The organism is Candidatus Thiodictyon syntrophicum (assembly GCF_002813775.1).
GTDB lineage: Bacteria > Pseudomonadota > Gammaproteobacteria > Chromatiales > Chromatiaceae > Thiodictyon > Thiodictyon syntrophicum.
On the sequence record NZ_CP020370.1, the window covers coordinates 6,184,388 to 6,241,941 of the forward strand.

General features: G+C 68.3%; 47 protein-coding genes and 2 pseudogenes (2 of these 49 running past the window's edge). 19 read left to right on the top strand and 30 right to left on the bottom strand.

What is annotated here, in order from left to right; all coding sequences use genetic code 11:
• Positions 1-351, bottom strand: the start of a protein-coding gene (locus tag THSYN_RS26535; RefSeq protein ID WP_236848707.1) for a lysophospholipid acyltransferase family protein. It extends 666 nt beyond the left edge of the window; 351 of the gene's 1,017 nt are visible here — the first part of the coding sequence; its start codon is at positions 349-351; its stop codon lies beyond the left edge, outside the window.
• Between the two features lie 180 nt (positions 352-531).
• Here THSYN_RS26535 and THSYN_RS26540 point away from each other — a divergent pair, with 180 nt between their 5' ends.
• On the top strand, positions 532-912 hold the full coding sequence (locus THSYN_RS26540; RefSeq protein ID WP_418219951.1) for a rhodanese-like domain-containing protein: 381 nt from the start codon (positions 532-534) through the stop codon (positions 910-912).
• Positions 913-1,053: 141 nt separating this feature from the next.
• On the opposite strand, the gene iscX is transcribed toward THSYN_RS26540, so the two are convergent.
• The 10 genes and pseudogenes from iscX to THSYN_RS26590 form a co-directional block, all read right to left on the bottom strand.
• A complete protein-coding gene (gene iscX, locus THSYN_RS26545) occupies positions 1,054-1,248 on the bottom strand; it encodes a Fe-S cluster assembly protein IscX (protein WP_418219952.1) in 195 nt (64 codons plus the stop codon).
• Between the two features lie 183 nt (positions 1,249-1,431).
• On the bottom strand, positions 1,432-1,770 hold the full coding sequence (gene fdx / locus THSYN_RS26550; RefSeq protein ID WP_100921779.1) for an ISC system 2Fe-2S type ferredoxin: 339 nt from the start codon (positions 1,768-1,770) through the stop codon (positions 1,432-1,434).
• Positions 1,770-3,710, bottom strand: a complete 1,941-nt coding sequence (gene hscA, locus THSYN_RS26555; RefSeq protein ID WP_100921780.1) for a Fe-S protein assembly chaperone HscA — start codon at positions 3,708-3,710, stop codon at positions 1,770-1,772. The genes fdx and hscA overlap by 1 nt, the downstream gene beginning before the upstream one ends.
• 123 nt (positions 3,711-3,833) lie before the next feature.
• Positions 3,834-4,391, bottom strand: a complete 558-nt coding sequence (gene hscB / locus THSYN_RS26560) for a Fe-S protein assembly co-chaperone HscB (protein WP_236848708.1) — start codon at positions 4,389-4,391, stop codon at positions 3,834-3,836.
• Positions 4,392-4,402: 11 nt separating this feature from the next.
• Positions 4,403-4,519 (bottom strand): annotated as a pseudogene (locus tag THSYN_RS36270) (iron-sulfur cluster assembly accessory protein); the annotation flags it as partial.
• Positions 4,520-4,670: 151 nt separating this feature from the next.
• Positions 4,671-5,057, bottom strand: coding sequence for a Fe-S cluster assembly scaffold IscU (iscU, locus tag THSYN_RS26570; protein ID WP_100921782.1), 387 nt, complete (start codon positions 5,055-5,057; stop codon positions 4,671-4,673).
• 383 nt (positions 5,058-5,440) lie between these two features.
• A complete protein-coding gene (locus THSYN_RS26575) occupies positions 5,441-6,655 on the bottom strand; it encodes an IscS subfamily cysteine desulfurase (RefSeq protein WP_100921783.1) in 1,215 nt (404 codons plus the stop codon).
• A gap of 138 nt (positions 6,656-6,793) precedes the next feature.
• On the bottom strand, positions 6,794-7,294 hold the full coding sequence (iscR, locus tag THSYN_RS26580) for a Fe-S cluster assembly transcriptional regulator IscR (RefSeq protein ID WP_100921784.1): 501 nt from the start codon (positions 7,292-7,294) through the stop codon (positions 6,794-6,796).
• Positions 7,295-7,433: 139 nt separating this feature from the next.
• Complete coding sequence (cysE, locus tag THSYN_RS26585; protein WP_100921785.1) at positions 7,434-8,255, bottom strand: serine O-acetyltransferase; 822 nt, start codon at positions 8,253-8,255, stop codon at positions 7,434-7,436.
• On the bottom strand, positions 8,248-9,075 hold the full coding sequence (locus THSYN_RS26590; protein ID WP_100921786.1) for an RNA methyltransferase: 828 nt from the start codon (positions 9,073-9,075) through the stop codon (positions 8,248-8,250). Before THSYN_RS26590 ends, cysE begins: the two co-directional genes overlap by 8 nt.
• 77 nt (positions 9,076-9,152) lie before the next feature.
• Here THSYN_RS26590 and THSYN_RS26595 point away from each other — a divergent pair, with 77 nt between their 5' ends.
• The 6 genes from THSYN_RS26595 to THSYN_RS26620 all read left to right on the top strand — a co-directional run bounded on the left by THSYN_RS26595 (position 9,153) and on the right by THSYN_RS26620 (position 14,508).
• Positions 9,153-9,950 (top strand): inositol monophosphatase family protein, encoded by a 798-nt coding sequence (locus tag THSYN_RS26595; RefSeq protein WP_100921787.1) that lies wholly within the window; start codon positions 9,153-9,155, stop codon positions 9,948-9,950.
• 333 nt (positions 9,951-10,283) lie between these two features.
• The gene (locus tag THSYN_RS26600; RefSeq protein WP_100921788.1) at positions 10,284-10,598 is read left to right on the top strand and encodes a DUF4342 domain-containing protein; all 315 of its coding nucleotides are present in this window, start codon (positions 10,284-10,286) and stop codon (positions 10,596-10,598) included.
• A gap of 89 nt (positions 10,599-10,687) precedes the next feature.
• Positions 10,688-10,891 carry a hypothetical protein gene (locus THSYN_RS26605; protein ID WP_100921789.1) on the top strand — a complete coding sequence of 68 codons (204 nt, stop codon included), beginning with the start codon at positions 10,688-10,690 and terminating at the stop codon, positions 10,889-10,891.
• A gap of 62 nt (positions 10,892-10,953) precedes the next feature.
• Positions 10,954-13,422 (top strand): ATP-dependent helicase HrpB, encoded by a 2,469-nt coding sequence (gene hrpB / locus THSYN_RS26610; protein WP_236848709.1) that lies wholly within the window; start codon positions 10,954-10,956, stop codon positions 13,420-13,422.
• 72 nt (positions 13,423-13,494) lie between these two features.
• Positions 13,495-14,061: a hypothetical protein gene (locus THSYN_RS26615; protein WP_157817954.1), complete on the top strand. Its 567-nt coding sequence runs from the start codon at positions 13,495-13,497 to the stop codon at positions 14,059-14,061.
• A 33-nt stretch (positions 14,062-14,094) separates the two neighbouring features.
• Complete coding sequence (locus tag THSYN_RS26620) at positions 14,095-14,508, top strand: hypothetical protein (protein WP_100921792.1); 414 nt, start codon at positions 14,095-14,097, stop codon at positions 14,506-14,508.
• Positions 14,509-14,703: 195 nt separating this feature from the next.
• Here THSYN_RS26620 and thiL read toward each other — a convergent pair whose 3' ends face one another.
• Both thiL and THSYN_RS37470 read right to left on the bottom strand, forming a co-directional pair.
• Complete coding sequence (thiL, locus tag THSYN_RS26625; protein WP_100921793.1) at positions 14,704-15,678, bottom strand: thiamine-phosphate kinase; 975 nt, start codon at positions 15,676-15,678, stop codon at positions 14,704-14,706.
• Entirely contained in the window at positions 15,660-15,791 is a 132-nt protein-coding gene (locus tag THSYN_RS37470; RefSeq protein WP_418219896.1) for a hypothetical protein, read from the bottom strand. The genes thiL and THSYN_RS37470 overlap by 19 nt, the downstream gene beginning before the upstream one ends.
• A 291-nt stretch (positions 15,792-16,082) precedes the next feature.
• Between THSYN_RS37470 and THSYN_RS26635 the strand changes: the two genes are divergently transcribed.
• Positions 16,083-18,359 (top strand): toll/interleukin-1 receptor domain-containing protein, encoded by a 2,277-nt coding sequence (locus tag THSYN_RS26635; RefSeq protein ID WP_172965345.1) that lies wholly within the window; start codon positions 16,083-16,085, stop codon positions 18,357-18,359.
• On the opposite strand, the gene THSYN_RS26640 is transcribed toward THSYN_RS26635, so the two are convergent.
• Positions 18,354-19,364, bottom strand: coding sequence for an IS1 family transposase (locus THSYN_RS26640; RefSeq protein ID WP_100917404.1), 1,011 nt, complete (start codon positions 19,362-19,364; stop codon positions 18,354-18,356). The two genes, THSYN_RS26635 and THSYN_RS26640, sit on opposite strands and share 6 nt — an antisense overlap.
• A gap of 97 nt (positions 19,365-19,461) precedes the next feature.
• On the opposite strand from THSYN_RS26640, the pseudogene THSYN_RS37475 reads away from it, so the two are divergent.
• A pseudogene (locus THSYN_RS37475) lies at positions 19,462-19,650 on the top strand (hypothetical protein); the annotation flags it as partial.
• 6 nt (positions 19,651-19,656) lie between these two features.
• Complete coding sequence (locus THSYN_RS26645) at positions 19,657-20,409, top strand: tetratricopeptide repeat protein (protein WP_157817955.1); 753 nt, start codon at positions 19,657-19,659, stop codon at positions 20,407-20,409.
• 809 nt (positions 20,410-21,218) lie between these two features.
• On the opposite strand, the gene THSYN_RS36275 is transcribed toward THSYN_RS26645, so the two are convergent.
• The 3 genes from THSYN_RS36275 to THSYN_RS36880 form a co-directional block, all read right to left on the bottom strand.
• Positions 21,219-22,598, bottom strand: a complete 1,380-nt coding sequence (locus THSYN_RS36275; protein WP_236848710.1) for a 3'-5' exonuclease — start codon at positions 22,596-22,598, stop codon at positions 21,219-21,221.
• Complete coding sequence (locus tag THSYN_RS37055; RefSeq protein ID WP_335582524.1) at positions 22,574-23,656, bottom strand: UvrD-helicase domain-containing protein; 1,083 nt, start codon at positions 23,654-23,656, stop codon at positions 22,574-22,576. Before THSYN_RS37055 ends, THSYN_RS36275 begins: the two co-directional genes overlap by 25 nt.
• Positions 23,657-24,048: 392 nt before the next feature.
• Positions 24,049-25,599 (bottom strand): DEAD/DEAH box helicase, encoded by a 1,551-nt coding sequence (locus tag THSYN_RS36880; RefSeq protein WP_261341374.1) that lies wholly within the window; start codon positions 25,597-25,599, stop codon positions 24,049-24,051.
• A 71-nt stretch (positions 25,600-25,670) separates the two neighbouring features.
• On the opposite strand from THSYN_RS36880, the gene THSYN_RS26655 reads away from it, so the two are divergent.
• Entirely contained in the window at positions 25,671-26,336 is a 666-nt protein-coding gene (locus THSYN_RS26655) for a sulfotransferase family 2 domain-containing protein (RefSeq protein WP_100921795.1), read from the top strand.
• Between the two features lie 43 nt (positions 26,337-26,379).
• On the opposite strand, the gene THSYN_RS26660 is transcribed toward THSYN_RS26655, so the two are convergent.
• Positions 26,380-27,195, bottom strand: coding sequence for a DUF2189 domain-containing protein (locus tag THSYN_RS26660; protein WP_100921796.1), 816 nt, complete (start codon positions 27,193-27,195; stop codon positions 26,380-26,382).
• Between the two features lie 143 nt (positions 27,196-27,338).
• On the opposite strand from THSYN_RS26660, the gene THSYN_RS26665 reads away from it, so the two are divergent.
• A complete protein-coding gene (locus THSYN_RS26665; RefSeq protein ID WP_100921797.1) occupies positions 27,339-28,319 on the top strand; it encodes an MBL fold metallo-hydrolase in 981 nt (326 codons plus the stop codon).
• A 591-nt stretch (positions 28,320-28,910) separates the two neighbouring features.
• On the opposite strand, the gene THSYN_RS26670 is transcribed toward THSYN_RS26665, so the two are convergent.
• Positions 28,911-32,444: an HAD-IC family P-type ATPase gene (locus tag THSYN_RS26670; protein WP_157817956.1), complete on the bottom strand. Its 3,534-nt coding sequence runs from the start codon at positions 32,442-32,444 to the stop codon at positions 28,911-28,913.
• A 415-nt stretch (positions 32,445-32,859) separates the two neighbouring features.
• Positions 32,860-33,798, bottom strand: a complete 939-nt coding sequence (corA, locus tag THSYN_RS26675; RefSeq protein ID WP_157817957.1) for a magnesium/cobalt transporter CorA — start codon at positions 33,796-33,798, stop codon at positions 32,860-32,862.
• A 219-nt stretch (positions 33,799-34,017) separates the two neighbouring features.
• Here corA and THSYN_RS26680 point away from each other — a divergent pair, with 219 nt between their 5' ends.
• Both THSYN_RS26680 and THSYN_RS26685 read left to right on the top strand, forming a co-directional pair.
• Complete coding sequence (locus tag THSYN_RS26680) at positions 34,018-34,308, top strand: hypothetical protein (protein WP_100921800.1); 291 nt, start codon at positions 34,018-34,020, stop codon at positions 34,306-34,308.
• Entirely contained in the window at positions 34,305-34,598 is a 294-nt protein-coding gene (locus THSYN_RS26685; RefSeq protein ID WP_100921801.1) for a hypothetical protein, read from the top strand. Before THSYN_RS26680 ends, THSYN_RS26685 begins: the two co-directional genes overlap by 4 nt.
• Positions 34,599-34,777: 179 nt before the next feature.
• On the opposite strand, the gene THSYN_RS26690 is transcribed toward THSYN_RS26685, so the two are convergent.
• Positions 34,778-35,425 carry a choice-of-anchor R domain-containing protein gene (locus THSYN_RS26690; RefSeq protein WP_157817959.1) on the bottom strand — a complete coding sequence of 216 codons (648 nt, stop codon included), beginning with the start codon at positions 35,423-35,425 and terminating at the stop codon, positions 34,778-34,780.
• Positions 35,426-35,839: 414 nt separating this feature from the next.
• Here THSYN_RS26690 and THSYN_RS26695 point away from each other — a divergent pair, with 414 nt between their 5' ends.
• Positions 35,840-37,108 carry a GTPase gene (locus THSYN_RS26695; protein ID WP_100921803.1) on the top strand — a complete coding sequence of 423 codons (1,269 nt, stop codon included), beginning with the start codon at positions 35,840-35,842 and terminating at the stop codon, positions 37,106-37,108.
• 197 nt (positions 37,109-37,305) lie between these two features.
• Positions 37,306-38,838, top strand: a complete 1,533-nt coding sequence (locus THSYN_RS26700; RefSeq protein ID WP_100921804.1) for a GTPase family protein — start codon at positions 37,306-37,308, stop codon at positions 38,836-38,838.
• A 174-nt stretch (positions 38,839-39,012) separates the two neighbouring features.
• On the opposite strand, the gene THSYN_RS26705 is transcribed toward THSYN_RS26700, so the two are convergent.
• Positions 39,013-40,449, bottom strand: a complete 1,437-nt coding sequence (locus THSYN_RS26705) for a YhjD/YihY/BrkB family envelope integrity protein (RefSeq protein WP_100921805.1) — start codon at positions 40,447-40,449, stop codon at positions 39,013-39,015.
• A 291-nt stretch (positions 40,450-40,740) separates the two neighbouring features.
• Here THSYN_RS26705 and THSYN_RS26710 point away from each other — a divergent pair, with 291 nt between their 5' ends.
• Positions 40,741-41,319 carry a peroxiredoxin family protein gene (locus THSYN_RS26710; protein WP_100921806.1) on the top strand — a complete coding sequence of 193 codons (579 nt, stop codon included), beginning with the start codon at positions 40,741-40,743 and terminating at the stop codon, positions 41,317-41,319.
• A 310-nt stretch (positions 41,320-41,629) separates the two neighbouring features.
• Positions 41,630-42,352, top strand: a complete 723-nt coding sequence (gene tsaA / locus THSYN_RS26715; RefSeq protein WP_100921807.1) for a tRNA (N6-threonylcarbamoyladenosine(37)-N6)-methyltransferase TrmO — start codon at positions 41,630-41,632, stop codon at positions 42,350-42,352.
• Between the two features lie 37 nt (positions 42,353-42,389).
• Here tsaA and THSYN_RS26720 read toward each other — a convergent pair whose 3' ends face one another.
• The 4 genes from THSYN_RS26720 to THSYN_RS26735 all read right to left on the bottom strand — a co-directional run bounded on the left by THSYN_RS26720 (position 42,390) and on the right by THSYN_RS26735 (position 50,526).
• Complete coding sequence (locus tag THSYN_RS26720) at positions 42,390-42,860, bottom strand: phasin family protein (protein ID WP_100921808.1); 471 nt, start codon at positions 42,858-42,860, stop codon at positions 42,390-42,392.
• Between the two features lie 94 nt (positions 42,861-42,954).
• Positions 42,955-44,223, bottom strand: coding sequence for an alpha/beta hydrolase family protein (locus THSYN_RS26725; protein WP_157817960.1), 1,269 nt, complete (start codon positions 44,221-44,223; stop codon positions 42,955-42,957).
• A gap of 170 nt (positions 44,224-44,393) precedes the next feature.
• A complete protein-coding gene (locus THSYN_RS26730; RefSeq protein WP_100921810.1) occupies positions 44,394-46,913 on the bottom strand; it encodes an ATP-binding protein in 2,520 nt (839 codons plus the stop codon).
• A 157-nt stretch (positions 46,914-47,070) separates the two neighbouring features.
• Positions 47,071-50,526, bottom strand: a complete 3,456-nt coding sequence (locus THSYN_RS26735; RefSeq protein ID WP_100921811.1) for an acyl-[ACP]--phospholipid O-acyltransferase — start codon at positions 50,524-50,526, stop codon at positions 47,071-47,073.
• 681 nt (positions 50,527-51,207) lie between these two features.
• Here THSYN_RS26735 and THSYN_RS26740 point away from each other — a divergent pair.
• Positions 51,208-51,672, top strand: a complete 465-nt coding sequence (locus THSYN_RS26740; protein WP_100921812.1) for a bacteriohemerythrin — start codon at positions 51,208-51,210, stop codon at positions 51,670-51,672.
• A gap of 108 nt (positions 51,673-51,780) precedes the next feature.
• On the opposite strand, the gene THSYN_RS26745 is transcribed toward THSYN_RS26740, so the two are convergent.
• The 4 genes in view from THSYN_RS26745 to prpF are tightly spaced (at most 48 nt apart) and all read right to left on the bottom strand, a layout consistent with a single transcriptional unit that may run on beyond the window.
• A complete protein-coding gene (locus THSYN_RS26745; RefSeq protein ID WP_100921813.1) occupies positions 51,781-52,170 on the bottom strand; it encodes a HEPN domain-containing protein in 390 nt (129 codons plus the stop codon).
• A complete protein-coding gene (locus tag THSYN_RS26750; protein ID WP_100921814.1) occupies positions 52,154-52,492 on the bottom strand; it encodes a nucleotidyltransferase domain-containing protein in 339 nt (112 codons plus the stop codon). Before THSYN_RS26750 ends, THSYN_RS26745 begins: the two co-directional genes overlap by 17 nt.
• A gap of 38 nt (positions 52,493-52,530) precedes the next feature.
• Positions 52,531-57,489 (bottom strand): diguanylate cyclase, encoded by a 4,959-nt coding sequence (locus THSYN_RS26755; protein ID WP_100921815.1) that lies wholly within the window; start codon positions 57,487-57,489, stop codon positions 52,531-52,533.
• A 48-nt stretch (positions 57,490-57,537) separates the two neighbouring features.
• On the bottom strand, positions 57,538-57,554 hold the final stretch of the coding sequence (gene prpF, locus THSYN_RS26760) for a 2-methylaconitate cis-trans isomerase PrpF (RefSeq protein ID WP_100921816.1). Its footprint extends 1,177 nt past the window's final position; only the last 17 of its 1,194 coding nucleotides appear in the window; its start codon lies off the right edge, out of view; its stop codon occupies positions 57,538-57,540.

The following is a 57,554-nucleotide window of genomic DNA, read 5'->3' on the forward strand; positions in this document are numbered from 1 at the left end:
TTGCAGGAATTCGGCCCCGCGCACCTCCCGCACCAGGGCGTGCACCTGATCGAGCGGGCGCTGCCACAGGTAGCCGATCTCCAGATAGGTCTTGCCGAATTCGACCAGATTGCGGTCACGCAGCCGGATCAACTCGGGGATCTCCAGGTGCGGAAAACACAAGCGCAGGTTGATCAGGGCGTTGCGCCGTTGGCGGTTGGGCCAGTGGATGAAGGCCCAGCCGACGACGTGACCCAGGCGGTGGAGCACCGGGAGCGGCAGGCGTGCGACCAGTTGCACCAGGGCGCGCGCGATGCGATTCGTCACCGCGACCCGCAGGCGCCGCCAACCGCTCAGTTTTTTTTTCGCCACCGGCGCCGCTCCTATTGTTGTTCTTGTCGCGGCCGACGGCCGCGCCCACTTGCTACACTGTCGGTCCCGCGCCGCGGGCCCCGGGCGCGACCGACGCCGCATGATAACGACCACCAATCGAGGTACCCCCAAGTGAGTGACGATCACCCGAGCGCCCTGACCCCCGATGAGGCCCACCGGATGCTGCAAGAGCAGCCCCAGGCAGTCCTGGTGGACATCCGCTCCTCCATGGAATTTCTGTTCGTGGGCCACCCCAAGGGGGCGGTACACGTACCTTGGATCGACGAGCCGGACTGGGTCGTCAACCCCCATTTCACGACCGAGATCCGCAAGGTCCTCTTGGGCGGCGCCGTGTGCGAGCCCGACAGTCCCTGCGCCCCGGTGATCCTGATCTGCCGCAGCGGCAAGCGCTCGCTGGAGGCCGGCCGCGCCCTGCTCAAGGACGGGCTGCGGGCGGTTCACCATGTGGACGAGGGCTTCGAGGGCGATCTGGACGAGCACCACCACCGCAGTACCAAGGGCGGCTGGCGCTTCCGCGGGCTGCCCTGGGAGCAGTGCTGAAACCCTGACCCGACCGGCGAGCGGTCCTGCTCCCGCACCCGGTCGGGTCGCGGGTCCGCACAGCGGACCCTACGGGCTTAAGTAGGGTCCGCTGTGCGGACCGTGCGCCCGGCCGCCACCACGACCAAGCCCAAGTCAGGCCTATTCTCGCTCCTCGATCCAGGCCAGTTGGATGGCCTCCAGCACCTTCTCGCCGCACCGCTCACGCGCGTCCGCAAAGTCGGCGAGCGACTCGACCCAGGTGCGCAGGTCCACGAAGTTGAGATAGCGCGGGTCGCGGTGCGGGTGCGTCGCCTCCAGGGCGATGGCGAGTTCCCGGGTATCGGTCCACTTCAGTGCCATAGGTCTTCTCCTGATTGCCTCCCGACAGGGCCGTTCGTGACTGATGAACATTGAACAGGATTTACAGGATAACTCATAAAAAATTGAACGGCCCGTGGGGTCATCCTGTTAATCCTGCAGAATCCTGTTAATCCTGTCTATTTGCCCACAACCGGCACCACGCCGAACACCCGGGCCTTAACGCCGCTCCGACACCATGTTAATGGTGTAGCGCGGGATCTCGATCACGAGATCGGCCTCGCCCACCAGGGCCTGGCAACTCAAACGCGACTCGGCTTCCAGCCCCCAGGCCCGGTCCAGGAGATCCTCCTCCAGATCATCGGGGGGCGCGAGCGAGTCGCCGCCCGCGCGCAGGATCACATGGCAGGTGGTGCAGGCGCAGGAGCGGTCACAGGCATGTTCGATCTCGATCCCGTGGGCCAGCGCGGCGTCACAGATGCTGATCCCGGGCTGCGCCGTGATCGAGGCGCCCCGGGGGCAGAGGGTTTGATGGGGCAAAAAGGTCAGTTGCGGCATTAGATTTCCTTCGCATCGGGGTCGAATTCAGCGAGTCGGCACCCGGCCATGGCGCCCTGGATGCTGCGGTTCATGCGCCGCTCCACATAGCCGGCGCAGGTGCGCTCCAGGGCCCGGACCGCTTGGCGGATGACGAAGGCGTCGGGGCGCCCCAGCGTGCCCTGGAGATGGGCCAGGGCCGCGTCCACCCGGGCGCGCTCGTCCGCGGCCAGGAGCGCGTCGCCGTCCCGGGCGAGCGCGGCGCGCAGGGACTCAGCGACGCGCTCGCCCGCCACCCGCTCTTCGCGCAGGCGCCGCGCCATCTGGTCCTCCTGCGCATGACTGCGGAAATCGCTCAGCATCGACTCGATCTGCGCATCGCTCAGGCCATAGGACGGCCTGACCTCCACCCGGGCGGCGACCCCGGTGGTCAACTCGTCGGCACTGACCCGCAGGAGTCCGTCGGCGTCGATCGCGAAGGTGACGCGGATCCGCGCCGCCCCGGCCACCATGGGCGGAATGCCGCGCAGCTCGAAGCGCGCCAGCGATCGACAGTCGGCCACCAGGTCGCGCTCGCCCTGGAGCACATGGATCGCCATGGCGGTCTGACCGTCCTTGAAGGTGGTGAAGTCCTGGGCGCGGGCGACCGGGATCGTGGTATTGCGCGGGATCAGCCGCTCTACCAGCCCGCCCATGGTCTCGATCCCCAGCGAGAGTGGGATCACGTCCAGGAGCAACAGGTCATCGCCCGTGCGATTGCCGACCAGCGCCTCGGCCTGCAGCGCGGCACCCAGCGCGACCACCCGGTCCGGGTCGATGTCGCTCAAGGGCTCGCGGCCAAACAGCGCCGCCACCCGCGCCCGCACCAACGGCACCCGGGTAGAGCCGCCCACCAGGACCACCGCGTCGACCTGCGCCGCCGTCACCCGGGCGTCGCGCAGCGCCCGGCGGCAGGCGGCGAGCGAGCGGGCGATCAGGGGCTCGACCAGGGCCTCGAAGGTCGCACGCTCCAGGGTCCCGGCCCAGTGGCGGCCGTCCGGCAGCTCGATCCGCAGGTCCGCGCTGGGGGCGGTGCTGAGCCGCTCCTTGGCGGCGGCGGCAGTCTGCAGGAGCCGCCGCAGGGTGCGCTGATCCAGTCGGGTGTCCAGTCGGGAGTCCGGCGCCGGGTCGGCCCCAGGGACCGCATCGTCGCCGATTCCCGCCTGTGCCAGCACCCAGTTGGCCACCGCCCGGTCGAGGTCGTCCCCCCCGAGCGCGGAGTCCCCCCCCGTCGCCAGGACCTCGAACACCCCGCCCGTCAGGCGCAGGATGGAGATATCGAAGGTACCCCCGCCCAAGTCATAGACCGCGTGGACCCCCGCGGCCCCCTGGTCCAGGCCATAGGCCAGGGCCGCGGCGGTGGGTTCACTCAAGAGCCGCAAGACCGGCAGCCCGGCCAGGGTCGCGGCGTCCTTGGTGGCCTGACGCTGCGCATCATCGAAATAGGCCGGCACCGTGATCACGACCCCGACCAGGGGTCCGCCCAGGCAGTCCTCGGCGCGTTGGGCCAGGGTCTTCAAGATCTCTGCCGAGACCTCCACCGGGGTCAGGTCGCCGCCCGCCGTATGGATGCACAGGAGCGCCGTGTCGGTCTCGATGAAACGATAGGGCAGCCGCCCACCCAATCGCTGCACATCGGCAATACCTCGCCCGATCAGTCGCTTGGCCGAGGCAATGGTGTTGAGCGGGTCATCGCCCGCAGCGTCTCGGGCCGCCTGACCCACAAGCGGCGGGGCCGTCGCACAGAAGCGGACCACCGAGGGCAGCAAGTGTCGGCCCTGCGCGTCCGGGAGGGTCTGCGCGAGCCCGCTGCGCACCACGGCGACCAGCGAATTGGTGGTCCCCAGATCGATGCCCGCGGCCAGCCGGTGCTCATGGGGGGCGGCCGACTGAACGGGTTCAGCAATCTGTAACAGGGGCATCGGGTCTCGGCGGAAGTACGGAAGGGTGGAAGTGCGTTAGTACGTTAGTACGGAAGTACGGTCGCACGGTGGTGCGGGGGTACGCGGTTGGTCTGAGGTTGGAACATTGCGCGCTGACGCAGATCAGTAGTGACCTTCGATCGCTGCGTCCAGTTCTTCGGCGTCCCGACGGCACTTGTCGAGGAACTGGAGCTTGCGCACCAGTTCCCGGGCGGCGTCCAGGCTGGCGGGAGAGGGTGCGGCGAAGAGCCCCGCCAGTTCCTTGTCGAGGGCCACACTCTGCTCCGCCAGGTGGGTCAGCACCGTGGCCACTGCCGCACGGGGATTGGGGCTGGTCTGCGCCTCGGCCAGGGTCTCACGCAACTCCATCTGTTCCATCAGGAAGGCCCCGTCCTTGCTGGTCTCGCTGTCCGTCCCGGGGTCGCCGGTATGCAGCTCCAGCAGGTACTTGGCCCGGGCCAGGGGGTCCTTGAGGGTTCGATAGGCCTCGTTGACCTGGGTCGAGGCCTCAAGCGACAGACGTTTCTCATCCTCCGCCGCCACGGCGAAACGGTCGGGATGGGTCACCGCCTGGAGGGCACGGTAACGCTCCGCCAGGCGCTTGGCGTCCACCGTGAAGCCCAGGGGCAGGTCGAACAGCTCGAAATAATTCTTGGAGAAGTCCAGCACGGCAGGATTCACCACAGTACCTAGGCCATACCGGAACAGCCGGAGGCATGCACCCCCAGACGCACGCCCAACCCCTTGCCCCGGTTGGCGAGGAACCGGGCGACGTAAGCGGCGGCGGCCGGTGTCAGTGAGATGGCCATGGGAGAATCTCCAGGGGTCAGCGATCCGGTGGGCGACAACGCGGTCGGTGGCAACGCCCGTTGGGTGCGATCCTAGGCCCAATGGGCACGCGCTGGCAACAACCCGTCACTCCAGGCCGCCGAGTCGAGTGCCGCACCAGGCAGCGCCGGCCTAGCCGGGCTTGCGCTTGGCCGCGTAGTCATTGATCGCGGCCTTGATCGCATCCTCCGCCAGCACCGAGCAGTGGACCTTGACCGGCGGCAGGGCGAGTTCGTCCGCAATCTCCTGATTCTTGATCTGGCGCGCCTGCGCCAAGGTCTTGCCCTTGACCCACTCGGTGAGCAGGCTGCTGGAGGCGATGGCCGAACCGCAGCCGTAGGTCTTGAAGCGGGCGTCCTCGATCACGCCCTCCGCGTTGACCCTGATCTGCAGGCGCATCACGTCCCCGCACGCCGGCGCACCCACCATGCCGGTACCGACGCTCGGGTCATCCTTATCGAAGGTACCCACGTTACGCGGGTTCTCATAGTGGTCCAGAACCTTGTCACTGTAAGCCATCGCGTTTTTGCCCCGGCAGTTAAAATTAAGTAACGAGTCAGAAAGAACCAGAATAGCCAACGAATGCAATCGCTGTCGTTGTCGTTGTCGTTGTCGTTGTCAACGAATCGTTGCGATGCCTGAAAAGCTCGGACAGCGAAACGAAGAGGCAAGTGCATCAACCGATGCGCTTGTGAGTCATCCTTATACTAAACACATGTCTTCATGGACGTTTCTATTTCATGATCTTGTGAATTCATACAATCCATCGTGTCAATCCATCGTGTTTGTGCAGGTACGAGAAAATCCTCAATCGCATCGTAACCTCGATTACGACAACGACAACGACAACGACGCCAAAGGCGTTTCCTTGTGGACTTGTTTAGCCTGGCAGTGCACGGTTCCTAATGCCCCACCCACTGCACCGAACGCAAGTCGACCCCGTCCCGGTACAGGTCCCACAGGGGCGAGAGTGCGCGCAGGCGCTCCACCTGGGTGCGGATCTTATCGATGGCGTAGTCGATCTCCGGCGCGGTGGAGAAGCGCCCCAGCGTGAAGCGGATGGAACTATGGGCCAGTTCGTCCTCCCGGCCGATGGCCCGCAGGACATAGCTCGGCTCCAGGCTGGCGGAGGTGCAGGCGGACCCGGAGGACACGGCCAGGTCCTTCAGGGCCATGATCAATGACTCGCCCTCCACATGGGCGAAGCTGACGTTGAGGTTGCCGGCCACCCGCCGCTCCTCGTCGCCGTTCAGGAAGACCTGCTCCATGTCCTTGAGTCCGTTCCAGAGACGTTGGCGCAAGGCCAGCACCCGCGCGTGCTCCTGCGCCATCTCCAGACGGGCGATGCGGAAGGCCTCACCCATGCCGACGATCTGGTGGGTGGGCAGGGTGCCGGAGCGCAGCCCCCGTTCGTGGCCGCCACCGTGCAGCTGCGCCTCGATCCGCACCCGCGGCTTGCGCCGGACATAGAGTGCACCGACGCCCTTGGGCCCATAGGTCTTGTGGGCCGAGAAGGACATCAGGTCCACCGGCATGGTCGCGAGATCGATGGGGACCTTGCCGGTGCTCTGGGCGGCATCGACATGGAACAGGACGCCGCGCGCCCTGGTCAGTTCACCGATGGCGGCGATGTCCTGGATGACGCCGATCTCGTTGTTCACATGCATGACCGAAACCAGGGTGGTGTCGGGCCGCAAGGCCGCGGCGAGCCGCTTGAGGTCGAGCAGGCCGTTCGGTTCCGGGTCCAGATAGGTGACCTCGAACCCTTCCCGCTCCAGTTGGCGGCAGGTATCGAGCACCGCCTTGTGTTCGGTCTTGACGGTGACCAGGTGCCGACCGCGCGGCGCGGAGAAATGGGCGGCGCCCTTGATCGCCAAATTGTCGGACTCGGTGGCACCGGAGGTCCAGGCGATCTCGCGCGGGTCCGCGTTGACCAGTTCGGCCACCTGGCGGCGCGCCTCCTCCACGGCCTCCTCGGCGGCCCAACCGAAGGCGTGGGAGCGCGACGCCGGGTTGCCGAAGATGCCATCGGGCGTCAGACAGGCGCACAGGCGCGCAGCCACCCGCGGGTCGACCGGGGTGGTGGCGGAATAATCCATATAAATCGGTAACTTCATGAGGGACTCCGCACCATCGCGGCAGCGGCTGTGGGGCTTGGGACCCGCACCCGGCGCGCCGCCGTGCGACCGGTGCAGTGGTGGGGGCGAAGAGCCGTTAGGGGCGGCGACGGGGATCAGGATTGGGTCGGTGAGGGGTCAGGCGCGGGCCGCGGCCGTCCCGTTGGGGACCCCGCTTGGAACGAGGTCCAGCTTGATGTCGATGGCGCTGCACGCAACCCCCCGCACGGCCGCACTGTCGCGCCGCTCGACGAGTTGCTGGAGCGTGACACTTTGCAAGTAGTCCTGGATGCGATCGCTCAGGTCACGCCACAGTTCGTGGGTCAGACAGGGGCGCCCATCCTGGCAATCGCCCGCCCCGCCGCAGCGGGTGGTGTCTACGGTCTCATCCACCGCGGCGATGACCTCGGCCACCGGGATGTCGCTGGCCGCGCGCCCCAGGTTGTAGCCGCCGCCGGGGCCCCGCACGCTGGTGACCAGGGCGCGGCGGCGCAGTTTGGCAAACAGTTGCTCCAGATAGGACAGCGAGATCCCCTGGCGTTGGGCGATGTCGGCGAGGGCGGTCGGTCCCTTGCCCTGGTTGAGGGCCAGATCCAGCATCGCGGTCACCGCGTAACGCCCTTTCGTGGTCAGTCTCATGTGGACCCTCTCATGCTCAACGCCTTCCCGGGTAGGGGTTTACGCCACTATGGTACTTTACCCAAGCGCGTTGATCAATTAATGCCTCAGTTACTCCGCGGGCTCTTGATCCGGGGGTTCGGGGTTCGGGGTTCGGGGTTCAGGGTCCGGGGGTTCGACTGGACGTCCGCGGGGTGGGGGCGCCCGGCTGGCCGTCCGAACCGCCAAGCGCCGCCGGGGAGTCGATCACGCCCCCATCCAGGTCCGCGTCGTGGTCGAAGTGCTCCATGATGCCCCGCGCCTCCAGGGCGCGGGACATGGCCTCCAGGCGCTGGTCCATGTGGTGGATGTGGTCGAGCATACGGTTGATGGCGTTGGCCACCGGGTCGGGGGCGTCCAGGGTCGCCCCATAGGCGTCGAAGCCGATCCGCGCCGCGGTGTCGGCCCGGCGCCGCCGCTCGGCGTCGCGCTCGCACTCGATCACGCGGCCGGGGATACCCACCACGGTAGCCCCCGGGGGCACGGTCTTGACCACCACCGCGTTGGAGCCGATCCGCGCCCCGTCGCCGATGACGATCGGGCCCAGCACCTTGGCCCCGGCCCCCACCACCACGTCGCGGCCCAGGCTCGGGTGGCGCTTGCCCTTCTGCCAACTGGTGCCGCCCAGGGTCACACCGTGGTAGAGGGTGCAGTCGTCACCGATGACGGCGGTCTCCCCGATCACCACGCCCATGCCGTGGTCGATGAAAAGACGCCGCCCGAGGTCCGCCCCGGGGTGGATCTCGATGCCGGTAAAGAGGCGCGCCACGTTCGACAGCACCCGCGCCAGCCACTTGAGCTTGCGCAGCCACAACCAGTGGGTCAGCCGGTGGACCAGCACCGCATGCAGCCCGGGGTAGGTGGTCAGGACCTCGAAGCGGGTCCGCGCTGCCGGGTCGCGCTCGAAGACGCTCGCGATATCCTCTCGCAGCCGGTCAAACATGGGATTGCATCTTGGTTTCATCCGTCGGCCCGGGCGGCACCGCGCTCGTACGCCCAGCCCGCTTGCGTCCCTGGACGGCGCTCAGGATGCCGCGCAGGATGTTGAGTTCCACCCGATCGGGCCGCGCCCGGTTGAACAGGCGCCGCAGCCGCATCAGGAGCCGGGCGGACTGGCCCGGGGTCGCGAAGCCGATCTCCGTCAGGGTCTGCGCCAGGTGGGCGTGGAAACCGTCCAGGGCCTCGGCGGTCGCAACCGCCCGCGGCTCATCGACCAGCGCGACCCCCTGTCCCTCCCGCCAGGCCCGGCGCACCTCGTAGGCGAGCACCTGCACGGCGGCGGCCAGATTCAGCGAGCTGAATCCGGGGTCGGTCGGGATGTGCACCAGTGAATTGCAACAGGCAAGCTCCTCGTTGGCCAGGCCGGAGTTCTCCCGCCCGAAGACCAGGGCCACGTCCCCCAGCGCCGCCTCCGCGAGCAGCAACCGGGCCGCCGCCGGCGGCTCCAGCAGGGGCCAGGGAAGCGAGCGCAGCCGGGCGCTGGCACCGATCACCAGCCGACACCCGGTGAGTGCCCCCGCCAGACTCGCGTGGACCCCGGCGCGCTGGAGCAGGTCATCCGCCCCGGCGGCGCGCGCCAACGCCTGCGCATCCGGCGGCGAGCGGGGGCTCGCCAGTTCCAGGCGCGTCAGGCCCATGGTCTTCATGGCCCGGGCGGACGCGCCCAGGTTGCCGGTATGGGTGGTCCCCACCAGCACAAAGCGGATCCGGGCCAGGGGTGCGAGGGGGGGCGGAAGCGGCGGTGTGATGGTTGGTTCGGTCATGGGGGTCCAAGGTCGTTCAAGAATATCGTCCACTGTCGATCTTTGCCAGGCGCACCCCTTAGGGTATGGTATCGGACATGAACCCAACACTGAACATTGCCATCCGTGCCGCCCGTGCCGCCGCCAAGGTGCTGCTGCGCTACTACGAGCGGGTCGACCAAATCAAGGCCCAGACCAAGGGCCGCAACGACTTCGTGAGCGAAGTGGACCGCGGCGCCGAGCAGGCCATCATCCAGGAACTGCGCGCCCGCTTCCCCAGCCACGCCATCCTCGCCGAGGAGAGCGGCGCCCAGGGTCAAGGCGACTTCGAGTGGATTATCGACCCCCTGGACGGTACCACCAACTATCTCCACGGTTTCCCCCAGTTCGCGGTCTCCATCGCCCAGCGCCACCGCGGCCAGCTCGAGTGCGCGGTCGTCTACGATCCCCTGCGCGAGGAACTCTTCACCGCCGCCCGCGGCGAAGGCGCCCAACTCAACGACCGGCGCCTGCGCGTCGCCACCCGCCCCTCGCTGGAGGGCGCCCTGATCGGTACCGGCTTTCCCTTCCGCGACCAGCGCCACATCGACGCCTACCTCGCCATGTTCAAGGACATGACACTCAATACCGCCGGGCTGCGCCGCCCCGGCTCCGCCGCCTTGGATCTCGCCTGGGTCGCCGCCGGGCGCACCGACGGCTTCTGGGAATTGGGTCTGAGCCCCTGGGACTTCGCCGCCGGCGCCCTGCTGGTCACCGAGGCCGGCGGCACCGTCACCGACCTGGCCGGCGGCAGCCGCTATTTCGACACCTGCAACCTGGTGGCCGGCAACCTCAAGATCCACCAGTCCATGCTCGAGCTGATCCGGCCCCACCTTGGTGGGACCCTGAGCGCTTAGGTCGCTGCCCGCAGCGTCGTTGTCGTTGTCGTAGTTCGGAAAAGCGATGCACTTTCGGGTGCGAGAGAATGCGGGACGCTACGATAACCTCGATTACGACAACGACAACGACAACGAAGCGTTTACAGAAATCCGGCAGTTGCCCACGCCAAGGCGCCAAGCCCGCCAAGAAATACAGCAGGGTAGATCCAAGATCCGGATCACCCGCCGGGTAAATCGCCCGACGCCGATAAGGCACTGAAAACCCTTGGCGAGCTTGGCGCCCTGGCGTGACAAATGCCCTTTGCGGGGTTACAGTTCCGCTCTTCGATCCACCACCGCAGGCGAGCCCCCATGTTCGACAAGGACCAACGACCACTGACCGAGGAGATCACCGTCGCCGGGAGCGACCTGGTGGACAAGGTCAAGGCACTGATCCAACAGGGCAGCGTACGCCGGCTGGTGGTGCGTCGGCCGACCGGCGAGTCGCTCGTGGAGATCCCGCTCAATGTCGGTCTCGGGGTCGCCGGGCTGCTGACGCTCATGGCGCCGGTGCTCGCGGCCCTGGGCGCCATGGCGGCCCTGGTCGCGCAATTCCGGATCGAGATCCAACGCGACCCGGACGCACCAAAGGTGCTGCCGAAGGCCGGCGACCGGGACCCGGACTGATCGGGCCTGGTCATCACCTCGACCCTCTTGCTTGACGAGAGGTTTCTGGTCCGCGTAGCGGACCCTAAGCGCTAACCACTGAATCCACTATGCAGCAGATCAAACAGACCGCCGAATACACCATCTACCAGAAAAAGTCCGGCCGCTACGCGGTCAAGGCCAAGAAGCAGTGGGTCAAGGCCGGTGACAAGACCAAGATCCTGTTGGCCGAGGCCCTGATCACGCAGCCGCGGCCCAAGCCGGTCCCGGAGCCGGTCGCTGAAGGCGAGACCGAGGCGCCGGCCGCGTCCTGAGCCCGAGCGACCTCGGGGCGCCGCTGCCGGTCGACGGCGCCCTGCCGCTACTGGCGACCGCCTTGGCCCAAGGCCACGCGGTCCTCACCGCCCCGCCCGGCTCCGGCAAGACCACGAGGGTCCCGCTGCTGCTGCGCGACGCCCCTTGGCTTGCGGGCGGCACCATCCTCATGCTGGAACCGCGGCGCCCGGCCGCCCGCATGGCCGCCGCCCGCATGGCCGACCTGCTGGGCGAAACCGTCGGGGAAACGGTCGGCTACCAGGTCCGCTTCGAGCGGCGGATCGGGGCCGGCACCCGCATCCAGGTCCTGACCGAGGGCATCCTCACCCGTCGGCTCCAGTCCGATCCCGAACTCGCAGGCGTCGGGCTCCTGATCTTCGACGAATTCCACGAACGGAGCCTCCAGGCGGACCTGGGGCTCGCGCTGGCGCTCGACCTGGCCGCGGCCCTGCGCCCGGATCTCCGTCTCCTCGTCATGTCCGCCACCCTGGAGGCGGACGCCGTCGCCCGCCTGCTGGGCGCGGCCCCGGTCATCAGCGCCGCAGGGCGCAGCTTCCCGGTGGCGGTACGCTATCTGGAGGTCCCGCCGCGCGACCCGCTGGCCGCCATGGAACAGACGGTCCGCGAGGCGCTGCGCGACCAGCCCGGCGACCTGCTCGCCTTCCTGCCCGGCGCCGGGGAGATCGAGCGGGTGCGCGCCCGTCTGGCCGGCACCCTGGACGAGGGGATCGCGGTGCTGCCGCTGCATGGATCGCTGACGGTGGCGGAACAACAACGCGCCCTGGTCCCCGGGCCGGGGTCCGGCCGCCGGGTAGTGCTCGCCACCGATATCGCCGAGACCAGCGTCACCATCGAGGGGGTGACTACGGTCATCGACGGCGGGCTCGCGCGCAAGCCCCGCTTTCACGCCGGCTCCGGGCTCACGCGCCTGGTGACCGAGCCGATCCCGCTCGCGTCCGCCGAGCAGCGCGCCGGGCGCGCCGGGCGGCTCGGCCCCGGCGTCTGCTACCGGCTGTGGACGCGCGCCCAGGAGGTCGGCCGCGCCCCGCACCGACGCGCCGAGATCCTGGACGCGGACCTGGCGCCCCTGGCCCTGGATCTGGCCCTGTGGGGCCTGCGCGACCCCGCCGCCCTGTGCTGGCTGGACCCGCCGCCCGCCCCCGCCTGGCTCCAGGCGGTCGACCTGCTCCGCGACCTGGGGGCGCTGGACCCCTCCGGGGCCATCACCCCGCGCGGGCGCCGGTTGGCGGAACTGCCCCTGCACCCGCGCCTGGGGCGGATGCTGTGCGCCGCCCGGCCCGGCCGGGAGGCACGCCGCGCCGCGGATCTCGCGGCCCTGCTGGCCGAGCGCGACGGCTGGACCGGCGCCCCCGGGGCGGGGCGCCCGGCGGACCTGGGCCTGCGTCTGGGCGCCCTGGCGGCCTTCCGGGAGGGCCGTGCCGGGCGCGACATGGAACGTGGGCGCCTCATCACCGCCGACCGACTGAGCCGCCGGCTGGTACCGGACCCGGAGCGGGCCGGGCGCGCGGCGGCGACGGACACCGACCCGGCCCCGCTGGAGGCCGGCGCCCTGCTCGCGCTCGCCTATCCCGACCGGGTCTGCCAACGCCGGGGCGCCGCCGGGTCGCGCTATCTGCTGGCCGGGGGCACCGGTGCCGAACTGCCGCGCGACGATGCCCTGGCGGTCCACCCCTACCTGGTAGCGGCGGAACTGGACGCCCGCGGCCCCGATGCCCGCATCCAACTCGCCCTGCCGATCAGCGAGGCCGAGTTGCGCGGCACCCTGGCCGAGCGTATCCAGACCACCGAGGCGCTGGCCTGGGACGCGACCCGGGAGAGCGTGACGGCGCGCCGTGAATCCCGGCTCGGCGCCCTGGTCCTTGACTCCCAGCCGCTGCCCACGGCGGACCCGGGGCGGACCCTGGCCCTGCTCCTGGAACAGGTGGCACGCCAGTTCGAGCGCGCCCTGCCCTGGGACCCGGCGGCGCGCCAGTTCCAGGCGCGGGTCGGTCTCCTGCGCACCCACGACCCCGCGGGCGGCTGGCCCGACCTCGGCGATGCGCGCCTGTGCGCAGACCTGGACGACTGGCTCGCGCCCTGGCTCCAGGGCAAACGCAGCCTCGCGGACGTGCGCGCCCTGCGCCTGGCCGAGATCCTCGTCGGGATGCTCGACTGGGGGCAGCGCGCGCGCCTTGACACCCTGGCCCCCGAGACCCTCACCACCCCCGCCGGCAACCGGCGGCGGCTCGACTACCTGGCGGGTCCGGAACCGGTGCTGCCGGTCCCGGTCCAGGAACTGTTCGGCACCCGGGAGACCCCCAGCCTGTGCGCTGGCCGGGTCCCGGTGATGCTGCACCTGCTCTCGCCCGCCGGCCGCCCGGTCCAGATCACCCGCGATCTGGCCGGCTTCTGGGCGCGCGGCTACCCGGAGGTCCGCAAGGAGTTGCGCGGTCGCTACCCCAAACACGCCTGGCCGGACGACCCGTGCAGCGCCGTGCCGGTCACCAGGGTCCGTCCGCAGCGGGGCTGAGCGTCGGCGGGGCCAGCGCAACTGGCACCGCCCACCTTGTCACGGGGCCGGCGAAGCCCTAGCATCCTGGCTGTGACTCCCGCCGCTCACCATTCGCCCACGCTGCCCTGTATCGGCTGCCTGCGCCCCATGATCCTGTGGCTCGGTCTGCTCCTGTCGCCGGTCGCCCTCGCCGGGTCCGACCTGATGCTGCTGCAACAGGACCTGACCAATGCCAATCAGGTCATTGCCGAAACCGAAACCGAGCTGCAGTCGACGCTGCGTGTCTATGACCAACAGGCCATTCGGAACGTCGGGCTGCGCCTGCGGGAACTGAAGCGGCGGCGGGACAAGATCGTACATGACATCACGCAGGCCGAGGCTACCCAGCGGCGCAATGAGGCCGGGGCACTCCTGCACCAGCGCCCGGAGATTCAGCACCGGCTCGAGGTCATCGAACCCCAGGTAGACAAGGCCACCGCCGCATTTGATGAGACACCGACGCCCCGTCGCGGGGCCAATCTCAGCGATCTCACCGTGCGGGAGATCGACCTCAGACACAAGCTGGAGACGGCCAACCGCGCCGCCCGGAAAGGCCCGGCCGCGGCTGACGTCAAACCAGCGCCGACGGACAGTCGCACCGGGCGAGTGCCGCCCTGAAGCACGAATGATCACCAACTCGACGGAGAAAAGATGAGGCAATCCAAACGCGCGCTCGGGGTCTTGCTCATTGCCCTCACCGCCACCGGCACCCTGGCCGGACCCGCCGAGATCAATGGTCTGACCCAACAACTGGCATCCATCGAGGCCGAGATCCGGTCGAGCGCGGCGCAGATGCGCGGCGCCTTGAAGGATTACACCGGCGCGGCGGGCGACGAGGGCCAGCAGTTGCGGACCCTCAAGCGCGAGCGCGAGCGGCTCAGGCGGGCACTCCAACAGGCGACCAAGGCCCAGGCGGACCGCGACACGACGAGCAAGTCGATGCCGACAACGAAACCCGCCCTTAACCTGGGTCCGGCCGCGACCGCCGACGAACGCAAGGGGGACAAGAAACCGACGGTCGATGTGGCCCCCACCGGCGCCATGGTACCGGCGCCCGCGCTTTAGTAGCACCAGGCGCAACGACTCGGACCTATTGACGTAGGGTGCGCCGTGCGCACCTTGAGAGGCTGTGGCGGAGCGAAACGCCGTAAGTCTTGGCAGCGCCTCGGTGCGCGCGACGCACCCTACGCGTACGGTTCGGCTAGTGGCCCTGGTATCTCCACCCTGATGTAACAGGGCACCACCGCGGGGAGGTCCGCCTCAGCGCGCCCCCGCGGCAAAATGGTCGAACCCGGCGGCGTCCAACGCGACCACCGCCCCAGCGGGCGAGCGGCAGACGAGACCCGAACCGGTGAGGACCCGCCCGATCGGAGTCAGTGGACAACCGCACCGCGCGGCGATCACCGCAAGCCGCTCCCGGTACCCGGCAGGCAGGCAGAAACACAGCTCATAGTCGTCACCACTGGCGAGCGGCAGGCCCCAGTCCCCGGTCTCGGCGACCGCCGCGGCCACGGCCCCAGTGAGCGGCAGGGCGGCCAAGTCCAGTTCCGCTCCTACCCCGCTTGCCGTAAGGATGTGGCCCAAATCCGCCGCCAAACCGTCCGAGCAATCGATCATGGCACTCGCCAACCCTCGCAGGGCGAGCCCCACTGCGACCCGTGGCGTCGGCCGCTCCAGCCGCGCCCGCAGGTCCGACGCCGGCACCTCCCCGGCGAGCAGTGCGCGCAGGGCGAGCCCCGCGTCGCCCAGGGTCCCGCTGACACAGACGAGATCACCCGCGCGCGCACCGGCGCGCCGGACCGCGGCACCGACCGGGATCAGCCCATGCACCTGCACCGTGATGGACAGGGGTCCGCGGGTGGTATCGCCCCCCACCAGGGCGACGCCGTGCGCCAGCGCCAGTTGCCCGAAGCCGTGGGCAAAGGCCGCCAGCCAATCCGGCGAGGTGCGCGGCAGGTCCGCCGGCAGAGTCAGTGCCAGGGTCGCCCAGGCGGGCGCCGCGCCCATCGCCGCCAGGTCGCTCAGCCCCACCGCCAGGCATTTATGACCGAGCGCCTCCGGGTCACAATCGGGCAGGAAATGCACCCCGGCCGCCAGGGTGTCGATGCTCACCGCCAATTGCTGGCCCGGGGGCACCGTGAGCAGGGCGCAGTCGTCGCCGACGCCTAAGATGACGTCCTCACGGGTGGACCCCAGGGCGGCGAAATGGGTGCGGATCAGGTCGAATTCGGACATGGGGTATCTTTGCGCTCGTGACCCGGGGAGACGATCTCGCCGTCGATCAGTTCCACCCGCTCGTCGGGGTCGCACAGCAGGTCTTCAAGGGTCTTGAGCTTCGTTGCTTGCATAGGCGGTAGGATGTTCGGCGGTCGCGGGGAAAGATTAGCCCCGCGGGCAGCCGGTGTCGACACGATTCGCGCACCGGGCCTCGGCCTTGTTGGGAGCCAATGCGATCTTACGCGACAGGAGCATAGCTGCACGTCCGCTGCCCCCTGCCCTTGGCCTCCGGAAGGACGCGGATCGTCATGGCTTCGCGGAATTCCCAGGGTGACTCAGCGACAATAGCGCCCCATGACTCCGCGACTGTGCCCGCGGTATCCTGCGCACCGGTAACGGAACCCAAGCCCGGAGCAGTTCGCATGGCCTTCTCCACCCCCGCTGGTCTCGGCTTTACCGGCCCCGCGGACCAGTACCACCGCTGGAACCTGCACGACCCGGCGTTGCGCGGGCGGCTGCGTGCTGCATTGTGCGGCGAGGACCCGGCCTTTCAGCGCGTGATCGAACTGCGCGGTCCCACCGGCAGCGGCAAGACCTATCTGCTGCGCGCCGCCGCCTTCGATGCCGGGCGGTGCGGCTGGCCCCTGGTCCATGCGGTGCTGGACCTGGACGCGGCGAGCCCGGACGGGGTGCTGGCTGAGGACTATCTGGACAAGGTCCTGCTCGAGCTGCGCCAGCGGCAGGGCAAGGCCGGTGCACGCCGCGCCGCGGCCATCCATGCCCAGTTCAACGAGGTCAAGGTAAAGCTCCGGGTCAACCTGTCGGGCTGGGACCGACTCGCCTGGCTGCCGCTGGCCATCGAGTTGGAGTTCCCGGCCGCCCGGTTGCCGGGCCTGTTCTTGCGGCACTGGACCCCGGACCAGGCGCGCCCGCCGCCGGAGCGTTTCCTCGAGACCCTGCGTGACCTGGCCGAGTCGGTCGCCGACCGTCGCGGCGGCGGTGGGGTGCTGCTCCAGATCCCGGAGCAGCGCCAGCCCGAGGCGAGCGTGCGCGACCTGCTGCTGCAATGGCTGCCGAGCCTGCCGGGGCTGGTGCTCGCATTCACCCAGCACGACGCCGGGCGGGAGTGCGACTACCAGGACCTCGCCCCCCTGCGCCTGGCCCTGCAACCACTGACGGCTGCGGACCTGGACCACCGGCTCGCCGGCTGCCTAGGCGCCCAGGCCCTGCCGCGCCCGCTGCTCCAGGCCGTCGCCATCCGTGCCCAGGGCAGCCCGGGGCTCGCCGCACTGACCCTGGTGGACCTGGCCCAGCGCGACCTGATCGGCCCGGACCCGGCCGGAGTCTGGCGACTGCGCGACCAGGCCGAGTCCTTGGCCGACCTGGACCAACTGTTCGGCCCCGGGATCTTCCGGCCACTGCACGGGCTGATCGAGCGGATGCGCTCCGACGCCGGACCAGAGGCCGCCGCGGACCTGCGCAGCTTTCTGGACCACGGCTGTCTGTGCGGGCGCAACATCGCCTTCGGCATCGTCGCCGACTGTCTCGGTCTGGACGAGGCGCGCCGCGACCGACTGCTCGACCTGCTCGATGCGCACCTGGTGGAGCCGCAGGCCGATCCGACGGCTGCCAACCTGAGCGTTCACCCCCTCCCCCCAACGCCCTCCCACGCAGGGGAGCCAGAATCATTCAACGTGTTCCTCAGCCACAACAGCCGGGACAAGCCGGCGGTGCGGCAACTGGCCCAGGCGCTACAGGCACGCGGTCTGAAGGTCTGGCTGGACGAAGAAGAACTGGTGCCGGGACGGCCTTGGCAGGAGGCGGTGGAAAGGATCATTCAATCGGTGCACACGGCCGCCGTATTGGTCGGCAGAGACGGCCTGGGTCCGTGGGAAGTCCCGGAAATGCGCGCCTGTCTATCCCAATGCGTGACACGTCGTTTGCCGGTGATCCCGGTGCTGCTCCCCGACGCACCGGTCGAGCCGGCATTACCGCTGTTCCTCCAGGCCTTCACTTGGGTCGATCTGCGCGCTGGATTGACCGATGACGGGCTCAATCGCCTGGAATGGGGGATTACCGGGCTCAAGCCCAACGGCCTACCCTCCCCACGGCTCTCTCCCGCGATGAGGGGGAGTGAACAATCAGCCGTCGATGCGAACGCACCTGAGCCCCAACTCGACTATCTGGGCTGTCGACACCCGAACTTCCCCGATCAGGAGGTCTTCCGCTTCCGCAACCCGCTGCTCGCGCAGCACCTGCGCAACCGCCAGAGCCGCCGGGACCGCCAACAGCGCGCCCAGGCACTCCTGGCCCGGCTCGCGGCCGTGCTGCCGCCGCACAACCGCGGCATCGCCGAACTGCACCTGGCGGTGCTCGACCATGTTGGCGACCAGCCCCGCCGCCGCGCACTGGACGGCGAACTCTTCTACTGGCTCAATATCGCCCATGCCCGGTCCGCCAGCCGCCTACTCGTCGGCGACCTCAAGGCGCGGCGCGTGTCGCCAGAGGCCGTTTGGGATGCGATCAAACAGAATGAGGACCGCTGGCCCGTCTGGCGGCGCCTAGCCTGGCTGGATGCCTATGGCCGGCAGCCGCATGGGGTGCCCGAAGGGATGCGCCGATTTTGGCTCAATCGACTCGCGGGGCACTGGTTCAGTTTGGTTCTTCCTTATCCTTATGTTTTTGTAGTATTTTTATAACCTGGGCTGTCGAACTCTAAGGACCTCATCCCACGAGAGTCCCTGCTGGAGAATCCCCAGAGCCACCGCAGGAACCTGTTTTGTCGTGAAGTGGCTGCGAATAAAGTTATGGACAATCCACAACATATCCAATGTTCTTTGCAAACCAGAAATGCTCTTCGCGTACGTATTCGTTCGGCGGCGATAAGCAGAATTCTTTCGCCGAAATGAAGCGTTCGATGCTTCCAAATGATTAGCATGAATATCGGCTGGCGTCACATCTTGATCGGTTTCTGGATGCTCCGGATGAGGGGTTTCGTATTTGGGACGCGAGTGCCCCGTTCTATCAGTTCCTTTCCCTTTATTCTTAAGGCGCACCTTCACACCGCGACGAAGCACTTTCGGTGGGCGGCCGCGTTTTCCGGTTCGCAATACTTCGTGGCAAATTTCAAACAGGAGATTGCCATACCGACGTTCCCCGTCGGTGACTAGAGTGACATCGCCAGTACGCAGGATGACATCTCTAAGTATTTGTATGGCATATGAAAATAGGCTGCGATCCTTTTTCCCGCACTGAAGCGCCCAGATAAATCGACTTGCCCTTTCCATCAGTACGATCGTCCAGCCTTCACAATCCTCCGGGGGGACATTCCTATTCACTTTCGTATAAAGCTCATCACCTTCGATCAGTTGCTCAATAAAGGTGTGCGTCAGGGCATATATGACCAGCACATCCTTGCAATCGGCCAGGCGACGCTCCCATAGGAGCAACGTATTCTTCGCAATCGCGAAGGCCCGGCAGGCGGCGTTCAAGCCGATCCCCTCAGTGCGCGTTTTGAGCACTTGAATGATGAAGCTGGTCGGTTTCCTGAGCCCCTCGATAAGGGTGGCTTTGGTCTCGGAAAAGAGCCTATTGCAACTTTGACATCGCCACAGCAAACGCGTACCGTTATGACCGGTTTGATACGTCTTGTGATGCCGACAATTCTGTGAATTGCAATGAGGGCATGTCCATTGTCCGTTCAAGAAGTTCTCACTTATTCAAAAAGTGACGGAAACCCGCGCCGAACTAGATATATTACATATATTTCAATGTCTTGTAAACAGGAATTAAACTGAACCAGTGCCACTCGCGGTAGCCCTATTCGACGCTGGTGAGTTGAAGCGGGCACTCCGCATTGCGGAGGAGTGCCTGGCGTTGATCCGAACGGCAGAAGGTGCAAGCAGCGCGAACTCCGCGGCGGCGTTGGGCCTAACGGCGCTCATTCTTGGGGACCTTGGCAAACTTGTGCCGGCATTGGCAAGACATGAAGAGGCTGTGGCGATCCGGCGTAAGGCCCTGCCGGCCGGGCATGCTGACATCGCCGAATCGCTCAACAACATCGCATTGGTGCTCTCCGCCCTCGGTCGGCATCAGGAGGCGCTGGAGCGGCAGGAAGAGGCCCTCACGATCTCGCTCAAGGCATTGCCGGCGGGGCATCGCTTCATCGCCATCGCGATCGACAACATCGGCGGAGTTCTCGACGCCCTCGGTCGGCATCAGGAGGCACTGGAGCGACACGAAGAGGCCCTGGCCATCCGGCGCAAGGCCCTGCCGGCCGGGCATCCCGATATCGCCCAATCGCTCAAAAACATTGCCGGGGTGCTCGGCGACCTCGGTCGGCATCAGGAGGCGCTGGAGCGGCACGAAGAGGCCCTGGCGATTTGGCGCAAGGCCCTGCCGGCTGGGCATCCCGATATCGCCAATTCGCTCTACAACATCGGTTTGACCCTGACGGCTCTGGGCCGTTCCGCTGAGGCCAAGGTACTCCGAGAGGAGGTATTCGCAATCCGCGCCGCCCGCGCCGCCGACAACCCGTCCGCGCTGCTATCCGACTGCCGCGAATGCGCCGATCGCGCCGCCAAGCACGGCGACCACCCCGGCGCCCTCTACTGGCTCAACCAGGCCCTGGACCTGATCCCCGCCCAACCTACCGCCGGGCTCCCGGACCCGGACGCGCTGCGCCGCGAGATCACCCAAGAGCGCGCCGACCTGGCCGCCGACGGCGACGGGTCCGACCCACCGCCTTGACCCGGCCCTGGCCCGCGTGACACCGCTGCGAGCCTGGGCAGCCATTGCTTACCGTGAACGTCAGGCCGGGACCCGGTGGGAACGGCTTCAGCCGCGACGCGACCGCGGAACATGAAAGGCCCTTGTGGGAGCGGCCTGCGGCCGCGCCGCGACGCCACGGCGAACTCCGCCGCCCGCGTTCCCCGCGCCGCCAGCCCGGATGGGTAGAGCGCAGCGAAACCCATCTCCTGCGCCCCCGCAAAGCCTTGGTCCTAGTACCCCGTTCCACCTTATCGTGCGCACCGACCCCAACGGGGTCGCACATACCAGCCCAGGGCAACGCCCTGGGATAGCACCATTTAATCGGCTTAGCCCTGAAAGGGCGTGACATCATAGCGCGATTGCTTTTGTCACGCCCTTTCAGGGCTAGGCTCCGTTATTCACCTCATACCCAGGGCGTTGCCCTGGGCTGGTATGTCATGCCCCTTCGGGGCTCAAGACAACCCGGGGCGAAGGGACGGGCTCCGCCGGCCTTTTCTCGTTCCCACGCTCCCGCGTCACTGCCATTAAGGCGCACTCGCCGACCGGCTCGCCTCTGCCTGGAGTCCAAGGCTTCAGCCTTGGCGCGCTCCAAGGCTGAAGCCTTGGACTCCAGGGGCTTGGGCGGCGGTGCTTGACTCAACGGCAGTGACGCCGGAGCGTGGGAGCCGGCACTTACTGGGAGCGCCGCACCCCAGTGCGGCGCGATCTCGCACGCGACCGCGGCGTTGCGTGTGGAGGATAGGCCGCGCCGCACTGGGGTGCGGCGCTCCCAGTGGCCGCCGCGATGGTCAGGACCGTTCCGCCGCCGGGGCCCGCCACACCAGTTCCACCAGCGGATATTCCCAGGTCTCCACGCGACAGGTATCGCGGTACTCGGCATCCCCGTCGTCGCGGCGCCGCCGCAGCAGGGCGACCACCCGCGCGGACTCGACGGCGGGCAGGCGCGGCAGCCAGTCGGCGGCGGCGCGCCGGGAGAGCCGGCCCACGCAGCCGCCCCGCGCATCGCAGAGCAGGACCGAATCGCCTTGGGCCCGCAGTTGCAGCGCGGCGCCGGTGGCAAGTGCGGCGAGGCGGCTATGGATCGGGTCCCCGGGCGACTGACGCCCGGCATAGCCCAGGTCGATGGCCGCGGGGCTCAGGAGTTCGTAGCGCCGCGTGACGATGGCGGCGGGCGGCGCGTCGATCTCGACCCTGGTGTGCAGCAGCCAGTCGCCCTCGAACAGGCGCGGCGCCGGGTTGGCGCCCCCCGGCAGCCGCCCGAGCGTGAGGGTCTCCCGGGCGCGGGTCATGCCGACATAGTAGAGCCGCCGGACCTCTTCCGGATCGTCCCGGCCGGGGGCGCCGCCGCCGCGGCCGTCGGCGATCAGGACGTGGGGGAACTCCAGGCCCTTGGCCCCGTGCAGGGTGGCAAGCAGCACGCCGTCGCCCAGGCCCCGGTCGCGCCGTTGCTCGCCCAGGGTCTCGTAGCAGAACTCCAGGATGCGGGAGGCGGCGACGGCGCCCTCGCCCGCCTCCCCCCGCCAGTCGTCGATCAGGTCCAGGAGCACCTGCCGCCAGGCGGATTCCCCCGGAAGCAGCCGGGCATCGAGGTCGGCGGCCGTGCAGGGCGTGTGACCCAGGGCGGCGAGCCCGTCCAGGAAGGCGGCAATCTCCCGCACCCGGTGCAGGGGCGGCAGGTCGCCGCGCCAGGCGACCGGGAGGCCCGCGGCCTCGCACAGGGCACGGATCGGCTGCAGGGTTTCGTGACGGTAGGCGAGCACGGCGAACGTGGACCAGTCCCCGCCGCCCAGGGCGCGCCGACGCTGCATCAGGTCTACCAGGGCAGCGGCCTGACGGCCTGGGTCGGGCAACTCGAGGACCTCCACCCGGCCGCGGCCCTGTGGGTCCAGCGCCTCCCAGCGCCCGCCGGGCGGCTCGCGGCGGCGGCGCCGATCGATGCGGCCCGGCTGGCCCGTCTTCATGCGCTCCCGGTTGTGGGCGATCAGTGCGTTGGCGGCGGCGATGATGTGACCGCTAGAACGGTAATTCTCGATCAGGTAGTGAATCTGCGCCTGATAGTCATCCTTGAAGCGGCGGATGAAGTCCACGCTCACCCCACGGAAGGCGTAGATGTTCTGGTCATCGTCGCCCACGGCGAGCAGGGTCAGGCGCCCCTCGTCCGCGAGCACAGGATCAGGATGGCCCGGGGCTCCACCCGCAGGACCCGCAGCAGATAGGCGCAGCGGTGGACGATGACCCGCGTCTTGCCGGAGCCGGGGCCGGCCAGGACCAGGCGGTTGGTCTCCGGCTCCGCGGCCACGATGGCGATCTGTTCCGGGTTGTCCAGGGCCTCGACGATGCGCCGGAAGGACTCCGCGGTAGTCGCCCGCTCCACGACCTCCTGCCGGTCGGGAAAATAGCGGCGCACGAAGGCCGGGCGCTCCAGGGTGAAATAGGCGACGACCAGCCCGATCGCCTGGGCGATCTTCTCCATCCCCAGACGGGCATAGACGTCCATCACATGGATCTGAAAGACCCGCTCCCCATAGTGCTGGGCGAGCGGTGCATAGTGACCCTTGCTGTACGGCCTGCCCTTGGCCTCCGGCAGGACACGGATGGTCATGGCCTGGCGGAACACCCCCACGCCGCCCTGCAGGGCGATAACCCCGTGGTCGTGCAGGAACAGGAGCCCCCGCTCCACCGCCGCCAGGGGATCGGGCAGATTGCCGGCCAGGGTCAGGTCGCCTTGCAGGGCCGCCGTGAGTTCGTCGAGCCCGAAGCCGACCAGGACCTCGGCGCCCGCCGGGGCCTGCGGCGGAATCCTGGCGATGAGCGCCTGGAGCAGCACGGCGGCGATCCCCTGGCGCCGCTGGGCGAGCCCATCCAGGGTCGACCAGTCGCGGTGCAGGCGCACCAGATAGTGGTCGCGCTCGCGCTGGCGCACTTCCAGGCTCCCCCGCGCCCCGGCCAGCCCGCGCCCGTCGCGGGCCAGGCTGCCCAGCAGGTCGCACAGCAGTCCCGGATTGCTGTCCACCCCCTGGTCGCGCAGGCGCTGGTTGAGCCGCCGGATCGAGAGCGGATACCAGGCGCGGTCGTCCGCGTCCGGGGCCTCCTCGCGCAGGGCGGCGAGCATGGCCCGCTCCACGGTGCAGACCTGCTCCAGCAGCTTGGTCGAGGGGTTGGCGACCTTGTAGCGGATGAAGGCACTCTGTTGGGGCCCCTGGTGCAGCAGGCCGCCCTTGGCCATGTCGTAGAGTGTGCGCAGCACCCGCTGACCGGCGGTCTCACCGCGATCCCAGGCCGGGGCCGCGCCCTGGGGTGGGCGGAACGCAGGCAGTTGGGCCAGTTCATCGGCGGTCAGGCCCTGGTCCGGCTCGCAGTTGAAGAGCGCATCCAGCACCGCCAGCCAGCGCTCGCGCTGCTGCGCGGAGAGCCCCAGGCCCGCGATGCGCCGCTCGGCTTCCTCCCTGTTCGCGACCGCCGGGCGCCCCTGGAAGACACGGGTGCGGTTTTCGTTGCGCTCGACGAACCCGGCGCGCTCCAGCCAGGCGACGGCGGTGCGCACGCGGGTGTCGGAGTCCCGGCCCTCGGCGTCGAACCCGACCCGCAGGTCCCCGTCGTGCAGCAGTTCACCGGCGGTCAGGACCACACAGTCGTCCTGGTCGCGGCGCGCCCGGCGCAGGCCGCGCAGGATCTCGGCGATGTCGGCGCGCGAGAGTTGGGAACCGGCCGCCAGCCGGAACTGCCCCTCGGTGTCCTGCTCGTCGTACAACAGCACGCAGCGGGCCGGCGCCCGGTCGCGCCCGGCGCGCCCGGCCTCCTGGACATAGTTCTCCAGTGGATGAAGCGGGCGGCATAGAGATAATCGGGCCGGAAGTCGTGGCCCCACTTGGACAGACAGTGCGCCTCGTCGAAGACCCAGCAGCCGATCTCACGGGACTCCAGCACGCGCCGGAAGGAGACGTTGCGTAACTGCTCCGGCGACACATAGAGGATGGCGATCTCGCCCAGGCGGACCCGCTCCAGCACCTCGCCGCGCTCGGGTGCCGTCAGCAACCCATAGAGGGCGGCGGCCTGGATGGTTCCGGTCTTGCGCACCAGGTTGTCCACCTGGTCCTTCATCAGTGCCTGGAGCGGGGAGATGACGACGGTGAGTTGGCCGCGGCGCAGGTAGCGGACCAGGGCGGGCAACTGGAAGCACAGCGACTTGCCGCCTCCGGTGGGCAGGATGGCGAGATGCGAGCCCTCCGTCATGCCGTGGGCGCAGATGGCACCTTGGAGGCTGCCGCCGTCGCTGTCCTTGGGCTCCGGGCGGAACTGGTCCAGGCCGAACCAGCGCCTGAGCTGGCCCAGGGGGTCATGGGTGGTCCGGCACCACGGACAATCCGGCGCGGCGCAGGGCAGGTCGCGCAGTGCGTGCAGCAGGGCCGTGGTCGCGGGAAACCGGTGTTTGACCCAGGGCGGCAGCACCGAGCGGCCCTCCGCCACCTGGAGCCAGGCGCTCGCATAGGCCAGGGCCGGACGCAACTGCGGGTCGCTCAGGTAACGCAGGGCCTGGGTCTGGGCCGCGCCCTTGCAGACCCGTCCCTCCCAGCACCCGCGCAGCAGGTTGAGGACCCCGGGCACGTCCGGCAGGTCCACCCCGAGTGCGGCGAACACCAGCGAGACGCCCGTGCCCCCGGTGGCCGCCGACTCCAGCCCCGAGGCCCCGCGGAAACAGAAGCGATAGATGGCGAGCAGCCCCGCCTCCCCGCCCAGGGCGCGGCGGGCGAATTCCGCCCACTGCTCCCGGAACACCTGCGCCGCCAGGCGGCAATCCGCCACCGGGTCCGCCACCGTATCGCGCACCAGCTTGTAGTCCTTCACCAGGCGATGATAGGGATTTTCCGGGAAGGCCAGGGGGGACAGAAAGAGGGTGTCGACCACCCGCCGCTGGAGCAGCGCCAGGGCCGGTTGCCGGGCGCGCAGGCAGTGCAGGTCATGACCCAGCAGATTGTGGCCCAGGACCAGCTCGGCACCGGCGGCGAAGTGGTCCAGATCGGCGAGCGCCGCCCGCTCGTCGAAGCGCCCCTGCCGCAGGAAGGTCGCCCCGTCGCGCACCGCGCCGATTTTGTGCAGGGCCCCATTGGGGCCGGTCTCCAGGTCGAGCAGGAGGGCGCGGGACAGGAAGTCGTTGAGCCGTGGGTCCACGCCGTGATTATGCAAGAAAGGGCAGCGGTGCGCGTAGGCACCCGGCGTGCGGCTCGGATAGAATCCACACCATGCTGCTTTCCGTCAAACACCGCTTCCTCTTCGTCCATATCGCCAAGACCGGCGGCACCAGCGTGCGCGCCGCCCTGGAGCGGCGGCGCTGGGCCGACCCCTGGTACTGGCCGATGTTCCTGTGCAGCCGCTTCAGTCACCTGAGCGGTCACCGTCTCGGGAGCAAGTTCCCGCGCCACGCCAAGGTCGTGGCCGCGAAGGAGATGCTGCCCAAGGAGTTCTTCGATGAACTCTTCAAGTTCGCCTTTGTGCGCAACCCCTGGGACCTGCAGGTCAGCTCCTTCCACCACATCCGCCGGGAGCGGCCCCGGTTACTGGACGGGCATGAGACCTTCGCGGACTTCCTGCGCTGGAAGCTGGACCCGCAACGCCCCTACCAGTACCACCTGGATACCTCCATCGAGTGGCAGAGCGACTATCTGATCGACCTGCACGGCAACCTGGCAGTCGACTTCATCGGCCGTTACGAGCACCTGCACGCCGATTTTGCGACCGCCTGCGCCCGCATCGGCATCCCTGCCCCCACCCTGCCCCACGCCCGCCAGGCAACCGACAGGTCCAACGACTACCGCAGCTACTACACCGACGAGACCGCCGACCTGATCGCCCGCCACTTCCAGCGCGATATCCAGATGCTCGGCTACACCTTCGACCCCCAAGCCTGAACGCAACCCGCCAGTCCCCCTTCATCCCTCATCCTTGAACTCATCAATCCCGCGCCACCAGGTCCCGATAAGCGTGCCAGGTACCGTGGCCTATCAGCGGCATGGCGACCAGCAGACCGATGAACCAGGTAAGGATGCCGAGCCCCACGAACAGCACGATCAGCACCGCCCACAGGCCCATCGGCTGCCAGTTGCGCCGCACCGCCGCGACGCTGGTGCGCATGGCGGTCATCACGTCCACCGCCGGACGGTCCATCAGCATGGGCACGGTCACCGCGCTGATGGCAAAGGTGAAGGCGGCGATCACGCCGCCGACCAGGACCCCGGCCAGGACGAAGGTGTTGTTCTCCCCGGACAGAAAGACGACCGGGATAAAGCGCTCCCAGGTCGGCACCGGGTTGTCGAAGAACAGGGCGAACACCAGGATCGCGGCGAGCATCCACACCAGCATCATAAACACCAGGACCAGGGCCATGGCCGCGAGCTGGACGGCGTTGCGCCGCCACGCCTCGCGCGCCTGGCAGAAATGCACCGGCGCGCCCGTCTCCAGATTCGCACTGATCTGGTAGAGCCCGATGCCGAGCATGGGCGCGACCAGGAAGAAGCCGGCGGCCAGCACCGGGACGATGAAGAACAGACCGTCGGCCAGCAGGCCCAGGGTCATGAGCAGGCTGACGGCGACGAAGACGGCCCCGTAGGTCAGGCTGAAGCCGGGGGCGCGGCGCAGGTCCGCCCAGCCCTTGCGGAGCCATTCCCAGGGTTGTTCAAGGGTGATCGCGTTGATGTCGACGTCGACGTCGACGCGCTCGCGCGGCGCCGCGTTGAGTTCAGACAGGGTGCCGATGGTGGCTTCGTTCATGGTCGGTCCTCCGGGTTTTTTCTATACTCAAGATTCATTGTGCGCCCGATGATACAAAAATCCAGGGCGCGGTGCGCTACCGCACGTCGCCTCGATTTAGAATCTCCGGCCTGACCCAACCCCCACGCCCCGAAGGAGCCGCCATGTCGTCCCCCGCCATCCTGGAAGTCGCCGATCAGGTCTTCCGCATCGAGACCGGACTCTATCGCCACGGACTCGCCGCCTGTTACCTGGTGCGCTCCCACGACCGCCTCGCCCTGGTCGAGACCGGCACCGCCCACACGGTGCCGCGCCTGCTCCAGTTCATCGGCGAGCTTGGGCTCACCCCCGCCCATGTGGACTATGTGATGCCGACCCATGTCCACCTGGACCACGCCGGCGGCTCCGGCGACCTGATCGCCGCCTGCCCCGGGGCACAGTTGGTCATCCACCCCAAGGGGGCGCCCCACATGCTCGACCCCGCCCGCCTGATCGCCGGCGCCAGCGCGGTCTATGGGGCGGACGGCTTCGCGCGCGACTACGGGCACCTGCTCCCGGTGCCGAAGGCGCGCATGATCATCGCCGCGGACGGCCAGGAATTCGACCTCGCCGGGCGCACCTTGACCTTCATCGACACCCCCGGCCACGCCAACCACCATGGCTGCATCTACGACGAACGCACCCGCGGCTTCTTCACCGGCGATACCTTCGGCATCTCCTACCGCGAGTTCGACCAGGCCGCCGCCCCCTGGCTCTTCGCCCCCACCACCCCGGTCGCCTTCGACCCGGAGAGTTGGCTGACCACCCTGGACAAGCTCATGGCCTTCAAGCCGACGGCCATGTACCTGACCCACTACGGCCGCGTCGATGCCCCCGAAACCCTGGTGGATGGACTGCGCGAGAGCATCCGCGCCCTGGCCGCCATCGCGTTGGCCGAGGAGGACCGCGACGATCCCGGACGCGCCGCGCGGCTCAAGGACGCGGTCTCCCGGCACCTGGTCGCCAGTGCCCGCGCCCACGGGGTGGACATGGACCACGGGCGCATCATCGAACTGCTCGCGCTCGACACCGAGCTCAACGCGCAGGGGTTGGAGGTCTGGCTCAGGCGGCTTGAGAAGTCGGCCGCTGGGCGGGTTCTCAAGTAGTTGGACGTAAACCCGGATGGGGCATGCGCCGGGTCCGAAACGTTGTCCCGGCGACCAAGCCGGATGGGCCGTGCGCTGCGTCCGAAACGTTGTCCCGGCAACCAAGCCGGACGGGGCATTCGCCCCGTCCCGCCGCGGTTGATGGGACATACCCCGTTCGGCGCGAGCATGGGTAGGGTGGATAAGCGCAGCGCATCCACCAGCTCACGTTAGGTGCCGACCCCAACGGGGTCGAACATACCAGCCCAGGGCAACGCCCTGGGTATGAGGTACAGAATGAAACCCAGCCCTGAAAGGGCGTGACATCGGGCCCTGCACCTTTATGTCACGCCCTTTCAGCGTTGAGGCGATTAATCGACGCTACCCCAGGGCGTTGCCCTGGGCTGGTATGTCAGGCCCCTTCGGGGCTTGGGGAGTCGCGGAGTGATCCCCTGCGCCGGACGGGGCATTCGCCCCGTCCGAAACGTTTTCTCCGGACCCACGGGTTCGCGCCAACGTCGGCAACAGAATAGGCGTTCGGGACGGGGCGAATGCCCCGTCCCGCCGCGGGAGGCGCCTCGGCCAGGCCCCGGGCCGCGCGGCGGCGGCGGGTCACTCGGCCTTCTCGATCAGGTAGATCTCCATCCGACGGTCGCGGCGGTTTGCGGTCCCGGCGGGGGCCGCGCCGATGGGCCTGGTCTCGCCGAGCCCGATCGCCTGGACGCACGCCGCGGCGACGCCGCGCGCGATCAGTGCCTGTCTGAGCGTATCGGCGCGGGCCTGGGAGACGACGAGGTTGGCCTCGGCGCGTCCGCCGGCATCGGTGTGACCCTCGATCCGCAGGTCAAGGCCGGGGTGCTGCACCAGCAGTGCGGCGAGGCCGTCGAGGACCTTCAATTCGCCGGGGGGGAGATCGGCCTTGCCGGTCGGGAACTTCAGTTCGTCATTGGACAGGATGAGTCCGAGTCCCCGCGGGGTCTCGCGGCCGCCCAGCGCGACGAATCGGTCAAGCAGGCCGGGCGGCCGTGCCGGCGCATCGACCTGGGCCTGCGGGTCGGCCGGCGCGGCCGGTTGGCGCGGCCCGCGCCCGGGGTCAAGGATCGCCTCCAGGGTCGCGATGCGCGCCCTGGCGGCGGCGATCTCCCGCTCCAGTGCGGCCCTCTCCTGCGCCCCCAGGACGGCCGCCGCGGGGTCCGGCGCGCTGCCGACGGCGGGCCGCGGCGCAACGTCGCGCCGACCGGGAACCGCCACCGCGGCCTGGTCGCTGTCGGCCGGGCGGGCGCCCGGCGGCGCGCTCGACCTGGCCGCGTACCAGCCGTAGAGCAGGATCGGGATCGCCACCAGGGCCAGGGCCCAGGCCAGGACCTTGAAGGAGGTGTTGCGCCGTCCGGCGTCACCGGAGTCGTCTGCCGATTGGCGCCCCGCACCGACCCCGGCGCCGACCCCGCCCGTCCAGCCCGCCCAGACCGCGCGGACGCGCGGGCTCAGGGCCAGCTTGCGCAGCTCGTCGAGCAACAGTACGCTGGAGGCCACGCTCAGGGCCAGTCCCCAATCCGCCAGGCTCAGGTCGGTGGTCCGGAAGACGGCCTGCGCCGGGCCCCAGTGGACCACCAGCACCTGCAGGACCAGCACGGTCGCCAGGGCCAGCCACAGCCAGCGGTTGCGCAGGAAGCCGGGGTTGAAGGCGCTGCCGTGCTCGGTACGCGCATTGAACACGTTGAAGAACTGGAACAGGACGAAGGTCGTGAAGGCCAGGGTGAGCGCGTAATCCTGGCCCTGGGGCTGCGCGTACCGGAACAGGGCCAGGGTGCCCACCGCCATGATGGTCCCATAGAACACCAGGAGACCCAGCCGCTCGGCGGTGAGGATGCGGGCGTCGGTCGGGCGCGGCGGCCGGTCCATCGCCCGCGGATCGGCCGGCTCCAGCCCGAGGGTCATGGCCGGCGGGCCGTCCATGATGATGTTGATCCACAGGATCTGGACCGCGGTGAAGGGCGTGGCCCACCCGAGCAGGCTCGCCCCCAGGACGGTCTGGATGGCACCCATGTTGGTGGACAACTGGAAGCGGACGAACTTGACCAGGTTGTCGTAGATGGTCCGCCCCTCACGCACGGCGCCGACGATGGTGGAGAAGTTGTCGTCGGTGAGGATCAGGGTGGCGGCCTCCTTGGTCACCTCGGTGCCGGTGATGCCCATGGCCACGCCGATGTCGGCGGTTTTGAGGGCGGGGGCATCGTTGACCCCGTCGCCGGTCATGGCCACCACATGGCCGTGGGCCTTGAGTTGCCGGACGATCCGCACCTTGTGTTCGGGGGCGACCCGGGCGAACACGGCGACCTGGTCGATGCGCGCGTCCAGGGCCGCTTCCGACAGCCCGTCGAGGTCGTTGCCATCCAGCACCTCGCCCGCGAGGCCCAGGTCCCGGGCGATGGCGGCGGCCGTGAGGCGGTGATCGCCGGTGATCATCTTGACCTGGATGCCGGCCCGGCGGCACAGCGCAATGGCGTCCCTGGCCTCGGGCCGCGGCGGGTCGAGGATGCCCACCAGTCCATGCAGGACGAGATCGTCGCACAGGGCCATCAGGTCACCGGCGGGGTCGAACCCCGCCGCCGGGAGGTCCTTGCCGGCCACCGCCAGGACCCGCATCGCCTGCGCGGCGAGCGACTCGTTCTCCGCCGTCAGCCGCGCGCGGGCCTCCTGGTCGAGGTCCAGCGGACCCTGCGGGCCTAACCAGGCGGTCGAGCGGCCGAGCAGGACATCGGGGGCGCCCTTGACGTAGACCCGCACCAGGTCCCCATCGCGGTGAAAGGTCGCCATGAACTTGTGCGCCGAGTCGAACGGCACCTCGGCGATGCGCGGCCACTGCCCGGCCAGGGCCCCGGCATCGACGCCACCCTTGGCGGCCAGGGCCAGGAGTGCCCCTTCGGTCGGATCACCGATCAGGGCCCCGTCGCGGATGCGGCTCTCGTTGCACAGTGCGGCGGGTAGGAGGAGATCCGCCAGGTCACCGGCGGGCGCCCCGTCCCGCGCCGTGATGGTCCCCAGTGCCGTATAGCCCTCGCCGCTGACCGCCAGGCGCCGGCCCCGGTAGAAGGCGGCGCGGGCGGTCATCTGATTCAGGGTCAGGGTCCCGGTCTTGTCCGAGCAGATCACGCTGGTGCAGCCCAGGGTCTCCACCGCGGCCAGGCGCTTGACGATCGCCCGTTGCCCGGCCATCCGCTGCATCCCCAGGGCCAGGGTCACCGTGACCACGGCCGGCAGACCCTCAGGGATGGCGGCCACCGCCAATGCGATGGAGGTGAGCAGGGTCTCTATCCAGGGCTGGCCGCGCAGCAGCCCCAGGATCAATATCAACGCGACCACGACCCCGGCGATCAGCGCCAGGCGGCGACCCAGGCCGTCGAGCTGGACCTGTAAGGGTGTCGGACCCGGCTCAACCTCCAGCATACCGGTCAGGCGGCCCATCTCGGTCGCCATACCGGTGGCGGTGACCAGGAGCTCCAGCCGCCCGCGGGTGACGACCGTGTTCATATAGGCCATGTTGAGTCGCTCGGCGAGCGGCCCCACGGCCTGGACCCTGGCCTGGGCGTCCTTGGCCACCGGCTGGGACTCCCCGGTCAGCGTCGACTCGTCGATCTCCCCATTGTGGGCGACCAGCAGTCGTCCGTCGGCGGGTATCCGGTCGCCGGCCTCCAGCAGGACCAGGTCGCCGGGGACCAGGGTGGCGGCGGCCACCTCATGAACGCCGCCGTCGCGCCGGACCCGGGCACTGGGGGCGAGCATCTTTTTCAGCGCCGCCAGGGTGGCCTCGGCTCGGTGCTCCTGCCAGAACCCGAGCAGGGCGTTCAGGACCACGACCACCAGGATCACTACCGCATCCTTGAGGTCCCCGACGGAGCCGGCCAGCACCGCGGCGCCCAGGAGCACCAGGATCAGGAGACCTTTGAACTGGTCGGCGAGCAGCAGCCACTTGGACCGCGGCGGCCGTTCCGCCAGGCGGTTCTCCCCGTGGCGGGCGAGTCGCTCGCCGACCTGGGCCCCGGTCAGGCCGGTGGCCGGGTCGACCCCCAGGGTGCGCGCGGCCTCGGCGCCGTCCCGGGTATGCCAGGCGTTGTCGTCCGGGCCCATCGGCCGTTCCCCGCTCATCGAGGTTCCTGCGACTCGCGCACGGTCCGCTCCTTGGTGCCCGCGGCGATGCGGTCCATGATGACGAACAGCAGACGGTTCTCGAGATGCATAAGCCGGCGCTCCGAACGATGGTGGCGGACCAGCCGCCCCATCCGGCGGTTGCCCGGGCAACCGCCGATCCGGTACCAGCGGCTCGGTCTACGCGCGGAGAAAGTTGGGGCTGGACCCGGGCGACTCAATCCGGGACCTGCGCCGGACGGGGCATCCGCCCTGTCCGAAACGTTTTGTCCGGACTTACGGGTTCGTGCCATTGGTTGGCGACGGCTTAAACGTTCGGGACGGGGCGAATGCCCCGTCCCGCCGCGGGACAACGATTACGACAACGACAACGACAACGACGGTGTTTAGCTGGCTCTTGGCTCTTTACTGGACCTCAGAGCCACCCCTTGCGCTTGAAATAGGCGATCGGCAGTACGGCGGAGATCACCATGAGCAACACCGAAAACGGGTAGCCGTATTCCCAGTTGAGTTCCGGCATGTGCTGATAATTCATGCCATAGATGCTGGCGATGAGGGTCGGCGGCAGAAAGGCGGTGGCGGCGACCGAGAAGATCTTGATGATCTTGTTCTGCTCGATGTTGATGAAGCCCTGGGCCGCCTGGAGCAGGAAGGTCACCTTCTCGAACAGATAGTTGTTGTGGGGCAGCAGGGCGTCGATCTCGGAGAGGAGGTATTTGAGCCGCTTGGCGCAGGGCTTGGACGCCTGGGCGCTGCGCCACACGAAGGCGATGTCGCGCCGCGCGTCCATGAGACAAAGGCGGACCTTGCCGTTTAAGTTCTCGTGACGCGCCAGGCGCTCGAGCGACTGCTCCAGGTCCGCGTCCGGGTCCTCCAAGACGTGGAAGCTGGTCTGCTCCAGGTCCCGGTAGAGTTCCTGCAGGGTATCTCCTAAGTCCTGCACCGCGGTTTCAAAGAGCCCGGCCAGGAGCCCGGCGGGCTCGCCCAGCAGGTCCGGCCGGCGCCGCACCCGGATGCGCATCAGGCGAATCGCGGGCACGTCGCGGTCGTGGATGGTGATCAGCCGCTCCCGGGTGCAGACGACGTTGACGCTGGTGTTCTCCGGGCGGCCCTCCACCCGGTGCAGGAACAGGGTGGAGAGGTGGATGCCCTGGTCGTCCATGAAGGTCTGGGTGCTGGCCTCGATCTCGTCGGCGTCGTCGTCCTCCGGCAGTTGGTGGGGGACAAAGGAGCGGATCAGGGCGTACTCGTCCTCGGTGGGCTCGGCCGCATCGATCCAGGCCGCCTCCAGCAGGCGCTCCGGGTCCTCGATCAATTCGGTCGTGTGGTCTTGGATTCTGTAGGCATACAGCACTGGGCTCTCCCACCGTGGTCGCGCAAAGGCCCCGCGGTCCGGGGGGCCGCGGTCCATATCAAGTTCTGGTCCGCGCGGCGCGCCCGCCGGCGCGCCCGCGACCGGGGCGCAGCGGCGCCCCTTCGTGGGCGGCATCTTACACAGAGCTTGGGCGGGGCGTCCGGCTGGTTGGATTAAATCCCGTTCACGGTGTTGCGGCAGTCCCGGGCGCCACCTATCATGCAGTATGCAAATGCCTTTTTCATGGAGCCGCACATGCTCAAGATGGTAGGCACCAGCGGCCAGGTCTCGCTGGGCAAGCAGTATGTCGGGCGCTATTTCGAGATGCAGATCCAGGCCGACGGCGGCATCCTCCTCAAGCCCGTGCGGGTGATTCCCGAGGCGGATGCCTGGCTGTATACACCGGAAATGCGCGAGCGCCTGGCCCAGGCCGCCGCCTGGATGGCTGAGCACCCGCCGCGTGAGACCGACCTGGAGCAGCTCGCGGCACGGGTGGAAGGCGGGGAATGACCGCCCGGGTCCTGCTGGACCTCAACCTGCCCGCCTTTCAAGACGACCTGTTGGCGCTCGAGGTCACGCAGATTCGGCTGATCCTCAAGACCCTGCGCAAGGTGCGCGCCCTGGACTGGGCGGCGGTCTATCGCGACCCGGGGCTCAAGTGGGAGCAGATCAAGGGTGAGCCGGGTCTCTTCACCATCCGGCTGTCCCGCGCCTGTCGGGCCCTCGTGGTGCGGGAGGGCGACGCCATGCGCTTCGTCGCCGTGCACGCCGACCATGACCAGACCTATGGCAGAAAGTGATGCCGCCCGTGGGAGCGCCGTCCCGGCGCGATCTCCGGCGTCTAAGCCGGCCCTGAGGTCACATCGCGGCGGGACGCCGCTCCCACGGAGCCGGATTGGAGTCCAAGGCTTCAGCCTTGGGGGGACGGCCAAGGCTGAAGCCTTGGACTCCAGGGTCTTCAAGCGCGGCGGGGCGCCGCTCAGCGCGGGCGCCGTGCGGCCCGGCGCGCGCCCAACCCGGCCAGACCGATGGCAAAGAGCGCCAGGGTGGCCGGCTCGGGGACCTGGGCGGCGTCGGCCTGGATGCGCATTTGTTGGGGGAAGGACATCCCATTGGAGGACCAGGAGACCCCGCCGTCATTAGTGCGGCTGTAGGCCGAGGGAAAGCCGGTCCCGGAGGTTGAGTTAGTAAAGGACCAGTAAACACCGCCGCCCGTTAGACCGACGCCGGAGAGTACTAGAAAGTAGCTTGTGGAGGGCGTCAGGGTGATGCTCAGGTTGGAGATGTCGTAGAGCGCAGAACTGGTGCCGAGCGACGAGGCCAAGACCGTGGCGACGTCCGCCATCTTGGCGCCAGGCGTGCCGCCGGCGCCCGAGTTGTTGAAAATGGAAACGAGAAAGTCCCCAACCGCGGTGACGCCACGGTATAGCGGCAGGGCCACGTCTGTGATCTTGAAGGCTGAGCTGGTGGTTGAGAACCCCTGTGCCAAAGCGGTGGAGCTGACAAACGCCCCTGCGCTGAAGTTGGTTTCACTGAGATTGTCCGACAGCGTGATGAGCGCGGCGGGGGCCAATCCCGGCAGGGTCAGGGCGAGGAGCAGGAGGCAGAGGCGGGTTGATCGGTGCATGGCAATGGGCTTCAAGAGGTGAGGATGGGAATCCCGACGGTACCCCCCCGACTGATGGCAATACCCTGTCGTCGGCCGGTTTGTAAATATTTGTTTGCATTCGAAGGCCGCAACGACGTGCGGCGCACCCTCCCGGGATCGCCGACTTGCAGTCGGCGCCGCCCCCGGGGTTGATCCCGGGGACCTCAAAGGGGCGCCGCCCCCGCGGCAGCGTCGCCGAGTGCAACTCGGCGATCCCAGGTGGCCGACGCTCGCCCGCGGCACGCGACCCAAGCCGACAGTGCTTTGTGCTAGGCTCAGCGCCGACCCCTGCCCACCCACCTGCCGCGAGGGTGACCCCATGGCCGCCGCCAGTCAGAACGAGGCCCTGACCGCGCTACGTGCACACCTGGCCACCTGAATGCGAGCCTGCGCATGACCGATCCCGCCCCACCCAAGCACTGGTACCAGGACTGGCGCGGACTGCGCGACCGGCTGCTGCACCCGCGGGTGGAGGACGCGGCCCTGGAGGCGGCCCTGCACCGGGCCCGGGAACACCAACCCCTGCCGGTGATCTGGCTGCTCGGTAAGGCGCAGGCCGGCAAGACCTCCATCATCCGCGCCCTGACCGGCAGCCCGCACGCCGAGATCGGCAACGGCTTTCGGCCCTGCACCCGCACCGCCCGCTTCTACGACTTCCCGGTCGAGGCCCCGGTGGTGCGGTTTCTCGACACCCGCGGCCTGGGCGAGGTCGCCTATGACCCGACGGAGGACATCCGCTACTGCGAGTCCCAGGCACACCTGGTGTTGGGGGTCATGAAGGCGACGGACCTGGCGCAGGAGTCGGTCTTCGCGGTCCTGCGGGCGGTGCGCCGCCGCCATCCGGGCTGGCCGTTGCTGATCGCGCAGACCGGCCTTCACGAGGGCTATGCGCCGGGCGCCGGGCACACCCTGCCCTACCCCTACGCCCAGGAGCCCTGGCCGTCGTCACTCCCCGCGAGCCTTACCCGCGCCCTGCGCGCCCAGCGCGCGGCCCTGGGCGACCTGTCCGGGGCGCCGCCGCGGTGGGTCCCGGTGGACCTGACCCTGCCGCAGGACGATCTGCCCCCCACCGACTACGGGCTCGCGGCCCTGTGGGCGGCCATCGGCGAGGTCTCGACCCTGGGGCTGCAGGAGCGCCTGTGCGCCGACCCCGGGGTGCGCGACGCCTTCGCCCGCGCCGCCCACCCCCACATCGTCGGCCATGCCCTGGCGGCGGCCGCGCTCGGCGCCCTGCCGCTGGTGGACCTGGTGGGCGTGCCGGCGGTGCAGGCCAAGCTGCTGCACAGCCTGGCCGCCATCTATGGTCAGGGCTGGAGCAGGCGCCAGGTGTCCGAATTCCTGGGTTTTCTGGGGCTGGGGGTGGGGGTGGGCTATCTGGCACGCCTCCTGGGCCGCGAGTTGGTCAAGCTGGTCCCCTATCTGGGCCAGACCCTGGGTGCCGTCTGGGGGGCGAGCGCGAGCGGGGCGACCACCTTTGCCCTGGGCAAGGCCGCCTGCTACTACTTCGGCCGCCGCCGCCTGGGCGAACGGATTGACCCGGCGGCCCTGCGGCGGGTCTATACCGAGGCTTTGGTGACCGGCACCAGGCTACTCGGTCACGACACCGGGCGCGGCGACGCAGAAACGATAGGAAGAGATTCGTCCGCAAATGAACGCAAATGAACGCAAATCAAGAGAAATGGTTCAGGGCTCGGGCCGGACGGGGCATTCGCCCCGTCCGAAACGTTTTCCCCGGACCTGTCGGCCGGTGCGAACCTTGGGCGGCGGAATAAACCTTCGAGACGGGGTGAATACCCCGTCCCGCCCGTGAGGGACAGGGCATTTACCCCGTCCCGCCCGTGAACGATAGGACAAGTGACGTGTTCAACCGTATCGACCGCCTGCGCCTGATCGCCCTGCTGCTGTGGACCCTGCCGGTGGCCGCGCTGCTGCCGCTCGGGCTCCTGTGGCTGTGGCAGTCCGGGAACCTCCCCTGGTGGCTGGCGGCGCTGCTCGGGTGCAGCGCCGCCGGCTATGCCTTCCAGTTCTGGCTGCGCCGCCGGGACCGGCGGCTGCTGGCCGGCGCGGCGACCACCCCCGATGCCCAATGGCCACCGCGCTCCAAGGCCGCCTGGGACGCCATCGAGGCCATGGCGGAGGGGCTGCGACCGGTGGACTGGCCGCTCGCCGACGGGCCGCGACTCTCGACCCTCGGGCGCGACGCATTAGAGCAGGTGGCGCGCGTCTATCACCCGCAGGTGGAGCGGCCCCTGCTGGAACTGACCCTGCCACACGCACTCCTGATCATCGAGCGCGCCTGCCGGGACCTGCGCACCGAGGTCACCGCTCAGATCCCCATGAGTCATCGCCTGACCTTGGGCGATCTGGCGCGCGCCTACCGCTGGAAGGCGACCGCCGAGCACCTGCTCGACCTCTACCGGGCCGGTCGGCTGGTCTTCAATCCGGCCGGCGCCATATTGAGCGAGGCCTGGGAACGGCTGCGCCGCCAGTCGTTCAATGCCGCCTGGACCGACCTGCACCGCTGGCTGCTCCAGGAGTACGTGCGCAAGGTCGGCTATTACGCTATCGAACTCTACAGCGGGCGCCTGACCCTCACCGAGGCCGCCCCCGCCGCGGTCACCCCGGCCTCCCGGGAGGACCTGACGCAGGCCGCAGCCGACGCCGACGCCCGTGCCGATGAGCCCCTGCGCATCCTGGTGATGGGTCGGGCCAACGCCGGCAAGTCGAGCCTGGTCAATGCACTCTTCGGCCGCCTGACGGCCCCGGCGGACGTGCTGCCGGATCCTACGGCCGGCGTCGTCCCCTATCGACTGGAGCGCGCCGGGCTCACCGCCGCCCTGGTCTTCGACACCCCGGGCTGCGACACCCCGGACCTGACCCCCAAGGCGCAGGAGCGCCTGGCGGGCACCGCGGACCTGGTGCTCTGGGTCACCGCCGCCCAGCGCCCGGACCGCCAGGAGGAGCGCGCGACCCTGGACCGGCTGCGCGCCCACTGGGCCGCCCGGCCGGACCACCACCCACCGCCGCTGCTGGTCGCGGTCAGCCACATCGACCTGCTGCGACCCCCACGGGAGTGGGAGCCGCCCTATGACCTGGTCAATCCCCAAGGCGCCAAGGCGACCAACATCCGCGCCGCGGTAGAGGCTGCGGCAACGGATCTGGCCGTACCGGTGGTCGACGCCATCCCCGTCTGCCTGGCCGCCGGCCGCGTCTACAATGTCGCGGACAGCCTCTGGGCCGCCCTGCTCGAGCGCCAGGACCAGGCGAACCGGGTGCGCCTCCTGCGCTGCCTGGACGAGCACAAGCGCGCGGAGGACTGGGCCCTGCTGCGCCGCCAACTGGCCGGCGCCGGGCGCTTCCTGGCGCGGCTGCCGGGGCGTTTGCTGCCCTGATCCCGTAGGGTCCGCTGCGCGGACCAAGGCCCCTGCCGCCCGCGCGGCGGCCGGGACCAGGATTAAGTCAAGGCGCACTCACCGACCGCATCGCCTCCGCCTGGAGTCCAAGGCTTCAGCCTTGGCGCGCTCCAAGGCTGAAGCCTTGGACTGCAGGCGCTTGGGCTGCGGCGCTTAACGTAATGGCAGTGACGCGGGAGCGCGGGAGGCAGCCGCGCCGGCCCCTGGACCGCGCGAACCGCCGCGTACCAACGTACTTTCTTCCTGGACCACCCGCTGCGGGTCGTCCATCGCCGCGGCCAGGTCGCGCAGCGTCATGTCCCCCAGGGCGGCGGCCATGGCCTCATCGAGCCTTAGTTCGACCGCGGCGATCCCCCGATCCGGGGCCGCGCCGTGGCAGCCGTGCTCGCGCTCCTCGAAGCAGCGCACGGCATCGAGCAGTGACTTGATCCGGATGGCCTCCGGGGCCCGGGCCGGGACAAAGCAGGGCGGATCGGCGGCGGTGCGCAGCAGGAACCCCTCCTGCTCCAGGATAGTAAGGATGCGCGCGGTGTTGCTGTTGGGGATGCCGAGCCTGGTGGAGAGCGCATCGCTGGTCCAGGCGGCGGTGCCGGCCTGGTAGTTGCGGGCGCACTGGCCTGCCACCAGCAGGGCCAGGCGCTCGCGCAGCCGATTGCTCAGGCGCAGGTCGCGCACCCGGCTCAGGAGGTACTCGGGGTGCTGGTGATAGAAGGCGACACTGGCGCCGGTCAGCACGATGAGCCAGGCGATATAGAGCCACAGCATGAACAGGATCAGGATCGCCAGGCCCGAATAGATGGCCGTATACTGGGTGGAACTAGCCATGAAGTGGCGGAACGACCAGCCCACCGCCTCCCACAGCACCCCGGCCACCAGGGCGCCGAGCAGGGCCGAGCGGAACCGCACCCGCGCATTCGGCACAAAGACATAAAGAAAGGTGAAGGTGAAGACGATCAGCAGGAAGGGGACCAGACTGCCGCCCGCGTCGATCAGGGTCCCCATCGGCTCGACCGCCAGGAGGGACTCCATCACGGCGGTACCGCGCACCGAGGAGGAAAGCCCCACGGCGGTGAAAAACAGCACCGGGCCGATCAGGAGCACACTCAGATACTGGCTGACCCGCTGGGCCAGGGGCCTGGTCTCGGTCACGCGCCAGGTGTCGTTGAAGACCTGCTCGATCTTCTGGATCATCGAGATGACGGTATAGATCAGCACCGCCAGCCCCACCGAGCCCAGGACCCCCACCTGCATCTTGTCCACGAAGCCCAGGATGATCTGCGCGACCTCCGCGGCCTGATCGCCGAGCGGCTCCAGCGCGTGCAGCAACAGCGGCTCCAGTGCATTGTGGGCACCGAAGCCCTTGAGCACGGAGAAGCTCACCGCCAGCAGTGGGATCATCGACAGCAGCGTCGTATAGACCAGGCTCATGGCCTGGAGCGACAGATAGCCCTCCGTCGCGTCCCGGTACAGGGCATACATCAGGCGGGCGAGCCACACCAGGCGCACCTGCCACAGGGGCAGGCCGGCGAGCGGGGTGGACCAGACCAGGGTGTCCAGGCGCTCCCAGGGGGATCGGTCGGTTGGGTTCATGGGGGAAGCCTAGGCCGGACGGGACCTTGGGGTCAAGGCGGTTGCGTCGGGCGGGTGCGATCAGAACTGATTCAGTTCTGATCGCACCCGCGTCGGCCCTTCCTTTCGGCCAGCCGGGTGCCATGTTACTGCGAGCCGTCACCCCAGAAGCCACAGAGGAACACAGATTTTCCTAAAATTCTCATGCGCTTATCGCTATTTTCACCATCACCCGCAAGGTGAGCCCCTGATCAAGCGTAAGTCAATAGCGTTCATTTGCGGACAAATCTTCTTCTTGAACCGGAATCCCCCATGCATACAAAGCCGCGCCCCCGCGCCCTGCCGATCCTCCTGGCGACCCTCCTCGCCGCGTCCCTGACCGGAGTCCGCGCCGCCGAGGACGAGTCACTCACCCCCATCTCGGGCCAGCCCGCGGCCCCGGACTTCGACCTCAAGGACCCCGAAGGCCGCCCCCAGCGCCTTGCGGACTACCGCGGCAAGCCCGTGATCCTGAACTTCTGGGCCACCTGGTGCCCACCCTGCCGGGAGGAGATGCCCGCCATGCAGCGCGCCCACGAGCAGGTCGCCGCCGAGGGGATCGCCGTGGTCGCGATCAATGTCGGGGAGGACGCGCAGACCATCGCCCAGTTCCTGGAGGAGGAACCGGTCGACTTCGCACTGCCGATGGACACCGACTCGAAGGTCGCCCAGCGTTATCATATGAAGGGCCTGCCGACCACCTACGTCATCGACCCCGCGGGCCGTCTGGCCTATCGCGCCTCGGGCAGCCGGGAGTGGGACGACCCCAAGCTGCTGGAGCAGGTGCGCGCCCTGAAGCAGCCGCCCGCCGCGCCGCCAACCCTCAGCACCGCGAATCCCGCGACCCCGTAGGGTCCGCTGTGCGGACCGCGTTCCCTCCGACTGGAGTCCAAGGCTTCAGCCTTGGCGCGCTCCAAGGCTGAAGCCTTGGACTCCAGGCAGAGGCGACGCGGTCGGCGAGTGCGCCTTAACTTAATGGCAGTGACGCAGGAGCGTGGGAACGAGACGCCCGCGCCGGACCGCCTCGCGCTTGACTTAACGGCATTGGCTTCTCTCGCACCACAAATGGCATCGCTTCTTCGAGTACGACAACGACAACGACAACGACAACGACAACGATTGTGCTGTACCTGACTTGGTCTCGACTGGCAACTAAACAGCTATGCCCTTCACCTTCTCCCCCATCGGCATCATCCGCTCGCCCTACAGCGACAAGTTCGGGATCCCCCGCCAGCCGGGGTTGGTCACCGCTGGCTCGGCGTATCTGGAACTGCTGCCGGACTTTGCCCGGGAGGAGGCGTTCAAGGGGATCGAGGGGTTTTCCCATGTCTGGCTGATCTTCGTCTTCCACGACGCCTGCCTCACCGCCGGCTGGCGACCCACGGTGCGCCCGCCGCGCCTGGGCGGGCGGGAGCGGGTGGGCGTGTTCGCCAGCCGCGCGCCCTATCGACCCAACCCGATCGGGATCTCCGCCGTGGAGCACCTGGGGCTTGAGCGCAATCCGACCGGGCTGCGGTTGCGGCTGCGCGGGGTGGACCTGTTGGACGGCACCCCGGTGCTGGATCTGAAGCCCTATGTCCCCTATGCCGACGCCCCGCCCGGGGTGCGCTCGGGCTTCGCGGTGGACGGGGCGGCGGCGCACGACTGGGCGGTGGCCTTCAGCCCGGCGGCGGCGGCGGGGGTGGCCGCCGCCGATCCGGACGGCCGCCGCCAACTGCGCCTGCTGATCGAACAGGTCCTGGCCCAGGACCCGCGCCCCGGCTATATGGATCGCTACCCGGGGCGCGCGGGCTTCGCGCTGCGCCTCTATGACCTGCGTGTGCACTGGCAGGTGCAGGGCCGCACGGCGCTGGTGACCGCGGTGGGGCCCGATGCTGCTTGGTAACGAGTCAGAAAAAGGCGTCCGACCGGGCCGCACCGTGCTACTGCGGCACCTTCAGCACGTCCTTGATCTCCTCCAGGCTCTCGGGGATGCGTCTGGCGATGACCTCGGCGGCCTCCTGGTTTGCCTCGGTGACGATCTGCGCGAGTTCCCGCATCTGCCTGAGCGCGGTCTCGAAGGACTTCCTGGCCAACTCGGTTTCGGCCGCGACCAACTCCTGCGGCGATTTGACGGCGGCGAGCCCGGCGATGGCGGCGGTCAGCCGCTGCATCGTCTCTTGCAGGATTTTCATCTGGTACTCGGCAACTGCCTGGTAGCCTGCCACTGCCGCCTGGTTGGCGGCGCTCAGCGCCTGGAGGTTCTCACGCTGACTCGCCACCAGCGCATCCATATTGACACCCGGCACCTGGAGTCCGGCCACGAATCCCAGCAGTTCTTCGGTTCCCTTGGTCAGGTCCAGACTGGTCATCGTCTTGCCCCAATCGCCGAATACGTTGAATGTATCGCTCATTGCGTTCTGCCCTGGTTGACTGTGATGGAAACGCCGACCCAAGTGCTCTTCAGGAAGACGCTGATGGTCTTCCCGCCAACTTGCGGCTTAGCGTTCATTCAGGTGGTATGTCGAGCAACTTCGGCTCGCCGGTGAGAATGTTGATCATCTGCGCCACGGCCCTGATCTGCTTGCCGCGCTGGGTGTGGTAACCCTCGTGGGTGTATTCCTGACCCCACCAGTCCCAGCAGCCCCGAGGATTCATCGGGGTCGGACTGCTGGGCTCGACCTGGGGATAGAGAACGATGATGTCGTTGGCTTGTGCCCATTCGTTGTAGCCCGCCAACTGGGAAAAGAGATTTCCCGCGCGGCCCACCTTGCGGCCCGTCAGTCCGCCCTGCTGACAACCATGGAAGGCCACATGCAGCCGGCATGACCGACCGTCGCGGCAGTGCTTGGGGATAAAGATGTAGCCCTCCTTGGCCATCGCTGCGTTCAGTCGGGCATTGAAGGGATGATAAGCGATCTTGTCGAACACCTTCTTCTGGTCGAACGCCTGCACCTGACTACCCGGTACGGGTACGCGTCCAGCCGTGAGCACCTGCGCACCGTAGATGCGCGTCAGGATTGCGCCCGCGAGATCGACGTCGCGCAGGTCCCGGCACAGGGCCTGCTTGTCGCTCGGCGGGCAGGGCTCTGCGGTGGCTGTTCCGGACTCTGACGGGACTGCACAAATGCAACTGCTCTGCGCCTGCTGCTGCCGGGCGATGGACTCACAATCGTCGATAAAGGTGCTCTTGCTGAGCGACTTGGAGCCCGCCGGCGCGCAGGTTCCCACCGCACTGCCCGCGGGCTTGTTAAAGCTATCCCTCACCATCGTGTGCGGCGCGGGAAAGGTCCAGCTGTAATGGATGTTGTCCGGCGCCAGGCCCGCCTTGTCGGCATCGGTGTAGAAATGGAAGAGGGCATCCATCACCCCCTGCGGAACCAGGCTGTCATAGGCACCGCTGAACAGGTAGACCTGGTCGTTCTTAAGGTTCTCCAGCTTGCTGATGTTCCCGCGTGCCTCCTGCCGCCTGGCCTCGTCGAACGAGCCGGCGGCCGCCTGCTCGATCTCGCCCGCGGTCTTCGGGGCCAAGTCGGCCGTGCCGCACCAGGCGTCGTTGATACCGAGCTTCTTGCATTCGAGCATGACGAACTGGCTGCATTTGGTAACGGCGGCTGCGATGCTCCCTTCAGCGCAGTAATAGGGCCCCCCCGCTACGATCCCCGCGCCCATGACGTGCGCGGAGTGCGCGACATGAAACTGGTGCGCCATGAACCCGCCCGACGAAATGCCGGAGACCGAGATCTGACCGACATCGGCCTTCGCGCCCGCACTCACCTGCTCCAGTGGCGGGGCCGCTCCCGCAGACCCGGCAAAGACCACCGCGCACGCGACCGCCAACGCCAGCCGCTGGTTGGTGTTTCGTCTTGACATGATGGTTCTCCCTATTGATGAATAAGGACACGATCGTGCAGTGCAGCATAAGAGTATCCGGCGCCAAGCGGAAGTCAAGCAGTCGCCCCCGGGTCCACAGCGGCCGGGATCGCCGCTGCAGCGGGGGCCTGGCGCGCGTCCATCACCCGATGGACGGTCTCCAGCATCTCCTCGCGCTTGAAGGGCTTGGTGATGTAGTCGTCCATGCCGGCGGCGAGGCACAGTTCCCGGTCGCCGGCCATGGCGTTGGCGGTCATGGCAATCACCGGGGTGTGGCGTCCGGCCAATCGCCCGGCGAGGTCGGCGGGCACCACCTCCGGGCGCTCCGAGACCGCGCCGTGCTCCAGGGCGCGGATGATGCGGGTGGCCTCCAGTCCGTCCATCGTCGGCATCTGCACGTCCATCAACACCAGGTCGTAGTCCGCGGCTGCCAGGGCGTTCAGGGCCACGACACCGTCCAAGGCCTCGGTGACCTGGTGGTCGTCCTTCTCCAGTACCCGCCGGGCGATGACGCTGTTGACGTGATTGTCCTCCACCAGGAGGATGCAGTAGGTCCCGCGGGGGTGCGCCCGGGCCGGGGCCTCGGTGCGCGCGGCCGCCCGGCGCTGCGCCTCGGCGAAGTCCTGCATGTGGGTGAGCAACTCGCCGACGATCAGGGGCTCGGTCACACACAGGACATGGCTGCCGTCGGCCAGCCGCTCGCTCTCGTCCTTGTCGGGCTCGGACAGCGCAATCAAGGCCAGGTCCGGCGCCACCGGGATCTCGCGCAGGAAGGTGAGGATGTCGGTGGTGGTGGCATCGCAGAGTGATTTTTCCAGCACCACGATACGGAAGGGGTCGCGGGCCGCCGCCGCGGCCTTGAGGCGGGCATCGGCGGCGGCGGCCTCAAAGACGCACTCGGCGCGGCAGCCCAGTTGAATCATGCGTTCACACACCAGCCCCATGGCGATGGCGTCGGTGCCGGCGACCAGGAGCCGCGGGGTACCCAGGTCCGGCAGCGGACGGCCCTGCGCCCGCGGCAGCCGCACGGTGAACACGAACCGGCTACCGGCGCCCGGCTCACTCTCTACCCACATGCGCCCGTCCATCAGTTCGGTGAGCTTCTGGGAGATGGAGAGCCCGAGTCCGGAGCCGCCGTGCTTGCGGTAGATGGTCTCGTCCGCCTGGGCGAAGCGGGAGAAGATGCCGGCCTGGCGGTTCCTGGGGATACCCACACCGGTGTCGGCAACCTGAAAGCGCAGGGTGACCAGTCCCGAGCGCTCCAGCTCGAGCCCGGCGTCGATGCGCACATAGCCCCGGGTGGTGAACTTGAAGGCGTTGCCGACCAGGTTGACCAGGATCTGGCGCAGGCGCAGGGCATCACCGACGGCAGCGCGGGGGAAGTTCGGGTCGATGCGGTAATAGAGGGCAACACCGGTGCGCCGACTCGTGTCGGAGAAGGTCCGCACGACCTCCTCGACCACCTCGACCAGGTCGAACGAGCGCCGTTCCAACTGGACCTGCTGGGCCTCGATCCGGGAGAAGTCGAGGATGTCGTTCAAGAGCCCGAGCAGCGCATTGGCCGAGTTGAGGATAGTCTTCACGTCGTGGCGCTGCTTGGGCGCCAGCTCACTGTCCAGCACCAGCGAGGTCATGCCGATGACGGCGTTCATCGGGGTGCGGATCTCGTGGCTCATGTTGGCCAGGAAGACGGACTTGCTGCGGTTGGCGGCGTCCGCAGCGTCGCGGCAGCGCGCCATCTCGTCGCGCGCCAGGCGCAATTGCCGCTTGTCGCGTTCGAGCCGCAGGGCATAGGCGTAGATCAGGACCAGTACCGCCAGGATGACCAGGACCACCAGCACCCCCTCGATCCCGCGCAGATGGCGGCGCTGGGCATCGACCTGTCCTTGGAGGTCCGCCAGTCGCTGCCGGGCGTCATCGAGCAGGCGGTTGACCTGCTCGTTCAGGCGAAAGAAGACGGGCGGCAGGGTACCCAGAAAGTCCTGCACCGCGGCGACGGATTGGGCTTGCGCCGCGGTATCGCGCAGCTCCCAGGCGGCGTCGCGCTCGCTCAAGAGTTGGGCCAGGACGGTGACCTTCTCGTTCACCGCGGCGAGTTTGGGCACCAGATCGCCAACCTCCAACGGATAATGACCAAGGGCCCCGTGCGGGGTCTCGTCAGGCGGGGTCGGCGACGCGTAGGGGCCATCCAGGTCAGCGGCATTGCGCGGGTCGATCTCCCCCCCCTGCGCCAGTACCGTGAGCCGCGCCCCGGTGCCGTCGATCAGGTTGCGCAGGTTGCGGCTGATCCGGGCCTGGGCCGGCCCCCCGCGGGTCCCGGCCATCTGGTAGACGGCCGCCTCGATCCGGCTCAGATCCGCGCCGACCTGCTCCGCGTCGCGCAGCCGCGCCCAGCCCTCATCGTTCGACACCGTGAGTTGCCTGATCGAATGATCGGTATAGACATCGATCCCGATCAGGGCAAGGAAGCCGGCAAGCAGCAGGGCCAGGGGAACGATGGCGCGCACGAAGGGGTAGCTGGTGGCTGCGGCTTGCTCCGGTACCGGGGTCGGCAAGCCGCCGCCATCGGGTCTGGGTGCGGGCGCGCGGCTCATGACCGGCCCCGCGGGGTGCGCCCGGCCAGGGCCGGCGCCGGCCTCCCGATGACTGCGGCCGGCGCCCGGCCGACGGTGCTTAGCTTAGCGTTCATTAGATGACTGATCCTGATGGTTCACGCTCAAGTGGTATCGGGAATTCCGCTTCACGGTACCTTTAGGGTGCCGACGCCAGGCGCCGCGCCCCGCCGAAGTCGGTCTTGCCGCTGCCGAGCTTGGGGATAGCGTCCACGCGGCGCACCTGCGACGGGATACTCAAGGGGTTCACCCCGGCCGCGAGCAGGGCGCGGCGCAACGCGTCCAGGTCCAGATCCGCCGCCGCCAGGAGCAGGATGCGCTCGCCCTTCTTCTCGTCGGGCAGGTTGACGGCCGCCAGTTCCAAGTCGGGCTGCCCCAGGACGCGGCGCACCTGCTCCTCCACCGCGCCCAGGCTGATCATCTCACCGCCGACCTTGGCGAAGCGCGAGTAGCGGTCGACGATGGTCAGGAAGCCGTCCTCATCCAGATGCCCCTTGTCGCCGGTCTTGTACCAACGCCTGCCGTCCAGTTCAGTGACCGCGGCGGCGGTCTTGTCCGGGGCCTTGAGGTACCCCTTCATGACCTGCACGCCGCCGATCAGGATCAGCCCGTCGGTCCCGGGGGCCAGGGTCGCGAGCGTCAGCGGGTCCACCACCCGGAAGCTGGTGCCCGGCAGCGGCATACCGACGGTGCCGGGGCGCGAGCCGAGCTGGACCTTCCAGTTGTCGAGATCCAGGGTGTCCGGCACATTCACACTCGCCACCGGAGTGGTCTCGGTCGCCCCGTAGCCCTCGAAGATGGGTCGCTGGAACTTGAGCACGAAGGCCTCGCGCACGTCCTGCGCCAGCCGCTCGGCCCCGGCCACCACCACCCGCAGCGACTCGAGCATCAGCGGATGGACCTTGCGGTTCCTGGTATAGAGTCCCAGGAAGGTCGAGGTGCTGCACAGCACCGTGGCGCGGTAGCGGGCGATGGCCTTGGCCGTGCCGAAAGCGTCCGTGGGGTCCGGGTGACACACGATCGGGATGCCCTCGACCAGCGGCAGGAAGGTGGTCACGGTGAGTCCGAAGGCGTGGAAGGGCGGCAGGTTGGCCATCATCACGTCGGCGGCCTCGGTGTTGAGCATGTCCGAGATCTGCCGCAGGTTGGCCATGATGTTGCGATGGGTCAGTTCCACGCCCTTGGGCGCCCCCTCGCTGCCGCTGGAAAAGAGGATGGCGGCGGTGTCCTGCGGACGGCTGCGGCTCGCAAACAGCGTGAGCAGGGCCCGCGCCGGGAGCGCCGCGGCCAGGAGCAGCGCCCACAGCCCCGCGAGCCTGCCGATGCCGGCACGCAGGTCCTCCATGGGGTGCAGGGTGACCTCCCCGAAGGCCGCACCGAGATCGATACCGCGCGCCGCGAGCCGTTTCAGGAACAGGTCCGCGGTGAGCACATGGCGGATGCCGGCGGCGGCGATGGCGGCGCGCAGCGCCTCGGGGCTGGCGGTGTAGTTGAGGTTCACCACTTGCTTGCCGGCCATGAGCCCGGCCAGGTTGGCGATGGCGCAGGCACCACTGGCCGGCAGCAGGATGCCGAGCGCCGGTTCCGGGGCCAGCCGCCGGACCCGCCCGGTGAAGAGCAGGACGGCGGCGATGAGCCGCCGGTTGGTGAGTGTGGTCCCGCTCGACTCGATCACCGACACCCGGCCGGGCGCGCGTTTGGCGTTGTGCAGCCAGGCCACCGGCAGGGTCGGCAGGCGCAGCACATAGTCCTCCCAGGACACCACCGACAGTTCGAAGACGGACTGTTTGACCTGTTCCGCACCCGCCGCCAGCGGCAGGGGGGCACCGAAGGCGACCACCACGTCCCGTACCTGCCCCTCCCCGCGATTCTCCCGCAGCTTGGCGCTGGCATAGGAGAAACGGCTGCCCCAGAGGCCGCGCAGGTAAAAGGGCACGATGACGGCCGCGGTCCCCGCCGCGACCTGACGGGCCGACAGCTCGTAGCCGCGCTTGAACTCGGAGAGTTGCCCGTTCTTGCTGATGGTCCCCTCCGGGAAGATGCACACCAGTTCCCCCTGTTCGATCAGTTCGGCGACGCTGGCGATGGCGTGGCGGCTGCTGCCGCGCGAGATCGGCACCACCCCGAAGAAGTCCAGGAACCACTTCAGGTACCAACGCTCATAGATCTCGCGCTCCATGACGAAGCGCACCGGTCGCGGGCAGGCCATCTGCACCATGGCCCAGTCCACCCAACTGATGTGATTGCCGAGCAACAGCACCCCACCCTGGGCCGGCAGCCGGTCGAGCCCGATGACCCGCAGCCGGAAGCGGGTGGCCACGATACGCAGGATGACGAAGCGCACCAGCGACTGCGGGAGCTGATAGACCGTGTAGAGCGCCCCCGCCAGGGCCACCAGCGCGAGCGCGATCATCAGGGCAAACCCGCTCACCTGGGCGTAGGCGGCGCCCACGACCAACCCCAGGAAGGCCAGCATCCAGAGGTTCTGGACGAAATTGCTGGCGGCCAGCACCCGGCCCAGGCCCTGCTCCCCGGCGTTGAACTGGATCAGGGCATTGAGCGGCACCAGGAAGAGACCGCCCAGGAAACCGATCAAGAGAAAATTGATCCCGTGGGCCAGGGTCGAGTGCAACTCCGGGAGCAGGAACAGGGCCACGCTGATCCCGATCGCCCCCACCGGGATCAGGGCGGTCTCGATGTGGTCGCGCGAGACCCGCCCGGCGACGATGGAGCCGATGATGATGCCGAGCCCGGAGCAGGCCAGCAGGCCCTGGACCACCACCACGTTGGTCTCCCCCAGCGTCTCCTTGGCGAAGGCCGGGAAGACCGCCAGGATGACCTGCGAGATGGACCAGAAGACCCCGAGTCCGATGATCGAGAGCCAGATGACCCGATTGTCCCAGGCGGCCTTGAGATTGTCATGCAGATAGCGCCCGCGGGCGTACTGGGCCCAGTCGAAGGGCATCTGTCCCGCGGGCTCGGTCTGGGGCAGGCGATAGGACAGTCCCGCCTCGATCAGGGAGCCCAGCACCAGCAGCCAGCCGAGCGGGGCGACCAGGTGCATGACCTCGCCAGGGGTGCTGTAGGCCAGCCCTGCCAGGTGGCCCTCGAACAGCACCGAAAACACGAAGATCCCGCCCAGGATCGCGGTCGTGGTGGTCGCCTGGACCCAGCCGTTGGCCGCCGCCAGAGACTCCTTGCCGACCAACTCCTTGATGTAGCCGTACTTGGCCGGCGAGTAGATGGCGGATTGGAGCGCCAACACGAAGGTCAGCCAAAAGGCCAGCCAGAACAGCCCCAGGTAGTAGCAGGCGGTGATCCCGAGCGTGATCGCTACCGCCGCCCAGGCGGAAACCCGCATCACCCGCGGCTTGGGGAAGCGGTCCGCCAGATAGCCCGCGGGCGAGAAGAGCAGGACGAAGGGCAGCAGGATCAGGGCATTGACGATGGCGGTGAAGAGGATCTGCGCCTCACCGTCGAAGGTCTTGAAGAGCGTGTTCTGGATGACGATCTTGTGGCCCAAGTCCACGAATGCATTGAGGAACATCATCCCGATAAAGGACAGGAAACCGCTGATGCGAAACAGACGCGCCATGGACTTTGCCGCTCCTCTCGTGCGCGGTGCCCCCGGGCCGGGCCGGCGGGACCGCAGATGACTGTTTGATCGTCACCCCGACGGGTGATCGGCCGCGTCCCCCGACCGCAGATCCGGCAGGTGACGGAAGGTCCCGACGTGGCGTCCGCCAAGCCGCCTGAGGGCGCGGGCGTCCCCCGGAACGCTGTCCCGGGTCGACGGCGTCCGTCCATCCCGAAACCCTGCCCATGCTAACGCGAATTGGCCCCGCTCAGGCACCCCGGACGCGACTGTTTGCAGCGCCCGGTCGCGAGCGGTCTGCGGCCGCGCTGCTCTCGATCGGCGTTGCGGCTGGAGAGGCCGGAGGGTGCGCAGCGCGCAACCGTGCGATCGCGATGCCGTTGCGTCCCTGCGCAAGGTGCGCGCGGCGCACCCTACGGCGATTACCGGTCGCGGCCGGAACCTGATCCAGGCCGCCGCGCTGGGGTCTCGCAGCACCGTAGGGTGGACAAGCGCAGTCCACCAACAGCAGCGCGGGCTGCGGTTCGGCACCAACTGAGGGGCATTCCGGTCGAAAAGGGAACGAATGCAAGCCAATCGGGTGGTCAGGCCTCTGGTCGGCTAAGCTATACCAGCCGGGCGGCCCCTGGGACCACCCGCCGGAGCGCGCAGCCCTTCCCCCTACACCCTCAGGTACACCCGATGGCCGCTTTCCTCACCTGGCTCACCAAGTGGCAGACCGGCGTCACCTGGGTCGACGCGGACCACCGGGAGATCACGGCGATGCTCAACCGGATCGTGGACGTGAACCGGCGCGCGCCCACCCAGGACCCGGCCACCGCCGGGCGCGAGGTGCTCGTGGTCCTGGATGCCCTGATCGAACGCACCCGCCGACATATCCACGCCGAGGAGGCCTTTCTGCGCGAGGTCCGCCCGCCCGGCTACGACGCGCACCGCTGCGAGCACGCGCTGCAACTCGCCGAGTTCACGGACCTGCGCCGCGCCTTGGAGGAGGACGGCGCCCCCGACCTGAATCCGGAGACCCTGCAGGCGTTCAAACGCTGGTTCTTCAACCATGTGATCGTCGAGGACCGGGACTACGCGGAGTACCGCGACGATGAGCCGGAAGCCGCACCGACAGCCCCGTCACCCGACTGGGCAGACTAACGGCCATGACGGTTCGTCCGCTACCCCGGAACATGAAAGTTCCTTGTGGAAGCGGCCTGCGGCCGCGATGCGGCGAACTCCCATGCCGCGTTCCCGGCACGGCCTCGTCTAAGTCTTCTCGACGAACCCTTCAACCCGGGCAACGAGCGCCCCGACGTCCGCTTCAATGGATGACCGATCCAGTGGCGGGCAGTTCTCGAACTCGTCGTAGCGCAACTGTACGGCGAACGGCGTGAGATCGGTCAGCGGCCACAGTGTCGCGATGTCCTGGCCAGCCGCCGCAAGGGCTGCCAACAGTTCTCCCAGATCATGGCGCAGTGGATAGTCATAGCCCAGGCAGGCGAGCCATGCCTTGAGGGACTTCTCGACTGCTTGCTGTGCATGGAAGCCATAGATGTTGTCGTCGAAGCTATCCGGGTCCCCCATGTGGCGTAACGCCTTGAGGTCCGCACAGGCGCGCCGCAATAGTCGCTCGGCATCGTCAAGCGCCGCGTTCATAGAGCCATCTCCCTTCCCTCAAGGCGCGGGCCACCAAGTGATTCGGGCTACCCGCGAAGCGGCTAACCTCGTCTTTGCTGTAGAGCACCAGGTCCTTTGCAACCCCGAAGCCCGCCAGCTTACGATACAGCCAGCCGGCTACCAAACGGCGGCTGCGCTGCATAGAAAAATCCCCCTTATCGATGACCAAAAGATCCACGTCCGAGTCGGGCCCGGCCTCACCCCGCGCGCGGGAGCCGAACAGGATGACGGCATCCGGGTCGACTTCCCGGACGATCACCTCGACCATGCGCCCCAGCAGGTTATCCTCATCGACATTCATCTATCAATCCTCATCGTTTCCTAGTCCGCGCGCGTCGATCAAGCACTGACGGCGGCCGGCACCGTGCGATTGCGGCCCTGTGCCTTGGCGCGGTACAGGGCCTCATCGGCCAGTCGCAGCAAGCGCTGCGGCGACGACTCATCCTGGGGAATCACCACGGCGACACCGGCACTCACCGTGACATGCCCGATCACCGATTCGGCATGGGGTATCGCGCAAGCTTCCAACCCGGTGCGGACGCCCTCGGCCAGGTGCAACATGCCCGTGAGGTCAATGCCCGCGGCAATGAAGGCGAACTCCTCCCCCCCATAGCGGGCCGCCAGATCGCCAGCCCTGCGGGCCTGGCTGCCGAGCACCCCGGCGAGCGTGCGCAGACACTCGTCGCCGGCCTGATGGCCATAGCAATCATTATAATTCTTGAACCAATCCACGTCGAACATCGCCAGGGCGAGCGGCGCGCCGGAGCGGGCGGCGCGCCGCCATTCAGCCAGCAGGGTCTCATCGAAGCAGCGGCGATTGGCAATTCCCGTCAGGCCGTCACGGACGCTCAACGTCTCCAACAGGCAATTGGCCGCTTCCAATTCGCGGGTGCGGTCGGCGACCTTCTGTTCCAGGGACTCGTAGAGCCTCACATTCTCGATTGAAATGGCCAACTGATCGCAGAGCACGGACACCGTCTCGATCCCCTGGGCCGTGAATGCCGCGCGAAACAACCGATTTTCCAGGACCAGACAGGCCCTGATCCGTCCTTGCACGAAGATCGGCAGGGCCAGCAGTGAACACAGCGGCAGGCCGGCGAAGTGGGGGTCGCCGGCGAAACGGCTGTCGATTACCGCGTCCTCGGACACCACTGGCTGCAAGGTCGTCAGGACCAGTCGCCGCCCGGCGGATGAGACCAGCCCACGTTCTTCCGCCTCCGACACCGGCATCCGCTCCAGCCGCTCCACCCCCCGCAACCCGCCTTCCAGGTACCAGCGCCCAGCCTCATCCAGCATGAAGAAGCGCACGTCGGTGGCGCCGGTCAGTTGGCCCACCAATTCAGTCACCCGCGCCACCAATTGAGCGAGCCTGGTTTCCGACGCCAGGGCCTGCATGCCGCGCAGCAGGGCCTGGTGGTTCAATGCCTCACCCTGGATGTCAGTGGTATCGACCTGATCGCGGGCGTCCAGAAAGGGCAGGCGCGCGCACATCGCCCGCACCTTGCCGTGAGCGCCCCACTGCCGATAGAGCGCCTGCGCCCGCCTCAGGAGCGGACGGCCGGCCTGTTCCAACCCGCGCCGCAGATAGAACTGTCCGGCCCGCTCGGTGGCCAAGCCATGATGCCAGGGGCGCTGGTGGGCCTGCGCCTGACACATGGCCCGTTCAAATGCCGACTGGGCCTCCCAGGGCCGCTCCAGGGCGTCCAGCCGCTGCGCCTCCACCAGTTCCCAGAGGTGGCTGAAGTTCATCGGGGCATCGGCCGCGCGGGCCGCGAGCCAGGCCTGGTTGGCGGCCACCTTCTCCAGCAATGGCGGGTGCTCGGTCGCGGGCGTCGCATGGATCCTCTCAATCAGCACCAATGAGTGCAGCAGATTGCCCAAGGCGATCAGGTAATAACCGGGAATACCCGACAGGAGGCCCTGGGCCGCCTCCGCATGGCATGCCAGTGCCTCCCGATCGTCAAACAGGCAGGCCGCCAGGCCCCGGTAAATGTGAAAAGTAACCAGCGCGGCGGAGTTGCCCTGGATCGCCGCCTGATGCGTCTGCTCATTGAAGTCGGCATCGTCGAAGCTTCCCGGTCGCTGCGTCTTGCCTTCCAGTGCGCGCACCAGTTGTCTGAACGGAAGACTCGTCTCTTCCCCGAGGCGGTGCGCGTGCTTGCGGCAGAAACCGAGCGCGGCCGTGCACGCCGCGCCCATTTGCGCGAGATCGCCGCAGACCTCGATGGTGGCCCGCAGCGTCGTGCAGAATGAGTAACCAACCAGTTCCAGGTCGCCCGCCCGCAGGGCCGCGTCGATCGTAGCGCGGGAGTGGCGGAGGTCCTCCTCTACCGGCCGAAACCAGTGGCTGGAAAAGAGGGCAAGCACATGCCGGACGCGGGCGGTTTCAGCACCCCCTTCACGGGCCATTCCGGTCGCCAATGCCATGCAGGCCAGGTGGTAACCGGTGGCGTAGTCACCGCGAAACACGATGGCCGGCAAGCAGGTCATCGCCAATGCCACAAGAAATAGATCGCTGTAACCGTGCTCGAGCCACCAACGGCTAAGCCGCAGCAGGATCCAGATGGCCGGCAGCGGTTGCTTGAAAAAAGCCGTGAACAGCATGCGGTTCATGATCCTGGCGGCACCAAGAAGCACCTCGTCGGCCAGCGCGGGACTCGTTGGCAGTCGCTCCAACGCGCCCTGGTCGATATGCCGATACAACAGGTCGAGTTCCTCTTCCAGGAGGTGCGGCAGGTCATCCGTCGGCACCGTCACGCCGAGTGAATCCAATCGCCTGCAGCCGAGCGCGAAGGCATCCAGATAGCGCACGCGAGCGGTCAAACTCATGATCTGTATGCACGTCGGCCCCACCAGTTGCAGGGGCACCGCAGCCCGGAGCCCGAGTAACTCAAAGACCTCGTCCGCCTCACAATGATGTGATTGGCTGTAGAGCACCAAGTGCAACTCGGCATAGAGTGCAAAGGTGTCCTCCTGTTCGTTCTGCCAGGCGTCCGCCGGCAACAGGTCGGCGGCTATCCGCAGGAAGCGCTCCGCGGTCGCGAAGGAACCGGCCTGGCGCGCCCGCAAGGCCGCACCGATGAACAAAGGACGTGCGGTGGCCCGCTCGGCACGGTCGCGGATCAGCGGGGCGGCGGCGGCATAGTGCTCCGCGGCGGCGAATTGATGCACCGATGCGGCCCCCGCCTGGACGAAACGCCGGGCCATGGCCAAGTGCAACCGGCCCCGTGAGGCGTCGTCCCGGAGCTGGTAGACCGCCTGCGCCATCCGGTCGTGACAGAACCGCAGCCGGGCAGTCGGATCAGCCCGGCCGAACGCAACCGCGCTCGGCGTGACGAGGATCCCCAGTTCCAAGGCCGGCGCGAGCCGCTCGACGAGGGTCGCCGGGGTGTCGCCCGTGGCCAGTGTCAGGGTGCCCAAGTCACAGGCGGTGCCCACGCAGGCGACGGCGACCAGGAGGTCGGCGGTCGCCGTCGGCAGGCGGGCCAGCCGCCCGGCGAGAAAGTCCACCACATTGGCGCTGGCCGGGTGTAGTGCGATGGCAGCGGCGTCCCACCGCCACTGCCCGCATTCCGGGTCGGGCAACAACTGGCCTTCCCGGTGCAGGGTGTTGACGAACTCGACCGCAAAAAAGGGGTTACCGCCGGTCTTGTCGTTCACGAGCGCAGCCAATGGCGACAGGGTGGCGGCAGGCTGGTGCAGCATGTCCCCCAGCAGCCCGACCAGGTCTTCACACATCAGATTCGACAAGGTAATGACCAATGCCGGCGGCCCGGTGGCGGACCGCTGGCACAGCAACCGCGCCACCGGATGGGCATTATCGACCTCGTTATCGCGCCAGGCACCGACCAGCAGGAGGCCCGCCAGGTCGGTCTCATCCAGCAGGGCACGAATGAAGTCCAGCGATGGCTGGTCGGCCCATTGCAGGTCGTCGAGAAAGAGCACCAGAGAGCGCGCGGGCGCTGCCACCTGGCGCAGCAGCGCGACAAGCAGGGTGCGCAGGCGCACCTGTGACTCGAGCGGTCCGAGCACCGGCGCGGGGGCCCGCGGGCCCAGCACGGCCTCCAGTTCGGGCAGGACCTCGAACAATGCACCGGCATCCGGACCAAGCCCCGCCAGCAACCGCTCGCGCCACTGGGCGAGCGCCGCCGCGGGTTCGGCCAGCAGCCAGTGGCACAATTGGCGCAGACATTGCGTCGGCGCCAGGAACGGCCGGTCGCGCCGGTACTGGTCGCACTTGCCCGTGATGAACAGCCCCCCCGCGAGGGTCACGGGCCGGTGGAGTTCATTGATCAGCGCCGTCTTGCCGACCCCCGCATATCCGGCTACGAACAGCCCCCGGGGACCGTCTCCCGGCCGGTCCCGGGTCAGGTTCCTAAAGGCCGCCAGCAGCGTCTGCAACTCCTGCTCGCGACCATACAGACGGCGCGGCGGGCGCGGCGACAGGGGCAGGTCGTGTTCTCTGAGTTGCCATTGCCCGGCCGGCTCGGTGACGGCCAGGGCCCGGCGCAGGCGCCGCAGGTCGTGGGCCAGGCCCGCGGCGCTTTGATAGCGGTCGTCCGGTTCCTTGGCCAGCAGGGTCAGGATCAGGTCGGACAGGCGCGGCGGCAACCAGGGCGCCCGGGTCACGGGCGGGACCGGCACCGCGGCGAGGTGGGCATGGACCAGCGCCAGGGTGTCGGTCCCCTCAAACGGTGGGGCGCCCGTCGCCAGGGCATAGAGGGTGGCCCCCAAGGAGTAGAGGTCGGCGCGGTAATCGACCGGTCGATTCATCCGTCCAGTCTGTTCGGGGGAGCTATAGGCCAGGGTACCGAGGATGCGACTCGGGTGCTCGAATGGCGGATTTTCCTCGGTACAGACCGTGGCGAGATCAAAGTCGGTGAGTTGCACCTGCAACTCGTCCGGTCCGCCATGATCCGACCCGCGGGGCCGGATCAGTATCCCCCCGGGATGGATGTTCCGGTGAATGACCCCGCGCGCATGAATGGCGGCCAGGAGGTGCGCCAATGCTTCGGACAGGGCGAGCAACGGCGCAAGTTCCCCCTGGCACCCCGCCGGGCTGAGCCTGATGCCGCCAAAGTCCTCGATGGTCAGTTCCCGGGCGGCCGGGTCGAACCGCACCAGACGCGGACAACCCGCCACCCCCTGCAGGCGTTCAAGGATACGTTGCTCGTTACGCAGGGCGGCCAGGGAAGCGCCATCATCGAGCGCCTGTTTGACCAGTAGTGCAGACCCATCGACCGGGTCGGTGGTGCGATACTCGCGAAACGCCTGGCCGACGCGCAATACGGTCATCATCGGGTCTCCTTTCGATCTGCATGGGTCAGGCGCCGCGGCTGGACTCTGCTATTGGAGCGCATCCC

Excerpts from the sequence above, each read along its gene's own strand:
- THSYN_RS26540 (WP_418219951.1), top strand. The coding sequence starts at position 532 with ATGCTGCAAGAGCAGCCCCAGGCAGTCCTGGTGGACATCCGCTCCTCC.
- fdx (WP_100921779.1), bottom strand. The coding sequence starts at position 1,770 with ATGCCGCAACTGACCTTTTTGCCCCATCAAACCCTCTGCCCCCGGGGC.
- hscA (WP_100921780.1), bottom strand. The coding sequence starts at position 3,710 with ATGCCCCTGTTACAGATTGCTGAACCCGTTCAGTCGGCCGCCCCCCAT.
- iscU (WP_100921782.1), bottom strand. The coding sequence starts at position 5,057 with ATGGCTTACAGTGACAAGGTTCTGGACCACTATGAGAACCCGCGTAAC.
- THSYN_RS26575 (WP_100921783.1), bottom strand. The coding sequence starts at position 6,655 with ATGAAGTTACCGATTTATATGGATTATTCCGCCACCACCCCGGTCGAC.
- iscR (WP_100921784.1), bottom strand. The coding sequence starts at position 7,294 with ATGAGACTGACCACGAAAGGGCGTTACGCGGTGACCGCGATGCTGGAT.
- cysE (WP_100921785.1), bottom strand. The coding sequence starts at position 8,255 with ATGTTTGACCGGCTGCGAGAGGATATCGCGAGCGTCTTCGAGCGCGAC.
- THSYN_RS26590 (WP_100921786.1), bottom strand. The coding sequence starts at position 9,075 with ATGACCGAACCAACCATCACACCGCCGCTTCCGCCCCCCCTCGCACCC.
- THSYN_RS26595 (WP_100921787.1), top strand. The coding sequence starts at position 9,153 with ATGAACCCAACACTGAACATTGCCATCCGTGCCGCCCGTGCCGCCGCC.
- THSYN_RS26600 (WP_100921788.1), top strand. The coding sequence starts at position 10,284 with ATGTTCGACAAGGACCAACGACCACTGACCGAGGAGATCACCGTCGCC.
- THSYN_RS26605 (WP_100921789.1), top strand. The coding sequence starts at position 10,688 with ATGCAGCAGATCAAACAGACCGCCGAATACACCATCTACCAGAAAAAG.
- THSYN_RS26620 (WP_100921792.1), top strand. The coding sequence starts at position 14,095 with ATGAGGCAATCCAAACGCGCGCTCGGGGTCTTGCTCATTGCCCTCACC.
- thiL (WP_100921793.1), bottom strand. The coding sequence starts at position 15,678 with ATGTCCGAATTCGACCTGATCCGCACCCATTTCGCCGCCCTGGGGTCC.
- THSYN_RS37470 (WP_418219896.1), bottom strand. The coding sequence starts at position 15,791 with ATGCAAGCAACGAAGCTCAAGACCCTTGAAGACCTGCTGTGCGACCCC.
- THSYN_RS26635 (WP_172965345.1), top strand. The coding sequence starts at position 16,083 with ATGGCCTTCTCCACCCCCGCTGGTCTCGGCTTTACCGGCCCCGCGGAC.
- THSYN_RS37055 (WP_335582524.1), bottom strand. The coding sequence starts at position 23,656 with ATGGCCAAGGGCGGCCTGCTGCACCAGGGGCCCCAACAGAGTGCCTTC.
- THSYN_RS26655 (WP_100921795.1), top strand. The coding sequence starts at position 25,671 with ATGCTGCTTTCCGTCAAACACCGCTTCCTCTTCGTCCATATCGCCAAG.
- THSYN_RS26660 (WP_100921796.1), bottom strand. The coding sequence starts at position 27,195 with ATGAACGAAGCCACCATCGGCACCCTGTCTGAACTCAACGCGGCGCCG.
- THSYN_RS26665 (WP_100921797.1), top strand. The coding sequence starts at position 27,339 with ATGTCGTCCCCCGCCATCCTGGAAGTCGCCGATCAGGTCTTCCGCATC.
- THSYN_RS26670 (WP_157817956.1), bottom strand. The coding sequence starts at position 32,444 with ATGAGCGGGGAACGGCCGATGGGCCCGGACGACAACGCCTGGCATACC.
- THSYN_RS26680 (WP_100921800.1), top strand. The coding sequence starts at position 34,018 with ATGCAGTATGCAAATGCCTTTTTCATGGAGCCGCACATGCTCAAGATG.
- THSYN_RS26685 (WP_100921801.1), top strand. The coding sequence starts at position 34,305 with ATGACCGCCCGGGTCCTGCTGGACCTCAACCTGCCCGCCTTTCAAGAC.
- THSYN_RS26690 (WP_157817959.1), bottom strand. The coding sequence starts at position 35,425 with ATGCACCGATCAACCCGCCTCTGCCTCCTGCTCCTCGCCCTGACCCTG.
- THSYN_RS26695 (WP_100921803.1), top strand. The coding sequence starts at position 35,840 with ATGACCGATCCCGCCCCACCCAAGCACTGGTACCAGGACTGGCGCGGA.
- THSYN_RS26705 (WP_100921805.1), bottom strand. The coding sequence starts at position 40,449 with ATGAACCCAACCGACCGATCCCCCTGGGAGCGCCTGGACACCCTGGTC.
- THSYN_RS26710 (WP_100921806.1), top strand. The coding sequence starts at position 40,741 with ATGCATACAAAGCCGCGCCCCCGCGCCCTGCCGATCCTCCTGGCGACC.
- tsaA (WP_100921807.1), top strand. The coding sequence starts at position 41,630 with ATGCCCTTCACCTTCTCCCCCATCGGCATCATCCGCTCGCCCTACAGC.
- THSYN_RS26720 (WP_100921808.1), bottom strand. The coding sequence starts at position 42,860 with ATGAGCGATACATTCAACGTATTCGGCGATTGGGGCAAGACGATGACC.
- THSYN_RS26730 (WP_100921810.1), bottom strand. The coding sequence starts at position 46,913 with ATGAGCCGCGCGCCCGCACCCAGACCCGATGGCGGCGGCTTGCCGACC.
- THSYN_RS26735 (WP_100921811.1), bottom strand. The coding sequence starts at position 50,526 with ATGGCGCGTCTGTTTCGCATCAGCGGTTTCCTGTCCTTTATCGGGATG.
- THSYN_RS26740 (WP_100921812.1), top strand. The coding sequence starts at position 51,208 with ATGGCCGCTTTCCTCACCTGGCTCACCAAGTGGCAGACCGGCGTCACC.
- THSYN_RS26745 (WP_100921813.1), bottom strand. The coding sequence starts at position 52,170 with ATGAACGCGGCGCTTGACGATGCCGAGCGACTATTGCGGCGCGCCTGT.
- THSYN_RS26750 (WP_100921814.1), bottom strand. The coding sequence starts at position 52,492 with ATGAATGTCGATGAGGATAACCTGCTGGGGCGCATGGTCGAGGTGATC.
- THSYN_RS26755 (WP_100921815.1), bottom strand. The coding sequence starts at position 57,489 with ATGATGACCGTATTGCGCGTCGGCCAGGCGTTTCGCGAGTATCGCACC.